The organism is Chryseobacterium cheonjiense, from assembly GCF_012927265.1.
Lineage (GTDB): Bacteria > Bacteroidota > Bacteroidia > Flavobacteriales > Weeksellaceae > Chryseobacterium > Chryseobacterium cheonjiense.
On sequence record NZ_JABBGF010000002.1, the window covers coordinates 1 to 57,671 of the forward strand.

Below are 57,671 nucleotides of genomic sequence, written 5' to 3' on the forward strand. Positions count from 1 at the left end.
AATGTAATAGGATAAAAAAGTAATCCTAAGGTTTGAAAGGTGAGCGAAAATTTACGGAGTAATTCATCTAGATTATAAAAATCTTTTGATAAGCACCTTGTAAGCAAAGTATCCCAAAAGACATCCAATGGTATCTGCCACGACATCTAAGGTTTCCATGGATCTACCAAGTCCCATCTCTTCCTGGAGGATTTCTGTAAGGAAAGCATAGATAAGGATGATCTGAATGAAATAATAAAATCTGGTCTTCGGAAATGCAGCCATGAAACACAAACCCAATGCTGCAAAAATACTAAGATGTAAAAGCTTGTCGATCCCATTGAACATAAACCAGTATTCGTGGTTTTCTTCTCCGGGTTTGAGAAGCATATAAGTAAGAAATGCCCAATAAATGGGCAGTATCTTACTAAATATTTTTGAAATTTTATCCAATGATAGCCTGGTATTCTTCAGCGGAAAGCAATTCTGAATGATCTGCACCTTCAGCTACTTCTACTTTGATGATCCATCCGTTTCCATAAGGATCTGAATTTAATAGTTCAGGTTGATCTTCAAGTTCTGAATTGAACTCAATCACTTTTCCTGAAATCGGCAAGAATAAGTCTGAAACTGTTTTTACAGCTTCTACACTTCCGAAAACGTCTCCTCCGCTAAGATCATCATCTACCGTATCTACATCTACATAAACAATATCGCCAAGCTCTCCCTGTGCGAAGTCTGTAATACCGATTGTAGCAACGTTACCTTCGATCTTAATCCATTCGTGATCTTTAGTGTACTTTAATTCTGATGGTGTGTTCATTTTTAATTTTTTATTTGTACAAATGTATTCAAAATTCCAGAAGCTTCAAATATCGGATATAAAAAATGTCCTCCAAAAATGAAGGACATATAAATTTATTCCGGTTCTAATTAGAAACCTCCCGAATTTCCGAAGGTAAATGTTGCAGAAATTCCGGCTCTTATGGTTGACAGCGGGAATGCTGTTGATATTTTATATTTCGAAGTCATTTGTTCGTAGAATACTCTCAGGTTTAGGTTTTCTGAGACATTGTAATCTGCAGATATTTTAATATTCATTAACCTCTGCCCCCCGGTAACCTGCGAATCATCCAATAGGATGTTGGTTATGCTGGTTTTGCTGTCTCTCAGGGAGAAATCTCCCCTGATGTTCAGATCGGTTCCTTTAGCTTTACCTCTTCCTCCAGTGTTGGCCATCCCGAGCCTGAAGTTTCTGATAATGTATCCTACCCTTACTACATATTCGCTGTTTGAGTCTTCGGTCAAGGTATGGTTCACCAATCCTAATAATAGAGTTCTTAGTCGGTTGTACTGGAGACCAAACTGTATATTATTTCTCATAGTCATGTCTACCCCGATCAATGGGGAGAAGTTTTCTACGTAACCTACCTGAGCAAATGTGAACGGATTGATATAATCGTCATTGATATCTCTTTGCGTAGCATTATAGTTATTCAGCGTATTGAAATAATCTATACTAGACTGTACTCCTGTGGCTGTATAAGTTGCCTGATAAGCATGAAGGATATCGAACTTGGAGAACTGCCCATTGATAATCGGAACATTTCTTAACCCTGAGTAGGTAATCTTCCAGTTCGGAATCGGAAGTCCTGCTTTTTTAGGATTGCCCATCATTTTCGGAGTCTTACCTTCAACAGCTGCCCTGAAGGCAGGAATGAGAATATATGCATTTGATATTCCGTATCCGTCCTTAAATCCGTTTGGCTCCAATGCGCCCGGCATTTGTTGAGACAGTATTCTTGCATTTTCCCTAATGGCCTGATAAATTGCGGTACCATCCTTGAAAGCCGTTTTTAATAAAACCACAGAATTGGAATAGGTCACCATATCATTAGCAAACGTATAATCCGGATTGGCAAGTCCCGTATTTGGATCTCTATAATTAAATCCGGTATGCGTAAAGTTTCTGTTGTAATTGTGCAGTGCTGTGATATCAATTCGGAGATCATTCATTGGCATTACCTGCAAATTGGCACGAAGCTCCCGCGTGGACATCCGGACATAAGGATCTGTCATGAATTCAGAATCACTTACCCAACCGTTTTCCATAACAGTTCTTCGGATATCTGCCTGGGAGCCCAACAGGAATCCGAGGGTAGGGCCTCCTAAAGTCTGACCGTAACCATACCAGTTAGGAGCTGATAATAATCCCGGTAAAACGGTACCGTTGTTTTCGGAATAATTAACATCCAACTGTTTGATTGAGGTTAATAAGTATGCCATACTCTGAAGCGGCGTCAGTCTGTTTTTAAACTTATATTTTTTATAAGCATATCTGTTTTTCTCCCAAGCCTGAGTGTAGGCATTATTCAATGAATCGATCTCCTGCTTCCGTTTCTGAAGTTTTGCAGAAATATTTTTAAAATAACCAAACTGCCCGAAGAACTTCGTAAAGTCAGCAGAAGCGGTAGTCTGAATCACATTGGTATTCTGACCTATTGATCCAAGACTTCCATCCGGACTTGCCAGAAGTACGGTAGATCTTGCATTCCAGTTATAGGTAAATCCATAACTTAATTCAGCATCGATAAAATCTAAATACGGAAGATACTGGAACGGCAGTTTGTAATTTAACTGAACTCTATGGTTGTATAATACCGGTCTTCCTGCTCTGAATACATTCCCGAAGATTGAATTGTTATCCATCAAATTCACGTCCATATTATCGTTCAATGTTCTGGTAGCGGAATTGATTTCGAGCTTTAACGATTTCGTAAAATTAAATCCTAAACCATATTGCCAGCCGAAATAGAAGTTTCTGTTTTTGATGGCTCCGAAATCATCAGCATAGTTTCCACTTAAAATGGCATCGATATTACGGAACTCCAATTCGTTGTAATTTCTGTCGACTTCTGTTCTGAAAGAGAATCGCGTCGGTACAGGGTTGAAATTAAACTCTTTCACCCACTTCAAATATTTGGTAGATTTTGCCGTATCACTGATCATTTTATTGAAAGGACGAATCACCCATGGCTTGAAAGTATAGTTGTAATCAATATACCCTCTCAGATATTGCCTGTAATTTCTTTTGGTATAGATATCCCTGTAGAAATCATCGTTATAAACTGCAGTGACGGAAAGGTTTTCCACATCATAGAATTTTGGCTTTCTATTCTGGTTCATTCTTTCTTTGTGCATATTTACAACACCAATGCTTCTTTGTTGGGTGTATGTTCTTGCTACTTTTTTAAGCTCTTCTCTGTTGGCCGCTTTTTTAAATTCTACATCGGTGTCCAGAGGATTATATTTCGGATCTTCGATCGTCTGCGAGTATGAATAATTCAGCGGAATTTTAACACCGCTTTTCTCCGGTAATAATTTATCGACGTTGACAGCCGTATTGATACTGAATGCCGATTGTGTAGACTGTGTTCTTTCAGCCGGTTTAGAGTCTATATTTCCGAAACCTACCGATGTATAGGATGCACTTGTATTCACCGTGGCAAAATCGGCAAGATTAAAGTTAAGGCTTGCGTTTCCTGCATAACCGCCGTCATTTTCAATTTCGGAAAGACGGATTTCATTAACCCAAAGTATCCTTTCAAGATTATATCCGGGACTTGTTCTGTCAACTCCATTTCTTACCCCGATCATGATCGTGGTAATATTTCCTAAGCTCGGACGTCCTTTAATATAAATTCGTTTATTATTTATCCCTTCATCAAAGACATTATCCTGTATCCTTTGGGCAATATTGTTCGGACTGTTTTTATCCCTTCTGATTTTAGCATCTACAAAATCCTGAATATCCAGATCCACATCATTTTCCATCGGCCAGATTTCCATAGGAGCAGTTGCTGTATTCGGCGTTATCTTTAGTGAAGCTTCATATTCATAGTAGTTATCTGTAGCATCACTTCCGAAACGGATGAAGAATTTAGTTTTCGGATCGATTTGTCCGACATTAGGGTCTATGATTCTTGGATCAGTGTGGGTATGAACAAAAAGCTTTAGTTTCTTATATCTTCTCATATCCAGCGAAGTATTTTTAAATACCCCTCTTGCTTCTCCATTAGGAAGATCCTTAATGTTCATATATAACGATGCTTCGTTTTGTCTCTGCGCTCCCGCATTTCCGCTAAGGATTTGCCTGTCGATTCCCGGAGGTAGTACATAAGGAGGCTGGTTTAGGGCATTTTCTTCAATATTCACACTTCCTACATCAAGATTGCTGGTATCAGTAATCTGGCTTCCTTCATTCGTTGCAGGATCCGGAACAGTAGAACCATACTGCGCAATATTTTTAGGATATTTTCTCCAGTCTGATCTTACAAGATCCATTGTTCCGAATCTTAACGTTGAAGTCTGATCGAATCCTGTTAGTAGTAATCTTGCGAATCTTACATTATTAAGGATTGAAGGATCTGCATCTCCTGCAGTGGTAACGTATTTAGAAACAGGAATTCTGAATAAATACCATTTCACCTGAGAAGTCTGACCATTCTGGAATTGTGCCTGAACGGTTTTTACATCAACAATATTATTCCCTGGTCCCAATACCAAACTTCCCTGATCAAGCCTTATTTCATACTGATTGTAGCTTTCACTTTGATCCAGGTTATAATCTTTATTAATGTCTTCCGTATCCGGAGTCTGAGTAGAAACTTCCAGAGAATTACTCTGAGAATTCCCTTCCGGACCTCTGAAATATTTGTATCTCTGTATGACTGATGATGCCTGATTTCCTGTAAACTTATCCGACATGTAGAATACGAAATCATCTACAGCAGGGTCTGATATATTGGTAACCGGGTTAACAAATGTATTTCCGAACAAAGCAGCTTCCTGATCTGAACTTAACCCATCGTATCCTAAATCCTGAGCGGTTCTGTCTGCACCTTCACTCGAAAAAGCATATAAAATCGGAGGCTGTTTCGGTTGTGTTCCCCAGTTTGAGCTGGTGGTGGTAGACGGTGCTGATGGCGTTGGCAATCCGTTTTCGTACTGCATCTGCCCATCTTTCAGGATGTCTTCGGAAACGTTACCTAACTGTAATAAAAGCTTAGGATTAGTACCTAATGTGTTTCCATCAGCATAGGGATCCATCATCCAGAATTCCACATATTCGATATTGGAGCTTACAAAATTGGAAACGGAGATTGGTCTCATGATACCCGCCCATCGCTTTGCCGTAGTCTCTGTTGCCGGATTGGAGTTGTAAGGTCCTTTTTCCGTAGGATAATACGAAATATCAAAAGTATTGGTATACGTCTGCTCTCCTGCAACGAAATCTCTGTTATTGAAAATTTCTGAAAACTGAACTCTTCTGGAAGCGTGATTAGAAACCGACTGCGGTGTAATGCCATTGGGAGCTCTCCCTCCTACTCCCCAGAATCTGGGATCAATGTTATACCATGATAACAATCCTCTTCCGTATCCTTCCGTAATATCATTGTTTTTACCCGCCCCCTTAAAAATATCATCAGCTTGGTTCTTCTCCGGTTTTGAAGCAAGACTCCACGCTGTAGGTTCTTTTAAAGTAATTTTGGAAGTTGTCTGTTCAAAATCATCGATGTAAGACTGATCATTAATTCCTTTATTTAAACCCGGAAGCAAATATGCTGCTTCCATTTTGAAATTCAGGTTAGAAGGAGCTTCTGTATTTACAAACGGTATTTTATCCGTTAATCTCGTCAGGAACGGCAGTTGGTTATTGTACATCAAATTGATTCCCGCCATGGTATTGTTAACGGCTTCCTGTCCGTAATTTACCTTTTGGGTAAGCGGTGATTCGGAATAATTAACAACCGTTCCTCCCAGGATAAAGTTTTCATTAAATCTTCTTTCGAGGTTTAATCCTAAGAAACGTTTTCTCTGAGTATTAAATGTAAGCTGGTTTTCAAGTGAAATATTGATTGCCTGACCGGACTGCTTTACCTGTTCGTTGATAATGGTTACCGTACCGAGCAGATAATCCACCGTATAGTCGATACCTTCGGTAAGCTGAACTCCGTTCGCGGAAACTTTTACAGAACCCTGCGGAACATTCACGGCGCCAAGGGAAATTCCCTGCCCCTGTGTTCCTTTATACCGACCTTCAATAGTGTACCTCAGCGCGAGGTTGCTGGAAGTTGCCACCTGTTTCTGCTGATCATAGAGATCTGCAAATACATATTGAGGATCATTACTTCCGATTACATTTTGAATATAGCTGCCGAATGGCTGTACTTTTGTAAAGATTACCCTTCCTGTTTCCGGCCGGATTGTGATTCCGTTAACAAAGTCGAAAATTCCGTCTCCGGTTGTATTTCCGTTGGTCTGTAAATCGCCGTTGGCATTGAGTCGGTCCCAGTTCAGCAATTTGATTAAAGGAACATTGTTTACCTGAGGGTTATTGGCTACCGGAAGATAGTTTAATTTACCTCCGGACTGAGGATCTCTGTATAAAACATTCAGGATAAACCCATCCTGATTTACCTGTCCTGCATCCAGAGAATAGATGTTTTTCATCATCAGGTCCCACATAGGAGAGGAAGTTTTTACCGTGGTGTTAGGCTTTAACAATTTCGCCATTAACACGGTGCTTTCTTCGGAGAATTCCCCTACTTTGTACACCTGGTTGCTACCGTTTACCGTATATGAGAAAGATACCGCCAAAAGCTGGTTATCATTCAATTTCTGATTTAATGAAATATACCCTAACTGGGGCTGAAGTATATATTCGTTGGTATTTAATCTTCTCGCTTTTTTATTAAAGATAAATTCTTCTCCATCCTGATAGGCTGCTGTACCACCGGAAGCAACGGGAAGGTTGGCTCCTTTTATGGCATTATAGGCAGTACTTGCATCCCTTAATCCCGGCAATGCATTTACGGCTGAATATAGATTAAAACCTGGCTGATCGTTATTTGGAAGTACACCGGGAGCATCACCAAGATCCCGCACCCCTACGATACTTTTCTGGTACTGCAGATTACTGTTCCCCTGATCAAGCACCCAGACTTCCATTCTTGTGATGCTGATTTTAGAGTTGATCTGTGGATAGTTTAATAAAGCGTTATCATAGGTATCCAGGAAATAGTGTCCGATAAAGTAATGCTGATTGTCTTCGTAATCAATAGCGTTGAGTTTAAACGTATTCATTACACCACCACCCTGAACGGTAATATTTCTGGCTTCCCCCTGCTGTTGGGAAAGCACTACTGTACCATAGGTTTTTCCTAACTGGAACTCTGTTTTAACCCCGAACAAAGATTGCGATCCACGTATCAAACTGGTTGAGAGTGGCATATTGACGTTACCGAATTCTACTCTTTTAATAATTTTATCTTCTCCTCCTGCACTGGGTTTATCCACATCCTGAAGTCCTTTCTGCTGAAGATCTTTCCAGCTTCCTTTGGCCTGCCATACGAGGTTCATTCTATTCTCGAAAGCAAAGCCGCTCTGGGTATCATAATTGGCTTTTAATTGAAGATTTTCTCCTACTTTTCCTAACAAACCAAGCTGGATCTTCTGATCGATATCAAAGGTAAAACTGGTCCTGTTCTGAGGTAAGATTAAAGGGTTATCAATCTTCTGGTAAAGACCCGCGAAGTCGAAAGAAACATATCCTGAAGGGATGATTTCTATTTTATTGCTTCCGAACAGGGTTTCAAAAAGACGGTTATTAATCGTTAAAGAAGGAATTAAACCTTTTCTGGCGGCATCGCTTTTATCCTTTCTGAACATCAGGCTGTAGCGGTCTGATTTTTCTTTATAGTAAGCCCTAGTCTGCTCCGCCATCATAAATTCTTTATAATCTTCGGGAGACATTGCCGTAGGAGGACCTGTAATGGTATTTCCGATCTTCGGATATACATAATACATTCCGGTTTTTATATCGTAATAGGCTTCATACTGCGTAGGATCTGCGAGCTGATAGTCTTTTTTTATGATTGCCGTATCCTTAACTGCCGGTCTTTGCTGCGCAAATGTCATTACTGACATACACATGAACGACAGGAACAAGAATATATTGAAATACTTAATATTTGCCACCAAATGTTAAATGTTTTTTAAAATTTGTTTTACCAGTTCTTCGGTTGAAATCTCCGGATTCTGCTTAATGATTTTGTCTGCAAGTTTCTCGCTCATCCGCTTAGGAATGCCCAAAACTTCTAATGCAGATAACGATTCTTCCTTCACTTTATTATTTGCAAGGGTAGAAATATTTTCCTCGGGATTGCTGAATTTCTGTACTTTATCTTTAAGATCTACAATAATTCTTTCTGCGGTTTTAGCACCAATTCCTTTAGCTTTCTGAATGAGTGCACTGTTTCTTGAAAGGATGGCTGAAGCGATCTCGTCCAAACTTAAGGTAGAGAGTAAAATAAGGGCAGAAACGGCACCTACTCCGTTAACACTTATTAACAGATTGAACATTTCCTTTTCCGATCTGGTATTGAAACCGAAAAGCAGATGAGCATCTTCCCGGATGATCTGCTGAATATAGAGAAAGGTTTCCTTATTGGTAATAAGGGTTTGTGAGGTCATTAAGCTGATCCCTACATAGTAACCAACGCCCTGGACGTTAATCACTGCGTAAGTAGGCGTAAGTTCCTGAACAATGCCTTGTAGTGAAAATATCATTATTAATTTTTAAAACTCCCAAATATAGCAAATTAAACTAATTAATGTTTTCATTTCAGAGGCGAATGCTTTTTAACTTAATTTTTAATTTGAATTTTAAAGATCGTCCGCAATTACAAAAGACTTGAAAAACAATCTTTTTAATATCCGTTTGAATTCGCCGTAATAATTTCAAATCAATCCGCTGATATTTTAAGCATACACATCCGCTATTTAGTATAAAAAAAGGCTCCAAAACGGAGCCTTTTAAATACTTATCTGTATATACTAGTTCTTATCTTTTTTCTCTCTTCTCTGCGCATCCAGAACGGCAATAGTCGCAAGATTCACGATTTCATCAACACTAGAGCGCATCTGAAGTACGTGGACCGGCTGTTTTAAACCCATCAAAATTGGTCCTATCACTTGTGCAACCTTCATCCCTCTGATAATCTTATAGGAAAGATTGGCACTTTCAAGATTAGGGAAAATGAATGTATTGGCAGGTGTTGTTCCTAATTTTGAGAACGGGTAGTCACTCAAATGATCAGAGTTCATGGCAAAATCCGGCTGAATTTCTCCGTCAACAATCATTTTAGGATATTTTTCGTGAAGGATGCTTACTGCTTTCGCTACTTTTTTAGAAGTCTCGGAAATGGCAGCAAAATTTTCGAAACCAAGCATGGCAATTCTCGGTTCTATTGCGAAAGATTTCACCGTTAATTCCGCCATTTTAGCAATATTTACCAGATCTTCAGCGGTAGGATTCTGATTGATGGAAGTATCTGCAAAGAAAATCGGTTTTTTCTCCGAAAGGATCATCATCATGGCCGATACTTTATCAACGCCTTTATCTTTTTCAATAACTTCCAGAACCGGTCTCAGGGTTGAAGCATAATTTTTTGAGAATCCAACAATCAGTCCGTCGGTATCGCCGTGTTTTAGCATCAAAGGTCCGAAATAATCTCTCTGACGAACGAATCTTTTAGCCTTATATTCGTTCATCCCTTTTCTCTGACGAAGCTTCCACAGCGTCTCTCTGTATCTTTTTCTATTTTCTTTCTGGTCGTCGTCACTTGGATCAATAATCGGAACATCAAGGTCAATTCCGAAACGCTCCATCTGTTCTTTAATGTATTTTTTGCTTCCTAAAAGAATCGGATAGGCAATGCCTTCCTCATAAAGAATCTGTGCAGCTTTTAATACATTATATTCTTCGGCATTTCCTAAAGTGATCCTCTTAGGATTCGCTTTTGCCCTGTTCTGCATCATTCTCACCAGCTTTTCATCCCTTCCCATTCTGTCTAGCAGGCTGTTTTCATATTCCTCGAAATCCGTAATGGTTTTTCGGGCTACCCCGCTTTCCACAGCAGCTTTGGCAACAGCACTCGATACTTTTGTGATCAGTCGGTTATCAAATGGTTTGGGAATAAAATATTCTCTTCCGAAATGAAGATTCTGAAGGTTATATGCAAGAATTACGGCTTCAGGAACCGGTTCATTAGCAAGATCTGCAATGGCATGAACGGCAGCCAGCTTCATAGCTTCGTTGATCGTTTTCGCCTGTACATCTAAAGCTCCACGGAAAATGTAAGGGAATCCAAGAACATTATTTACCTGATTAGGGAAATCACTTCGTCCCGTTGCCATGATAACATCTTTACGCGTTTCGATCGCAAGATCATAGGCAATTTCAGGATCCGGATTGGCCAAAGCAAAGACGATTGGATTTTCATTCATGCTTAAAAGCATTTCCGGAGTCATTACATTTCCTTTTGACAGTCCTACGAAAACATCAGAACCTTTCAGGGCATCCTCCAATGTGTCAATATCTGTCTGGGCAATGAAGTCTAACTTTTCCGGAGTAAGGTTTTCTCTTTTATGATTGATAACGCCTTTACTATCGCACATCAGGACATTTTCTCTCTTTAAACCTAGAGAAATATATAAATTGGTACATGCAATTGCAGCCGCTCCGGCTCCATTTACCACCATTTTTACTTCTTCTATATTTTTATTGGCTATTTTCAGGGAGTTAATTAGGGCAGCAGCAGAAATGATAGCTGTTCCGTGCTGGTCGTCGTGCATCAAAGGGATATCCAATTCTTCTTTCAATCGCTGTTCGATATAAAATGCTTCCGGAGCTTTAATATCTTCAAGGTTGATTCCTCCGAAAGTAGGAGCAATACCTTTTACTATTTCGATAAATCTGTCGGGATCTTTTTCATTAATTTCTATATCAAAGACATTGATGTCTGCAAAAATTTTAAACAGAAGACCTTTTCCTTCCATTACGGGCTTTGAAGCCTCTGCACCGATATCGCCCAATCCCAGAACTGCTGTACCATTGGAAATAACCGCTACAAGATTTCCTTTTCCTGTGTAGTCATAAACGGTTTCCGGCTTATCGTGGATTTCCATACAAGGAACTGCAACACCCGGCGAATACGCTAATGACAGATCTCTCTGTGAGGAGTGCGGTTTTGAAGGAATCACTTCGATTTTTCCTTTAGGTTCGGCTTTATGATAATCTAAAGCGGCCTGATTAAAGTTCTTTTCGTCGCGCTGGGTTTTACTTGACATATGATGAATTTTGTTTTTAAATTATAAAATATATTGAATGTGGTAATCGACTAAACTTTCGATAGGTTTCTGTACGATCTGTCCCACATTTACATTGAGTTCTGCTGCGGCTGCACGCAGAATATCTTCATAATAATAGGCAATAGAGCCAATGAAATTAATTTCGGCATCTTTTGACTCTTTATAAGGAAGCACCTGGTAGTCGAAGAAATTCAGCATTTCATCGTGTACCATTTTACGTAGGTACGGATGTTCTTTTCTTTCTACCACAAATTTATTAAAATCTGCAAGGAACGCGTTGGGACGTGTGCTGTGATACATGTTCTTCAACACCTCATCCACAGTAAGCTTATACGTTTGTTCAAATTCAAACGAAAGATCATCGGGAAGCTTCTGCATAAAGAATCTTCTGACAAGCTGTTTGCCAATCGCACTTCCGCTTCCTTCATCACCTACCAGAAAGCCTAATGAAGGTAATTGTATTTTTATGTTTTTACCGTCAAAATAGCACGAGTTGGAGCCTGTACCAAGGATGCATACAATAGCAGGCGTTCCTCTGTAAGCAGCATATGCGGCAGCTGTAAGATCTTCTTTAACAATAATTTCCGCATTGGTAAAAACTTTCCCTAATTCGTGGATAATGATATCACAGTTTTGCTGAACGCCACACCCTGATCCGTAAAAGTAGATTTTGGTAATAGAGTTTTTAACGGAATTTATGCTTGTATTTTTTTCAATTTCGGGAACGATAAGTTCTTTGCTGATAAAATTCGGGTTGAAGCCAATGGTTTCTGCTTTCAGAAAGACGTTTTTGAACTCATCCAGAATGACCCAGTCTGATTTTGTAGAACCACTATCAACAATAGCAACCATATTTTCATTTTAGTTTAAGGATGCTAAATTATGAATTTATCTTGTAAGATGACGGATTATGAACATGACATATGTGTTATTTGTGAATCTGAAGGTATACTAAAATAATAAAGAGAGCCGGACAAAATTCTGTTCAGCTCTCTTTAATTTGTTCTTTTGTAATGCATCATTATTGTTTTATTTCCGCATTTTTATCATTAAACTGCACCAGCCAGTCTTCGATCTCATCTTCAAGATAAGAAGTCTGAAGGATCATGGCGTTGATAAAATCATCGGGAATAGGCTCATTTTTGGAATTTTCAATATTCCAGAGCTCTTCAGACATATTTTCATACTCAGAATAGACGCGCTTAAACCGCGAATTTTCCCGTTCTAGCGCTTCAATATTTTTCTGCTGAAGCTGGAATTTCCTGTATTTGTTTTGATGTTTCATACAAATATTATTAAATGTGGTCGTGAAATTTTTTTGAATCGTATGATTGAATCATATTACAAGATAGAAAAAACCATCAACACAAATCGTTGAAAATGAATTTATTATCAGGTGAAGCCTACGTCATTCCGGAAAACTAAAATTAGAAATTATTTTGAATCTAAAAAAATTTTTAACATCTTTTTTCAGTGTTTAACATATAGTTATAAATTTGCACATTATATCATCGGGATGAGAGAATTACTATTACGGCAGAAACAGGTTTTATTCTTCATACTTGCAGGAGGATTGAGTGCTGTGGTCGAAATCGGAAGTTTTAAACTGTTCAGTACAGCAATACCGCACTTTTTCCCCCGCGAAACCAATTTTCATGGAATTCATTATCCATTGAGTAATATTTTCTCGACCAGCTGCGGGATTATTACCAATTATTTCCTGAGCATATGGTTTGTGTTTGAAAGAGGCAAGCATTCAAAAAGAAAGGAGTTTGCTTATTTCATGGTAGTTTCTTTTATTTCAACATTATTAAGTCTTGGCTTTTTCCAGATTTTCTACAGCTATATTTTTAAAGACACGTTTGATCTGATCATTTATTCTCTAAGTCCCGAGATCATCAGCAAGATTGCTGCGATCCTTCTGGTTTCCGTACTTAATTATTCTATCAAGAAAAAAATAATTTTTAACGGATAGAAAATGGGCAAAATTTTAAACTATCTCTGGAGAGCGTGGCTGCTGATATTGGCCTTTGTTTTTACCCTGATTTTCGGGCTTCCTGTTTATCTGTTATCTTTCAACAAAAAGCATTATAAATATGCATATCGCTTCGTAAGGTACTGGAGCTACTGCATCTTTTACGGGATGGGACTGCGTTACGAGCTGAAAAAACTTTCGGGGGAGACACTGGACAAAAATCAGCAATATGTTTTTATTTCCAACCATACTTCCATCATGGATATTATGCTGATGTGTATTTTGTGTGCCGACCACCCCATCTGTTTCGTAGGTAAAAAAGAGCTTGTAAAAATACCGATTTTCGGAACCATCTACAAAAGAATATGCGTGATGGTAGACCGGGGAAGCGCCAGAAGCCGCGCAGATGTTTACCGAAGATGTGCCGAAAAAATGGAAGAAGGAAACAGTATCGTGATATTTCCCGAAGGCGGTGTTCCGGATGATACTTCTATCATTCTGGATGAATTTAAAGATGGCGCTTTTACCCTTTCATCAAAGCATAATTCTCCGATAGTAATCTATACATTTGTAGGATTAAAGGAAATTTTTCCGTTTGACAATTCAAAAGGTTATCCCGGAAAAGCCAAAGTCTATTTTAATGGGATATTATACCCTTCGGCCCCTCCCAAAGAGCTTAAAATGTCTTCTTTTGAGACAATAAAAAAAGTATTGCTAAAACACTATAATTAAAAGAAATAATATATATTTGTTTTCAGAAATTTTCAACAAATATGTCAAATTATTCTAAACAAACCAATTGGGGGCAATTCATCCCATTGGTTACTGTGTTTTTCTTCTGGGGATTTGTGGCGGCAAGTAATGACATTTTGATCCCGGTTTTTCAAAAAGCTTTTCAATTATCACAAACCGAAAGTATGCTGGTGCAGATATGCTTCTATGTTGCGTACACAGTAGGTTCTTTGATTTATATGGCTGTTTCCAAAGGTATAAAACAGGATTTGGTAAACAAAATCGGTTATAAAAACGGGCTCATTGTAGGCCTTTTGATTTCTGCAGCAGGTACTCTTCTGTTCTATCCTGCAGCCAATATGCATTCTTTCCCGCTGATGATTTCAGGTCTATTTATTGTAGGACTTGGCTTTTCGTTGCAACAGATTGTAGCCAACCCGTTAGCCATTGAAATAGGACCTGCTGAAACAGGATCACAGAGGCTTACAATGGCAGGAGGAATTAACAACCTGGGAACGACGATAGGCCCGTTAATTGTTTCTTTCGCTATTTTTGGCTCGGCTGCAGCCGCAACTCAGGACGTCAGTGTTGAAAGTGTAAAAGTGCCTTACCTGATTTTAGGGGCTGCTTTTGTTTTGGTAGCAATAATGCTTAAATTTTCTTCTCTTCCGGCTATTACCCCTACCATTACCGAGGATACGGATGATACCGTCCCGGGAGAACACAGAAAGTCGGCTTTTCAATATCCGCAGCTTTTTATGGGGATGATTGCCATATTTGTATATGTAGGAGTGGAAGTTTCTACGGCAAGTAATCTGCCGGCTTATATGGAAAAAAGTTTAGGTTTTGAGACCAAAGATATTGCACCTTATATTTCTTTATATTGGGCATCACTAATGATAGGACGTTGGACAGGTGCTGTAGAAGCATTTGACGTAAGTGCAGGAGCTAAAAAAATCTTACGGTTTCTGGCACCTTATCTTGCATTCGGAGTTTTTCTATTGGTAAATGCCATTGCAAAACACGATCTGTCTCATTTCTATGTATACGGATTAATTATCATTGCCATGATTATCTGTGATATCATGAGTAAGGGCAATCCGGCAAGAATGCTTCTGATCTTCTCTGTTGCAGGTATTGCAGCTTTATTAATAGGAATGTTTACTAAAGGGATGGTTTCCGTATATGCCTTTACAAGTGTAGGCTTGTTCTGCTCTACCCTTTGGCCATGTATCTTTGCTTTGGCAATTAACGGTCTGGGAAAACACACCAACCAAGGTTCCGGACTTTTGATCATGATGATTATGGGAGGAGGAATCGTAAGTCTCATCCAGGGATATGTGGCAGACCTTACCAATATCCACTTCAGCTATATTGTAGGAGTAGTCTGTTTTGCGTATCTTGCTTTCTATGCGATAAGAGTGAGCGGAATCCTGAAATCTCAGGGAATTGATCTTGACAAAATCACAAAAGGCAGTGGTCACTAAAACATCAACAATACTACATAAGAAAAGATTTTGGGCAGGTTTATTACTTGCCCAATTTGTTTTGTTTTATATATTATCGAAATCTCCTCTAATGATTTCTTTTTTTGAAAGCTTTTTTGAAATTCAAAAGAAATCGCATCAGCTTATTTTTTCTTGGCTTTCTTTTTCCTTTGGGGATGTGCTTTATATTTCTTTGGGAATATTTCTTATTTACCATATTGCCGGATGTTTCAGTAAAAAGAGAAGAAAAAGTTCATTATTAAAAATTCTTGCCTGCTTCAATGTTCTTTATTTTCTTTATCAGGTATTCTGGGGAATGCTCTACTTCCAGACTCCGATTATCAAAAAACTTTCCTCTCAGGAAGAACCTACTGTAGAAAAGGCTAAAATCTTAGCGCTAAAATATCTCAAAAGATGTAAAGAAACCAGAAAACTGGCCCAGGAAGATGCCAACGGGATTTTCATTATTAAAGATCTGAATGTTTTACAAACAGAAATTCTCAACAGGCAAAAAATGCTTCCTGAAAATATTTCTGGTAAAAGAGCTTCTGAAATTAATTCTTTTAAGCCAAGTCTTTTTAAAAATATCATGAGTTTTACCGGCATTCTGGGGTATTATAATCCCTTTACCGCCGAAGCGCAATTCAATTCCCAATTGCCAAACACATTAATTCCTTTTACTTCAGCTCATGAAAGCTCTCATCAGCTTGGCTTTGCAAGAGAACAGGAGGCTAATTTTATAGGCTACCTGATCGGTATTAATTCCAACAATACAGAACTTCGTTACAGTACAGAATATTTTACCCTAAAAAGCCTGTTGAATTATATTGTCGATAAAGATCCTGCGTTTGTAAAATCTGTACTTAACAACTATTCACCTGAAATGAAAAGAGACAGGGCTTACGAAAAGGCCTTTATCTTAAAACATCAGGGTTTACTTGATGATTTTTTCGGATTTACCAATAACCTTTTTCTAAAATCCAATCAGCAGGAAGGAGCAATTACCTACTCTTACTTCATCAACCTTCTTCTGAATTACGAAAAGATATAAAAACAAAAGAATCGTATCAGGCGATACGATTCTAAAAACACAAATGATGAAAAAAAATTTATTACCTTGACTTGTTCCCTCATTCAAGGCGTTGTAAAATTACAATATATTTTATAAATAAAAAAATATTTTCATATTTTTTTTCACAAATTTAGGACAATTAACAATTTTAAATTTATGTTAACATTTCTGATAATCTCAGTTTCTCTTTCAAACTTGCTATTATTACTCATTAACTGGTGATTATATCTAATCATTTTTTTTGGATATATTTATCATCATCTATAAGTAATTTTTTTTATAAGTTTTAAAGCGGGTATAAAAAAACATCCGTTAAGGATGTTCATTATTTATTTTTAAAATTTTCAAGTTCCTGTTTAAATTTTTTCTGTTGATGTATTTTCTGAGAAATATTTACAGACTTTTATAAAAAATAAATAATTATTTACTAGAATTTGCCCTATAATTATCAATAACTAAAAAAAACAAATATAAATCACGTTATTATGAGAAAAATATTTGTTTTTTTCAAACATCTGCTTATTTTAGTTGAAAAATATTAATATGCCATTGGACAAACTTATTAATTACCTTAAACTTGACAAACAGGAGTTTATGTTTCAGTTTAACTCTCACCCAAACTATCCTTCAGCGCTGGCTTTTAGTGATACCCTGAATTTTCTGGGAGTGAGAAACGATGCATATGAGCTTGATAAGGAATATTGGGATGAACTTCCGGAAGAATTTATTGCTATTGTTGACAATACATTTTCTTTAGTTAAAAAATCGGGAAGCCAATATTCAATTTATTCTGACAAAGCGAAGACCATAAACAAAGATGAACTTCACGAAAAATCTACGGATTTTGTACTGCTTTTTGAAAAAGATTCAACCGTAAGTAAATCATTTACCAGCTATAAGCCATTTTTATATCTTGTTTTTTCCATCATCTTACTCTATTCACTTCTTACGCTGACTTGGTATGAATCCCTGTTCAATATTCTCTCATTAGCCGGCGTCTATATTTCTCTTGAGATTTTTAATCAGAAATTTGGGAATAAGTCGGCAGTCATCGGCAGTATCTGTGGAGAAACAGCAGGAAACCAGAGTACAAGTTCCTGCAATAAAATTATTACCCAGGATAAAACCAGCATTATGGGATTGAAATTTTCTGATTTCTCATTGATTTATTTCATAGGAATTACTGTTTTAGGACTATTTTTACCCGCTACAGCCTTGGTCATCAAAGGTTTCGCATGGGCTTCATTAATTGCAATCGGTTATTCTTTATACGTTCAGGGATTTGTAGAGAAAGCATACTGCAGAGTTTGTCTTTTAATTATTTCGGTTTTACTGTTACAGCTTATCATCAGCATCTTTTTTTTCGGAAATGTTTTTTTTGACATAAAGACGGCGTTATTGAGCATCACTTTATGGAGTGTCGTGTTTTTTTCTATTCTATACCTTAATACCACTCTTGAAGAAAAGGAAAACCTTCAGAAGTCGAATGCAAAAAATTTAAGATTCAAAAGAAATTATGACTTATTTAAAAGAGAGCTCCTTGAAAATGAGAAAATAACTTTTACAGACAATCAAACGTTCCTTGTAGGAAATAAAGATGCAAAGATTAATCTGTCTATTATTTCAAATCCTTACTGCGGATTTTGTAAAGACGCCCATAAAATTGCGGAAAGCCTTCTTCAAAAATATCCGGATAATATTTCGGTTCAAATGAGATTTAACTATAGCCCGGATAAGCAGAATGAAAAATTCACAGATCTCATTTCCGATTTCATGCACACCTACAAAAACAAAACTTCCCAAGACTTTTTAAATCTTGTTGATTATTGGTTTAAAACAAAAGATGAAGCTAAAACAAGATTGAAAGCAGGAATTACCCCGACTAATGAAGACCTTTCTCCTATTATTAACATGTCAGCGGAAAATAGAAATGCCGGACTTAATTTTACACCGATTTTTCTAATCAATGGCTATCAGTTTCCTGATAAATACGAACGGGAAGATATTTATTATTTTATGGATGAGCTAACGGAAGATGATGATATTTGATAAAAATATCTTTCGTACTACAAAATTCACTAAATTAGGAAAAAAATTAAACAAGTCAGAAATATCAAAATTCCTAACAACAAATTAATTAATAATCCTATGAAAAATCTTAAAAAACTTTCAAGAGAACATTTAAAATCAGTAAAAGGAGGCATTACACCGGAATGTCTTGCGGCACAACAGAGCGCTATTGCCTGCTATTCTACTCTCGCAGCCTGTCAGGCAGATCCGAACTCCTATGATCCCACATTTGGAACTTCATTCTGCATGCATTTTTGCAACAGATACTGTTATTAAAAGTTAATCTTTTAAAAATTAAAATAGTTGTCGCCTCTACGGCGGCAACTTGTTACAATAAAAAAATACATCATTGAAATCTTTTCCTTTTTACCGTCAGCCGGATTCCAAAGACTGCGGTCCTACCTGCCTTCGTATTGTGAGTAAATACTACGGCAAAACTATTTCCTTACAGCAGATCCGTAACCTTTCCGAGACTACCCGGGAGGGAAGCAGCCTTCTGGGCCTGAGTGACGCTGCTGAAGATCTCGGATTCCGGTCATTGGGCGTGCAGATCGACTTCAATACTCTGGCTGAAGAAGTACCTTTCCCCTGCATTGCGCACTGGAACAAGAACCACTTTGTCGTTGTTTACAAAATTGATAAAAAAAACAAAGTATATATCTCAGATCCAAGCTACGGACTGATTACCTATTCAAGGGAAGAATTCATAAAGCTCTGGATCGGTGAAAACGCTAATGAAAACACAGAAGAAGGTATTGTTCTTATTGTAGAAACAACCCCGGCTTTCTTCCAGACCGAGTTTGATGATAAAGAAAGCAAAGCCAGCGTTTCTTTTCTTTCAAAATATCTTTTAAAATATAAATCTCTGGTTATCCAACTGGCTATAGGCCTTTCGGCTGGAAGTTTACTCTCACTTATTTTTCCTTTCCTTACTCAGAGTATTGTGGATGTCGGCATCCAGAATCAGGACCTGAATTTTATTTATCTTGTCCTGCTGGCCCAGATCATGCTCTTTATTGGAAGAATGGGAATTGAGGTAATCCGAAGCTGGATTTTGCTGCATCTTTCTGCAAGAATCAATATTTCAATTATCTCAGATTTCTTTATTAAACTGATGAAATTACCCATCAGCTTTTTTGATACGAGAATGACTGGAGACATCATGCAAAGAATCAATGATCATCACAGAATCGAGCAGTTGCTGACAAGTTCTTCGCTCAATACTTTGTTCTCACTGGTCAACCTTATTATTTTCAGCATTGTACTTTTATTTTACGATTACAGACTGTTTGCCGTATATCTGGTAGGAGCAGCAGCTTATATTGGGTGGATCAGTTTTTTCCTTAGTAAAAGAAAGGAGCTCGATTATAAAAGATTCTCCCAGGTTTCGGAAGAGCAGAGCAAAGTCATTGAACTTATCAACGGCATGCAGGAGATTAAAATGCATAATGCCGAAAAGCAAAAAAGGTGGGACTGGGAGTTTCTGCAGGTAAAGCTGTTTAAAATAAGGATAAAATCTTTATCCCTTGAGCAGTGGCAGTCCGTAGGTGGAAATTTCATCAACCAGATGAAAGATATCCTGGTAAGTTTTCTCTCTGCCAAACTGGTTCTCAGCGGTAATCTTACTTTGGGGATGATGCTTTCGGTACAATATATTATCGGGCAGCTTAACAGTCCTTTATTGCAATTAATTGATTTTATTAAACAATCTCAGGATGCCAAGATTTCTCTTGAAAGGCTGGGAGAAATTCACGATAAAGAGGATGAAGAAAATACAGAAGAGCAATATACCCACGATCTTCCACAGAAAGATATTGAGATTGAGAACCTCTCATTTCGGTATATCGGTTCAGAAGCTTATGTTTTTGAACATCTTAATTTAACGATTCCTTATCAGAAAACAACAGCCATTGTAGGAGCCAGCGGAAGCGGAAAAACCACACTACTGAAGCTTTTGATGAAATTTTACGAACCGAATGAGGGTGAAATACGGTTAGGCAATACCAAGCTAAAGAATGTATCTCCACGCTTCTGGAGAGATCATTGTGGAGTGGTAATGCAGGAAGGCTACGTTTTTAATGATACAATTGCCAATAATATTGCCGTTGGTGAAGATTACCCGGATAAGAAAAAACTTAGAAAAGCTGTAGAGATAGCTCATATAAAGGACTTTATTGAAGAGCTGCCTTTAAGCTACAACACTAAGATCGGAAATGAAGGACTTGGTGTAAGCGGTGGCCAAAAACAAAGGCTCTTCATTGCAAGGGCCGTATACAAATCACCGGAGTATATTTTCTTTGATGAGGCCACTTCTGCCCTTGATGCCAACAACGAGAAAGTAATTATGGAAAATCTTGAGCAGTTTTTTAAAGGAAAAACAGCAGTAGTAATTGCCCACAGGCTTTCCACTGTAAAGCACGCCGATAAAATCATTGTGCTGGACAAAGGCAAAGTAGTAGAAGAAGGAAACCATGCAGAGCTTGTTGCTTTGCGTGGTGAATATTACAGGCTCGTTAAAAATCAGCTTGAGCTTGGGAATTAAATATTATATTAAAAATCAAAAAATAGTGGAATCCGAAAAACTAATAGAGTAGGAAACAAATTAAACCAATCATTATGAAAAATTTAAAAAAATTAACGAGAAAGGATTTAAAAAACGTTAAAGGAAGCGGTCATGAGGACTGGCAATTGTATTGTGATCCAAATTATACCGGAAGTGGATCTCCAAAAGGTACATGTGTACCCGGTTATGTAATGTGTAACGACTGCTGCTACAAAGTTAACGAATCTTTTTGCTAACATTAAAAACCCAAGAGGCTATAAACAGTCTCTTGGGGATTTTATACAGCAAAATTATCTTAAGAAATAATAATACACCATAGAAGAAGTAAATCTAAGCATAGAGTTTATTAACCAATTCAAAATATATTCATTATGAAAAATTTACGAAAAATCGAAAGAAAAAATCTTAGAGAGATTCATGGAGCAGGTCCTATTCCTGTATTTCCATGTAACTGCTTCTGCTACATTAATAATGTAAAGCAGTGGAATGCCTGCAACCGGCTGTGTCCAGATGGGGACATTCCCGGAGTAGAACCCGGCAATAATCCGAAATGCGATTATACACTGCCATTATAACAGTATTTAAACACACTCAATAATCTTCTTATCTGAAGGTTATTGGGTTTTATGTATATGAAAAAAGACATTTTAGACAATATAGAACTACGCTCAGAAAGCGTTCAGGATATCCTAACCCAGCCCCCTCACTGGATGATTCGCTGGGGAAACACCATTATTTTTTTAATTCTTATCATGATTCTCATCATGAGCTATATGATACGGTATCCTGAATTTATTCCAGCTCCTATTGTGGTTACTTCACAGAATCCACCCGAGAAACTTGAAGCCCGCACCAACTCAAAAATCGAAAAGATCTTCATTAAAGACCATCAACATGTTAAAAAAAATGAAGTATTAATGGTCATGCAGTCAACGGCAAATTATAAGGACATACTTGAATTAAAAAAACTTATCGATTCTATTACTCCTGATCAGCTGGCTTCATTTCCGCTGAACAGAACTTCACATTTTAAGCTTGGGGAACTGCAGGGTGATTATAATAGTTTTGCAAAAGCTTTTCAGGATGAAGCACTTTTTACAAGGCTCCAGCCTTATGCCCCTGAAAATCTTGCGGCCAATCAGAGTCTCTCGGAATACAGGGTAAGAATTGCGACACTTAAGCAGCAGAAAAACCTCGAACAGGCAAAATATGAAATCACAAAAAAGAACTATCAACGCTCACAGGAATTATTTAATCAAGGGGTAATTGCTGCCGTAGAATTGGAAAATGAGAAAATAAAATTTCTCCAGGCGCAACAGAATCTGGAAAATATCAATATCTCTCTTTCCCAGATCGAAGAGGGAATTTCAAATGTTAATAAAACAAAAAGCGGAACGGTAATCAACACCGAGAAAGACAAAATCACCTATTCTTCCCAGACATTACAGCTTTTCGAACAGCTCAGAAAATCACTGAAGCAATGGGAACAGAACTATCTTATTATTTCCAATACGGATGGCGAAGCAAGCTTCCAGCAATTCTTCGGGGAAAACCAGTTTGTAAAGGCAGGAGACGCCATCTTATCTATTCTGCCGGACAATAAGGAAAAACTGGTGGGAAGGATGTCAGTTCCCGCCGCTAATTCAGGGAAGATAATCGCCGGGGAAAAAGTATTAATAAAACTAGACAATTACCGATATCAGGAATATGGCATTGTGGAAGGCAAAGTACAAAACATTTCCCTTTCTCCGGACAAGGACGGAAATTACTATGTAGATGTAACCCTTCCAAAAGGTCTGAAAACTTCCTACAATAAAACCCTGAAGTTCGACAAAGAGTTAAAAGGCAACGCAGAAATCGTAACCCAGGATCTCAGACTTATCGAAAGATTCTTCTACCAAATTAGGAAATTGCTGGGTTATCAGGCGTAGATAATATAAGGCAGAAGCATACATTTCAGCTTTTTTTAATACATTATTTCATTTAATAGTAATGTTCTGAAAACTGATATAGGATAGCAAATAAATATTTATTGAGCAGTGCATATTCTTGCACTGCTTTCTTTTTATAATCTTTGGTATTAGTCTGTATTGAACATAAGATTATTTCTATTTTGATCAAATACAAATTATTCCGGTTCTAATTTATTTAAAAAAGTACGACAATTTGTTAAGAAGTGGCAATTTATATTTGTCATAATACAATTTGCAAGACCAAATAAATAAATGAAAATGTCTAGAAAAATTCACATCATTGCGTATATAAAAGATGAATTAAGGCAGTTGGATTGGCTGAATGCTACAGATATGAACGGCGATGAAGCCGTAGAGTATTATTTACAAACCAGGGAAGGCAGGTTTTACAGGAAAGAGGATGTTATCGGATATTCTGAAAACAGGCTGGAGAACATAGATTCATTGGAATTGCATAAACTATTAAAAGATGTAGTGGAGATAACCATAACATCGGAGGGCAGTTTCGATGGGAACCTCATCTGTTTTAGTGGCACTTTTTATGGAATTCCGGAAAATAATCAACCAATATGGGACTTGGACGGAGCATCATTAGGCTCAATGTTGGGAAAGGCATTTCTTGAGGCTGGTAACTCACATGATACAGACCTTAGGATTCTAATAAATGCTACGGGGAGCGGTGTAAATAAAACCAATAAACCGCTGGAGGCACCAGGTGACAGTTTCATACAAAAAGTGGCAGAGGCATTCAAGTCCGGTTATGGTGGAAAACTTTCAGTAGAAGGCCGCGCAGGCCAAGTGGTTCACGATAATAACAGCCTATACTACGGAATGACCTTTCCGTATGATTTTTCGCTGATGCATGGACTCAATACTGCTGAGCTGAAGATTCTCAACGGGTATTTGAAGTACAGCTATACATTGGAAGAAGAATTAAGTGTGGAACTGATAAACGCCTGGCTGGTGGAATCTATGCTGTCAAGCATTGGGTTGACCATGCCTGAAATAGAAGGGATCCTGAAAAACAGAGAGGAGGCAGCCCGAAAAATAACGGTTGTATTACTTGAAAGTAAACGGATTTGCATGCATCCGAATTACATGCTGGCGCCGGTGGTTACTATAGAGAAGAAACAAGACAGAGGAATGCCAACCCAAGCTTCATGGGGTCATAATCAGGAATATCAGACAGATATGCATGGGGCATTGGGGGATATAGATATGGTTACGTTTGAAAAAGTAAACATAGCTAACGAGTTGAATAAGATTGGTGATGCAGTTAAGAAATTAGGAATACAAATTAATATCGGAAAAGTATTTACGGATTTTAGCGACAAAAAATATGCTAAAGCGGCAAACGGTATTAAAGAGATCGCCAACACCCTTTTTGACCAATATGAATATAGATTAGCTGTAGAATGTGATCGATTGCATCTAAAAATGCAAAATTTCGCAGCGTCACCAGGTGATAGTTTCAATTTTAATCAAGGGAAAAACTTTTTTGACCATATTGAAAAATCCTTCCCCCAGGAACATGAGGAAATGGTAGCGGGTATTTGTTCTGCACTTTCTAATTTATTTTCAGTATGCGAAAAAAAATCTGAAACTTTCTTAAAGTTAAAAAATATTATGGGAGTGTTGGACGATCGAAAATTTATAGGTCTTGACAACTATGAACACCTTAAACAAAATGTTCGAGAGATTGTACAAAAGTTGAAACAGTCTCAAGAAAACAACGCCACATTAACGGGTGATAAACATATTATTACCGACGGAACCGAAAAAAGTTTAACTAGGGAGAAGATGATTGAAAGATTTGCTAATGAATTTGAACGTATTCTTGGCAAAGACCACTATGATGAATATTACTACGTTTCGATAGGAATTGATTTAACACAAAGAATAGGGCACGCATTATCCTGCACTTTACATGAAGATCATAGCTTTACGGTATTTGATCCCAATTATGGATATATAAAGTGTATTAATAAAGAAGCCTTTAAAGAAATAATGGACAGCTTACTGGTGAGATATGAAGAATGTGATAGTCCTAGGGGGATGGAAAAAAATGTGCACATACGTTATTTTGGTCAACCTCTTGGGTACGATCTGGAAAAGGAAATTGAGACACTTATATATACATCATACGATGAAATTTTTAAAAATCTGACTCTAAAGTCTAAAATTTCTAAACATGATAAATATCTGGCAGGAAGTCCGCGAGAAGAAACCTGGAAAATACCAGGACAAGGAGATATAGGTTCTTTAGAAGGAAAGCCAATAGCCAGCCGGGAAGAAAAGCGGATCATCCTACAAATGCAAGGGGATGACATTAGTTTTCGAGCCACGAAGGACTTACTTATGAAAGACCCGCGTAACAGCAACTGGGTACAGTGCAAGGATGGGTTTGGAGGTGCGGTTATCACATTGGAAGACGATCAGTTAACGCCCAAAACCGGCTTTGCCTTGGAGGATGTAAAGCATATCAAGCTGGTATTAGTTGGGCATGGATCAGAGTTTGAGAACGAAACAACTTTAGGAAGTCTAACCGGTAAAGAAATTGGAGAGCGCCTAAGTAGATTATTCGAAAACAAAATCAACACCGGAAAACCCGAGAGCCTGAAAATAAGCCTCGTGGGCTGTAACCTTGGCGAAGAGGGAGCGAAAGGACTTCCAAAAGTAATAGCAGATCATGTGTTCGAGATAGGTAGAAAATTAGATATCAAGCCGGAGCAGATAGAAGTAACAGCACAGAAGTACCCTGTACGGGTGAACAGCGATGGACATAAAGAAGTATTAACCTACGCCGGTATATGGGTACTGTCGGAGGTAGAGCGGTTATTCGGAGATTATACCAAGGTAACTTACAGGGGAACTGATAACAGTATGGTAGAAGTGCCGCATTCTGAGACAAAGATATTGGATATATATTCAAAAATATTTAAGGCAACCTTGAGAGGAGATTTGCAGGATTATGAAATAGACGCCTTAAAAGCGCTGCAGGCAGACGTAGAGAAAAAAATTAATGAGATATATGATAAAGCGGTACCGAACATGGAAGAGGTACAAAGAGTATTTAGAAATAAAGCAGCAATAGCAAAGGTTATTGAGCAAGCAAATAAAGATGTGATAGCCATCAAACCGACTGATGAGTGGATTTTAGATTTACAGAGTATAAAAGAATTGGAAGGTGACAGGGTAAGAGTGAACTTTATCAATAAAGAAACCGGAGAGCGCACAAAAAACATAGAAACGGAGAGCGCAGCATTAAAGGAGCTAAAGAAATATACCGATGATACAATAAAGTATACAAGAGGGAATTTCAATTATGATGAGCATACGGGCGCTTTCAGTCCTAAACCAGGAACAGAAACCGTTGAGGTCGGAAATGAGTTCTTCAATGTATATTTTACGTTGTCGGGATTGCTAGGCTCTGCCAGAATCTTAAATTCAGGTGAGCTTAATCAACTGACTGTAGCCATGAAAGTTTCGTTGGTATCGCAGCTAACGCAAACCAGTCTTGGCACAGCAGATTTAGCGTTAAGAGCACTTAACTGGGCAGATAACCTGAATTCGGAAAGTCTGCTCGAGCCAATGAGCAGCTTTAGCAGGTTTGTAAGTGTCATCGCCCCGATATTCGACATCGTAAACATAACGACACTGGCTATATCATTAGCCCATGCAAGCCCGGAAGAGCAGGCACAGATCATTACAAATTTAGTCTTAGGAACTGTAGGCGGTGCGTTATCAGCGTTAGGCCTAATCACTACTGTATTAGATATATTTGACTTTGCCATGGAGTTTGTGGCATTGGCTTCAGAGTTTACCGGACCTATTGGATTTGCCTTAGCAATAGCAGCTGGCATAGCTGAATTTATCTTTAGTATTATTAATACCAGTAAAAAGTGTAAGGCCGATTACCAAAAATGGCAGGAGATAGACGTGAAGCATGGATTGTTTTTTGAATACGGAATTGGCGTAAAAAATTTAGCTAAAGGGGGATGGGATAAATTTATATACATTGACGACAGCAGTAAAAAGCAGTATATAAGAGAGGAGAATGAAGAAGGCCAAGATTTGATAAAGTTTTCGGATGATCTGGTGATAAAAGAGGTCGATTTTAATAAAAAACTGGCAGTAGTAGGTGATGTAAGATTAGATGACATAGGAGATAATGAGATACATGCATATGGAGAGCGGAAAAATGATTTTTCTTCTTGGCATTATACACCATTTTGCCCTTGGAATGAGATAGATGTATATGATAGCAGCGAGTGGAAACGAAAAATTGGAGGAATATCCTTTTATGATGCTTTTCTGCAAGGAAATTATACATACAGGATAGATCAAAAATATATAGATAACAAGAACGCAGTTTATGTGTTGCCGGGTAAGGCAGCGTTATACTTACACCAATGTTTTGGGTTTACATTTTACAATACAGGACAGCAGCACGACACGGAAGGAAAGGAACCTTCATTTGAACCATTCGAAATAGAAGAGGGCAAAAATATTGAGCAGGCAGTATTCAATAGGTATCATTACAGGTACAGGCCCCATGTGAAATACACTGGTTATAATGGAGGATTGGGAGCTACACAATACGTGTATGAGGATTATTCAGCAATCGTCACAGGCTTAGTACCCGAGTATATTCCCACAACAATTGATGTTAAGCTGGATGCACAACACCGGGTGTTAGCTGTTTCGCCACTTACAGTAGATGATGGCAGGTATCTATCCTATCAGTTTTGGGGTGGTGGAAGCAGTACCGTGGTATTACTAAGTGCCGCTAAAATCAAAATCCATCTTAACAAATCAAAAGATCCTAAACTATCAGAAAATGAAACATGGCTATTTGATTTAAGAAACCAGCCATCCTCTTTCGCAACGTTAGCAGAATATTTATGGGTTGAACAAGAAAATGTTGACTTTCTACCTGTAGCTGTGCATATCAACGGACAAGTCATTGTCTGCAAACAGCCTGATACAAAAATATCTTTTCAAAAGACTTTTTCAGATGAGGTTGTATCAAATGTCTTGTTTGAGGTGCATGTGGTTGACCCATTTAAGCACAACATCTTTCTAAGACATATAGAATTTAACAGGGAGTATATTGGTGAATGTGATTATACAAAAGAACAGGAGATAAACAGGGCGTTAGAGCTGATTAAACGAGTATTTACATTGGAGCACAGCTTATTGTTTATGTTTAATAACGAGATAGGATTACTATATGACGAAGGCTTATTACTGTGTTTAGAGGTCAGGCAGGATGTGCTGGAAGCAATCCACTATCTTAAGGAAATACAAACTGTTGTTGATAGCGCAACCTTTGATAGTTTATATACTTATTTACTTTCGGTGAGTGAATACCCTGAAATGGTAGAATACGCAATCCAGATGACCAGTCCTGATTTATATGATTTATATAAAAATAATGCAGAAGAAAGAGTGTACTATTACTATGAGTATGCTTCAGGTCGGGAATATAAGATGAAGGTAAGAGGATACGAAATAGGAATAGATAAAGTAAAAGGAAATCCAATAGCGATAATGAAAGGACGCTATAAAGGCGCAAAAGTGGAGGTTATTAGCGAGTTTCATATAGATAATCAGATAATGAGAGAAATGAATGTACTGGGTGGCAGTACACTTCTATTAAAAGAACTATATAACAATCCGGAATTATTATATGATATAATAAGAGAGGCGCAGATAAAAACAGAGTTTGATTTTGGAATTATAAGAATAAACGTAGAAGACATTGTGGGTCATTCCGGATATATAGAAATGCAGATGGTAAATCATATGTTTAACATTGTGCATAAAATTATAGAAGGCAGCATATTAGAGTATACAAAACATAACGATGACGAGGTCATAATAAGATATAAAATAGTTAGTGAACAATCAGGCACCAGGTTATTGTTTGATGCATTTGAGGTAAATGCTGAAGGAATACCAATATATGAGGTTGAATTACATAGATATTTATCGGCAGCAATAGAGCGGCTCAACTATGGCGACGAACACGCATTTATGAGCTTCGTGACAACAATAAGTGGTTATTTAAATGTTGCCACTAATACATCTAATCATATCAGTGAATTAATAAATAATATCAAAGACGATAATGAGGAAGGCTGGAAAGAAATAAGAGTGTCAATTAAAGCTACTGTATTCAAAAGACATGACGATATAGCTGATTTTAAAACAGATAAAGAGGAGATGTATTTAAGTTTTAATGATAATACCAAAGAGGTAAAATTAAATTCATTATACAGAAATTATGGGCGAAACGCTAGTAATAAGGGGTATGAGCATATGTATATGAAAATCGGTGGGCAATATGGAACCTATACCGATTATGCCCCATTAGACAACAGAGATATAGAAATAGCACCAGGCAGTTATTCCACATTAAATATCAGGAGAGTAAATTCCTTAGAAAGTAAGGTATATTTATTAAATAATGAGCGATATAAAGGAATTTCTGTAACGAGTGATAATACTTCGGATGTGGAAATAATTATACAAGGCAATGAACAATTCTATAGCATCAGTGGATTTAATTTATTTTTAGTTAGGCCAGGTGGTAAAGTGGCAATGCTGCCAGGAGTATTAAAACCTATGGATAAAAAAATTATTCTGAATGTAGATGGTCGTAAAAAGATTGATATCAGCGAAATCCATAAAAAGTTAAGGATGGTCGAATTTGACAGCAGGATTGTAAACGGAACATGTGAGATAGCTACAGCGGAATATGTGTTAGTAGTCAGCGAAAAAGGCGAGCGTATTGTCCTCAAGTTTGTAGACAGTATTGAAATAGACGAAAACAGCGATATCATATGGGAACCAAAGCCAAAAGTAATAAATTTATTGCCCCACTGACGAATACATTATTAATTTGAATTAACGGTAAAAAAATAGGACTTAAAAAAAAGGCTGTTAGCTCTAAAAAGATGAATAATCAAACCATTTGCAGCGAAAAAAGCTTGCATTTTAAATTTGAGTTTTTTCTATATTAATACAATTAAAATTAGTTGATATGATATGAATAATTGGAAAAAAGATATGCCTATTTAACAATAAAAAGAACTTAACTGATAAAGGACACTACATGAAAATGATAATGTAGAATATCTATAATTTTAAAATAAGATTATAAAATTTTTGATTTTGATATAAGAATAAATTGTTCAGGTTAGACATAGCAATTTTTCAAAAATTTAGGATTATGGGATTATAAAAGTAAAAATCCGTAAAATGTTTTTAATCAACATAATACGGATTTTTTATTGTAGCGAAGACGGGAATTGAACCCGTGACCTCAGGGTTATGAATCCTGCGCTCTAACCAACTGAGCTACCTCGCCGTTTTGGTGGTGCAAATATAGAAAATATTTACTTACCTCCAAAATTATTTTAATTTAAAATATTCCAAAACATCGCCTACATGCTCTGGTTTATTGATTATCTTATTGTTAGCATCTAAAATAAAATACGTTGGTGTAGCATGAACATTGTAGGTATCTGCATAACTGCTGTTCCATCCTCTTAATTCAGAATCATTCACCCATGGAAATGCACTTATCTTTTTAGTGTAAGAATCTTTGTCAACATCCAATGACAAGCCAATAACCTGGATATTTCTTGCTTTCAGATCATTGTATTTTGCCAATAGCTGCGGCAATTCACTTTCACAGTGAGAACAGGTCGATGACCAGAATACCACTACTTTTTTATCCGCTTTTATATCATGCAAAGTTTTAGCATTGGTATTAACGGGTGCCTGAAATACGTAATTAGGAAAAACAGCTCCAATCTCGACATTTGCATTAGATTTGAGGGTAGAAGCCAAACGGTCTGTTATAGTACACTTAAGATTTTTTGCAAGGCCAAGATATTTGTCTTTAAAATCCTGCATGTCGTACACATCAAAGATATCAATGAGCTCAGAAAGAACGGTTTGCCCTCTTGGAGTTTCTACTTTTAGCCTGTCCAGCAGTTTATCTACTGATGTACTCACATTGGTATTGCCTCCTGTATTAAGATATGAAACCAGGATGGGCCTTAATAAGGATGAAGCTTCAAGCATATCATTGGATTTATCAATAAAATTGATGATTTCGTCCTGACTTACCTTTTTAGAAGCATCATTAGAAAGGAATTTGCTGTAATTGGTATTGTAATAATAGATAAAAGGATGCTGAGCCTGGTCAATACCCCCGGAAGCTCCGCTAAGCCTGTTTATTTCAGTTCTAAGCGCCTTTCCGAAATCCGTATTATCTTTGTAATACTCCTTAATCTGTGATAGTGCCGGAAGTATAAGTTCCTTTTTTTGAGAACCTTCCTGCAGTTTACTCATGATATCGTTGGCTTCATCCAGATAAATGACATCTTTAATCTTATTACTTTGTGTCTCAAGCTTTACGCTCACATTTTTATTTTCTGAAATAAAATTAAATGTATTATTTGAATCAGGAAAATAAACTTTCATCATTCCCATATAGTTTTTGGGATACTTAAAGGTCCATGTATTATTTTTGCTTTTTTCTTTTGAAAAAATGATGTCTTTAGAACCATTTAAAGTATATAAAATAGCATTTTGCTCTTTGAACTCGGCAGGCGCCTGAATGCTAACGGTAAATTGAGCCTGTAATGAAAATGCAGCTATAACAGCTGGTAATGTAAAAATTTTTTTCATACGGTAAAAATAAAAAAACTCCCCGAGTAATCAGAGAGTTTAATAGTATTTTAATAAAAATTAAATTTTCTTAAGCATATATTTTTTGCTGAAAAAAAGTATTAAAATAATTGCAACAATAACCAGGATATATACATACATATCAACCGGTGAATCCGGAGCACCTGTTCCGTTCCCTTTGTTAGCATTACCACCTTCAGGACTAGGTGGCTGTGCATTTATCAAGAATGTGGAAAAGAGAAAAAAGGCTAACGCTAGTTTATTTATAGTTTTCATATATTCTATTTTAATATTTTTGCATTAACAATTTCTCCTTTATCAGAAACAACTTTTACAACATACGAGTTTTTAATTTTACCATCCAATTCGATAACAAAATCACGCGATGTATCTACTCCCTTTTTAGAGATTACCAATTTTCCACTCATATCGTAAACTTCAATATCTGCTTTCTTCCAGTTGGGATCAAACCTTACAAAATAATTTTCTATTGCCGGATTATAAATAACCAATGTTCTTACTGCTGTAGGTGTTTCGGTAGCTGCTAGTACAATATTACTAGGTTCTCCATAATATAGATCGTATTCATTACCTGCTACCGGAATAATATCACCCTGTTTAGCTTGTTGCACGGTTCCGTTTGGCGCTTTGTAGTAGAATCCAATCCCCGAAGACAGTGCATGAGTGCCATCCGCTATCGGTTCAGCATTTTCTTTAATCTCAAATTTATAAGACTTAACATTATCAGGATAATAATTAACAAGCTTTACATTTTTCCCTTTAAAATTGTTTTCATTCGCTTCATTAATATATAGCCAATAATTTAAGTAGTTATTATCATATCCACCGTTTATTGCTTCTTCAAAAGTTCCGATCATATTACTGCCAGCAGAAGCCTGAACTGTTGTGTCTATTGATGTCTGGTGACCTGTAACAGATGATGGAGATACTACATAATAGGTTCTGGATATTTCTTTACCATTAGCATCCAGCCCAATGATACCCAGCTGCTTCACCGTTCCGGTAGTATTTGTTTTAGCTGCTACAACACTATAATCGGTTGCTGCAGCTCTTACAGTTCCGCTAAATCTTCTAAGCGTATTAAAATCTAAAGTCTGGATTGTATTATCTCTGAGTTTCATTTTAAATGTCTGCATAGGCTTAATAATAAGCCCTACATCTCCTACCGGAATGCCCGTAGGGTGAAAGGTCTGTAACAAGGCACCTGTGGCATATGTTGCACCTGTAGGTAGGGTAACTATTGTTCCAGGATTGTATTCAATACCCCAAATGTTTGATACATTATTTCCGTCTGTTATACTTCCGTTCTCCACATACCCTATTCTGGATAAATCTAAATTGGTAAGAAATGGGTTTCCAAATTGGTAGTAATTTTTACCAAATGTTCCGGCCCATGGGCTGGTGGTAACCTCAAAATCATCCTCAACATAAGTGTTATATTTCTCATTATACACGTTCTTATTCGTACCATTAATTCCGAAGTTTACATTACCGCCATTCTGTAAAGTTACAGGGGCAGAAAGATTAGTATAGGGTTGTCCGTTAATTGTAAATACGGATCCTGTTGCAGTAGGTGCAATGGTTGTCAATGAAACCGGAGGAGCAGAAGTGTTCAAATCGTTATTTTTGGATTTTAACATATAATACTCTGTAGGATTATTTGTTACAGATGCAAGATTTGTAAAATGAATTGACACAGCATTTGTATTGTCCCATTTTAGAATCGGATTATCATATCTGCTGGTATTAAATGTTTTTCCAAATTCAGTTGATAAACTGCTTAAAGCCTTACCGGAAAACGGCATTGCAATTTGTTGAAAATAATTGGTACTGTTCCCATGCCTATCTGTGCGGAATTCTTTACTTACAATACCTGTAATATTTGATTGAGATAATCCATTAATGTAAAGCTGTCCATAAGTAGAAGAAGCATAGCTTCCTGGAGTATTAAGTCTGACAACGATGTTTCCACCGTCCGTTTTGTTGAAACCTCCTGTAGTGATTGTTTTAAACCCATCGCTAGATGAGCCTTCAATCATCATATTTCCGTGAAGATCTATTATGCCGGAACCTCGCGTCTGCAGTCCTCCGCCGGAGTATAACAGAGTGCCTTCACTCACGTACGTAGTAGCAGCATCATCTATGTGTACTAGAATATTCTGCGCCTGAACAGAATATATAGCTGCTAATAGACCAATAGCAAATAAATTTTTTCTCACTGTTGTAGTTATTTGTGTGTTAATACAACTGCAAAGTTATATTATTTTTAATAAAAAACAAAAATATTTTAATTTTTTACAAAAATGTTGTCTTCTGTTAGTATAATTTCTTTTTCTTCACCAATTGAAAACATGTAGTCCTCAAGAACTTTTTCGGTTGTTCCTCTCAACCCTCTTGCACCTAACCCTTTTTCGATAGTTTCTTCCACAATCTTTTCGATAGCGGCATCTGTAAAGGTAAGATCGGTACCATCCATTTTGAAAAGTTCTATAAACTGATTAACAATGGAATTTTTCGGTTCTTTCATAATCCTTACCATTGTTTCTTTTGTGAGCTTATCAAGATAAGTAATGATCGGGAATCTTCCCAAAAGCTCAGGAATTAATCCAAAAGAACGAAGGTCAATAGCATTAATGTTTGTTAAAACGTATTCATCTTCATTGGTGTTATTGATTTTTTCTGCACTGAAACCAATAGCCTGCTTATTCATTCTGCGTTCAATAATTTCTTTGATGCCATCAAATGCACCTCCCGCTATGAATAAGATATTCTGGGTATTTACCTGAATGTATTTCTGATCAGGATGCTTTCTTCCTCCCTGTGGCGGCACATTTACAATGCTGCCTTCAAGCAGTTTTAATAATCCCTGCTGAACGCCCTCTCCGGAAACGTCTCTTGTGATGCTCGGGTTATCAGATTTTCTTGCGATTTTATCTATTTCATCAATAAAAACAATTCCTCTCTCTGCTTTTTCTACATCATAATCTGCAACCATCAGAAGTCGGGAAAGAATACTTTCAACATCTTCACCTACATATCCTGCCTCCGTTAAAATGGTAGCATCAACAATACAGAAAGGAACGTTCAGTTCGCGTGCGATCGTTTTTGCCAGTAAGGTTTTTCCTGTTCCGGTTTCACCGATCATGATAATATTGGATTTCTCAAGCTCTACTTCACGATTTTCGTCCTGAGCATGAAGCAATCTTTTGTAATGATTATAAACGGCAATCGAAAGTTGCTTTTTGGCCTGATCCTGCCCGATAACATATTGATCCAAAAATCCTTTGATTTCTTTCGGCTTTTTAAGTTCTTCAATATTTTCAGCAGGAGAAAAGCCTGTTTTTACCGAACTGTCTTTCACAATGGCATGAGCCTGCTCGATACAGTTTTCACAAATAAAACCATTCTGACCGGAAATCAGCATCTGCACTTCATTTCTCTTTCTTCCGCAGAAAGAACATTGGTTTGAATTCATTATTATATATAGATATAAGTATAGATTAAAATAAACCCGTAAAAATTACGAGTTTACAGTTTTTAAGAATTGATAATAGAGTTCTGGATCTCAGTGTACTCCTCATTTGTTAATTTAAGTCTTTCATTTCTGAAATTCATATCTTCCACTTTATTAAGAGGAATCAGATGGATGTGGGCATGAGGTACTTCCAGTCCCACCACAGCGATCCCTACCCGTATGCAGGGAATTGCCGATTTTATTTTTTTAGCAACTTCCTGAGCAAATCCCCATAGATTTTTATATTCTTCACTTTCCAGATCAAAGATAAGGTCTACTTCTTTTTTAGGAACAACTAAAGCATGTCCTTTTACCAGAGGCATTGCATCCAGAAAAGCAATAAAGTTTTCATCTTCGGCAATTTTGTATGAGGGAATTTCGCCATTGATGATCTTTGTGAATATTGTGCTCATTTTCTAAAAGTTTACGTGTTAAAAATCGATAGATTAGAGGGTTATTTCTAATACTTCAAAAGAAAGTTTATTCCCATTAGGTAACGTGATATCCGCCGTTTCACCCACTGCTTTACCCAAAAGCCCTTTTGCAATTGGCGTATTTACAGAAATTTTGCCTGCTTTAAGATCACTTTCGTTATCAGGAACCAAAGTAAATACCTGTTCCTTATTGGTGGCGTTGTTCATTAATCTTACCGTTGTAAGGATAGAAACTTTTGAAGTATCCAGCTGACTTTCGTCTATGATCTTGGAAGTAGCAATAATATCTTTCAGCTTCGAAATTCTCATTTCAAGCATTCCCTGAGCTTCTTTAGCAGCATCGTATTCTGCATTTTCAGACAAATCTCCTTTATCTCTTGCTTCTGCAATCTGTTGGGTGATTTTTGGCCTTTCCACAGTTTCCAACTGTTCCAGCTCAGCTTTCATTTTGTCTAATCCCTCCTTTGTAACATAGCTTGCCATAATTTTCAAAATTTAGTTTTAGTATAAAAAAATAATCCGACATTTGCCGGACAATGTTTTCGAGTTGTAATCGTTTAATTTCTACAAATATATAAAAATTTAAATTGAAATGAAAAAAACTTTTTCAATATTATCCTTAATCACACTATTGATTTTCAGTAATTTAGCTATAAAATCATGTGGAAGTACCGAAGATACCGTAAGTTGCTTCCCGAATAATCCTATTAACGTCACGCTTAATCTCAATCTTCCCGCCTATTACCCGCTGAACCAGGTTGGAGGATGGGTATATATCAATGAACAACAATCCGGCACAAGAGGGCTCATTATCGTAAGAGCTTCCGATACAACATTTAAAGTATATGACCGCAATGCTCCGCATATCTGCCCCGACAGCAATACAACGCTGGAAGTTCAGGATAATATAAGAATTGTTTGCCCGAAAGACAATGCCCAATGGATTTTATTAACTGGGCAGCCTACTGCCGTAGCCAATGTGCAGCCTAAAACCTATCTTTACAATTATGATCCTGCCGGGAAAATTTTAAATATTACGTATTAATGAAAATCGTTATTCAAAGAGTTTCGGAATCCTATGTAAAAGTGGACGGAAGCATTGTAGGGGAAATCGGAAAAGGACTTATGCTTCTTATTGGCATTGATGAAAACGATACGGAAGCCGATGCAGACTGGCTCGTGCAGAAGATTCTTAATTTAAGGATTTTCGGGGATGATGAAGGAAAACTTAATCTTTCCGTTCAGGATATTAAAGGTGAAATTCTCTGCATCAGTCAATTCACCTTAATAGCCGATTACAAAAAAGGAAACCGCCCTTCTTTCATTAAAGCGGCAAAACCTGATCAAGCGATTCCGTTGTTTGATTATTTTAAAAAAGAAATCTCAAAATCCGGGCTGAAAACCGAGAGTGGCATCTTCGGTGCCGACATGAAAGTTTCGTTAATTAACGACGGACCCGTTACAATTGTGATGGATTCCGTTACAAAAGCTTAAATTCGCAGAAAATATATTTTACAATATCAATGAAAAAAACATTATTTACGTTAGTTCTTTTAACAGGAGCACCACTTGCATTCGCTCAGAAATCGTATACTGATGAGCAAAAAGCCTCTTATTATATCGGGCAGGACATTGCCGAAAACATGAAAAAACAAGGCTTCCCGGCAGATCCTGAATTACTGGCGCAGGGATTCAAAGATGCATTCGGAGAAAAGGCAAGCTTATTTCCTAAAGAAGAAATGGCTAGTTTCATGCAGAACTTTATGCAGAAGCAGAATGAAAAGAAGCAGGCTGAAGCCAAATTAAAAGCCGAAGAAAACAAAAAGAAGGGTGCAGAATTTTTAGCGAAAAACAAGCTGAACAAAAATATCAAAACTACGGCAAGCGGTTTACAATACGAAGTTCTGAAAGAGGGCGACGGAAAGACAAAACCAACCGCTACGAGCACTGCGAACGTAATGTATACCGGTAAACTGATGGACGGAACGGTATTCGATTCTACGGATAAAAACGGTGGAAAACCTGTCGAACTTAACATTTCAGGAGTAATTAAAGGATGGACGGAAGGAATTCAGCTGATGTCCAAAGGCGCAAAATACAGATTCTATATTCCCGCCGATCTTGCTTACGGAGATAATGGTGCCGGCGGCGTAATTCCTCCGGGAGCAACACTAATTTTCGATGTTGAGCTGGTAGATTTTAAATAATTATTTTCCACATACCATATAAAAACGTCTTTCATTGCTGAAAGACGTTTTTCTAATAAACTTTTATAAAAAAACTAATTCGCAGGGATACTGCTGAAATTAAGTGCTATTCTAAGGTTCATATCAGAACTGGTTTGATTTTTAAGTTCATACACCGTTCTTACGGTAACTCCTGTGCTTTTCACCACTTCATCAAGAAATCCTGAGTTTTCCAGATCAAGAGTAAGGCTTGAAGCATCTGTGGAAATATTTGTTCTTGAAGCGACAAGCCTCTCACCTGTTCCGCTGGAAGAAATATATACTTTAATCGATTTGAATGCGCTTAGATTTCCTCCTGATGGCGATACTACCGAAACTTTGGCATCGGAAATTCTTACGTCTTTAATTTTTGCATTGTTATTACCTCCGAACCAAGTCTGTACATTGGATGCTGTAGCGGTAGAAGAAACTTCTTTATCTGCAGGAACGCCGGTTGAAATCAAAACATTAGCTGTATAAGGAAATGTATTCTGAACCAACGACTGCACGGTGCCGCAGCTTACCAGAGCCGCTGAGGCAACTGCCGCTGTCAAAATGATATTTTTCATAATGATAAAATTTAAAGTGATGGTAGCAGAAATTATACCAAATCGTTGAATCATTCTATACTCACGGTGAAGCTTCCTTTTGTATTTCCTGAAGCCATATTGCTTTTCCCGATAATGAGCCATACTTCGCCTTTTTCTTTCAGGTCGTAGGTAAGATCCCTCCCAAAAGGCCCATCATAATCGCCATTGGGTAATTTTATCTGGTTGAATCGAATATTAAAGTCCTTTTCTTTTGTTGAAATTTTAGCTTTTATTTCAGGATTTTTAAAATCGGTTATTTTAAGCACCAGTTCTTCATTTTCATTGGTAAATTCTTCACCTAAAGTTATTGGCAAATGCTCACCATCAACCATTCTTATAATCTGTCCATTTTTTACTTCGCGCATCACCCCTGTACGCAGAACCTCTTTCGTTTTCGGTGCATTATTGATGATAGAATCTTTCATCCTTACGTCAGCAGAATCTGTTTTTTCTAAGGTAGTGGGTTGTTGCACTGCTGCCAATGAATCAGTATTCTGCGTTTCCGTAACAGAGGATTCTTTTTTACATGATATGATAAGAAGAGGGATAAGCAAAAATAATTTTTTCATAATACCTATTTTGAAATTGTAACGCCTGTTGGCCTTTTTTAAAGTTTATTGAGAAGCGAAAATTGTTCCATTATACTATTTTTGATGGTCTCTTTCTTTGAATGGACGAAAACCTCACAGGTTTTTGAAACCTGTGAGGTTTACCTGTTACTAACTTTCGGTTAAAACGGCTTCTTTGTTAAGATTTTTTACAGACTTCATCATGAAATACATAAAATTGAGCATCACTCCCATAAAGACGGTTACACCCCAAGTTTTTGTATAATCCATCGGATAGGCAATTCTTACCAGAATATCGTTAAAAAGACCAAAAGGATTACTTATCACATCCCAGCTGTTCCACCGCAGAAATCTGCCCAAATAAACTCCAAAGCTGGCAATGAATAAAAATGAAGCTGTAATAATGCTAATGACTGATTTTTTAAAATAATGTGACAGTAATTTCTCAAGGTCCAGCAAACTCACAAATCCACAAAACAAGCCGGTCCACGCATATGAAAGAATCACAACCAAATCGTACCATATCGGTATAGCAGTTCTGTGCTTCAGATGAAAAAGATCAGTAAGAATGTACGGTGAATTTGGAAAAAATAAAATCCACACCGTTATTGCAATGACAAGAGACCGCTTACTTCTGGTTTTAAAAATCATTAAAAGGCTACTGATAACGAAGGGAATCCATGCCAGAAATAAATTCCAGTTGAGAAACAGAAACACTTTCGTTTCGCTTATATAATATCTGAATACCGAAAGACTGAAGCAAAACAATGTCATCGAAATCAACAAAAGAGTTATTTCAAATCTTCCGCTTTCTTTTAATTTTCTAAACATTTTAAATTGATTATAATTAAAGTTTTTATAGACAATTAAACCTCACAGGTTTTTGAAACCTGTGAGGTTTGAAAAACGATAAACTTATTTCAAATTCTGATAATACAGAACTTTAGAAAGAAACTTTTCATTTTGCTGAAATTTCACTCTTTCCAATTCCAGAACCTCAGATTTTAGCTGGTAATCCCGGTTTTCTTCAGCATATTTCAGCAGCTGCTTTTCACTGAAGTTGATTTCTTTTACGTGATATGCTGCATCGAAATCATTGCGTTTCATATTTTCGGAAGTGATGATCCCGCCCCAGCTGACGTAGCTGCAAACCAGAATTACCCCGTAAACATACCAAGCCATCGTGTTGAAAAGAAAAATATTTCTTTTTTGTTTCTGAATCTTAATAAATGTGATGATCAATCCTATTAACGCTAAAATCAAAAATGCATACACGCCGAGCCTTTTATAGGTAAAACCATAATTCATCATATATTCTGAGTTTTTAACCATAGCTGAAATAACAAGAACGGCATTCAGTAAAATCCAGACTTTAGCAAGTGCTTTCAGAAGTCCCACCTTCGGATCAAAATTAAAATTGGATTTAAAGTAAAACATGATGACCACAATCGACATAATAATGGACATGATCACCGCATTTACTCTTTCGTGCGTTTCTTCAGAAAGCTTTACAGGAGTTTTCACCTGCTCATAAAACTGTTCATAATTGTAGGTAGCGATAAAAAATATCAGCAAAATATTCAAAGCAAATAAAGAAATAATACCACTCATCCTTTCCGCATCCAGGTCAAGGAAAGAATAGGTTGCTTTTTGAATTTTATCTTTTTCTCCAAAGTTGTTATCCAAAAGCCTGTTGCTTTTATAAATAAATCTTTCAACCGCAAAATTCCAGTAATTGAAGGCAATAAAAAATCCTAAAACAATCATGGCAAAAAGCTGCCAGAAATTAAGATCAAGTTCAATATTCGTGAATAAATTAGCAAAATGATCGCTTCCTGCAGAATAAATTCCAAAGAAAACAGAGATCAAAATTAAAGGAATTATTACAAAAGCCAGCGCTTTCTGCCAGAGACCGGAAACGTTTCTTTTGGGAAGCCAGGCATCAAAATTTAAAATCCTGAAAAACTCTGTAAAACAGTTGGTCACAAATACCGGAATAAGCAAAAGAATTTTCATCCTGCGGTTTCTGGAACGAAATCCTAGGAGCAAAAGCGAAGATGCCACAGCCAAAAAAGAGGGAAAATCTCCATACCAGGCGAAAGCAATGCTCGAAAGAATGCTTGTTACAAACAGAAAAACAAATATTCCGGTTCTGTTTCTTCCTGGAGTTCTGAAGAAAGTGAGTATGGCATAGATAATTCCGATAATTCCGAGATTAAGGCCAACATTCTGGTCATAGAATACAATAACAAAAAGCAGTGTCGTGAGAAATATATAGTGATGTGTTTTCATAGTGTAGTTTTAGTATAGTACAGTAGTGTTTTTCTGCTGAATAAAATCTTTCAGGTGCTCAAAATTTTGCCAAAGCAGCGCTTCGAAATCCCATTGGTGAAAAGGCCGCATGCTTTGTCCTTTTTTATAAGCTTTGATGTAAATTTTATAATATTCGGGTAAAATGATGCTTCCTAAAACAATAGCCGCTAAAAGATGAGCATTCAGTTTTCCGTTTCCCAGAAGCAGGAACTGCATGGCGATTTCGTCCTCGAAATTGGTTCCGCAACCTGTAATAAGATGATGAACATCGTGGTTTTCCATTTTCGGGATCATAGTGAAGCCGTGTCTTTTATAAAACTCACCCAGCTTTCTGCCTAGAGAATCTTCCTGAAACTCTAGTAATTGTTTTTCGGTAAACTGCCACTGCCTTTTCTTTTTCTTAAAATAGGTTCTGTAGAGCTTCTGGGTTTTGTTGTAGACGAACAGAAGAAATTGTACGCGTATTTTTTTCATAGTTATGGGTTTAAAAAATTTGTGGAAACCAGTTGAATTCCTATAAAAATATAGATGATTGCTATTGGAACATTAATTAACATAATTGCTGAAGACTTCAGACATGCATCAAGTTTGCTGTTATAAATAATGCCATACGTAATGAGAATAAATATTGCTGAAAGATTAATTAAAAATGCCCACTGAAGCAACAGGAATCCACTATTTACAAAGAAATCATTTTGAGTAAAAATATAGCCGAATAGGCAAATGTTTCCTGATAAAAGTGAAGTCCAAAACAGAGTTTTTCCGACGGTTATGATTGTTTTTTCGCTCATATTGTTCAATTCAATCTACTTTTAAATAATAATGATTCATATCTGCGTTCAAAATAATTTTTGGTTTTTCAAAAAGTTTATTCGAAAAATAAGTGTTATATAATGCTGGTTCTCCATAACTTATATAATGCAATATAATTGTGGAAACAAGCCCATTACTTACCTCAAACCGTCCTTTCCCATAAAATTCACTTTCAAAATGTCCATCACGAAATAAAATTAAAGTATCAGATTCATGAGGAGTCTCAACACAACAGATAGGATTTTCGTAATTATAATTGGCATACCTTCCGTAAAGTTCTTTTTCTTTTAAAGGAAAATTTATATTTAAAATGATAATTACAAAGATTCCCAAAACTGCAACTGATATTATTCGCTTTATCATTTATCAATTAGCTACCCGCGAACGGAGTCCCGAAAATTCCCACAGCCAGCTCAATCCACACCAACGCCAACAGCAATAAAATAAGGAAGCAGATGATCAGCTTAGTAAGCAATGGCTTTTTTGACCGGATAACCAGATTGATAAAGAATGCAGTTCCGAAGAGTAAAATTGCGGCAATGCCAAAATCCGAAGGCGACCAGTTCCAGCCTTCTACAAAGAGATTTGCGAAAAAAGCGGTGACCATTAATAAAGTGGGTACACCGAAAATGATTGTTGTTTTTTGTTTTTCTAAAGTCATGATATATTATTTTAATTTTTAAAAGTACTTTGTATTTCAAAGTTAAATAGTAAAAAAAATTTAAGCTTATTTTCCTAATAATTTTTCCAAAGCATTGATATGCTCGGTAAACGCTTCTCTCCCACTTTGTGTAACACGATAAGAAGTTTTCGGTTTCTTTCCTACAAATTCTTTTTTTACTTCAATGTAACCGGATTTTTCAAGGGCATTGCTGTGGCTCGCCATATTTCCATCTGTTATTTCAAGCAGGCTTTTCATTTCAGAGAAATCAACCCAGTCGTTGACCATAAGAACAGACATAATGCCCAATCTTACCCGACTTTCAAATTCTTTATTGAGTTGATTTATATTTATCATTTTTTTAATTTTGTTTTGAGAAACATTGTCTGCCAATTGCTCCTCCTCCGTATTCTAAAGCCAGCTTATAATTTACAAGGATATAGGTACATCCATCATTAAACAAACTCCTGTCAGTTTCATTTTTTTGAAAAACATTAAAAGAGTACATTCCCATACCGTATCTCTTAAATCCTATTTTAATAGGCTCACCATCCTCAATTGAGATACAATTGGCTTCATCAAGTCGATTCTTTAATTCATCTACCTGATCTTCACTCCAGTTTAAATCTTTTTTAAACTCCTGCTGATAAAGGCTTTTAACATTAATATCCCAACCCTGATAGCTCTTCTTAGCTGTATCAGAAGGGACAATTACTAATCTCTCAAGGATTTTGTCATTCTTAAATTCAATCGCCACATTTTTATCTTTAGGCTTTATCTGATTAAAATACTTAATAAGATCATCAATTTCTTTTTCCTTGTCATTATATTCAGTTTTAAGTTCATCTATAGAGTAATCTCTTTCAAAAATTCCCCCAAATACAGAGGCAATTGAGATAACCATATATAGAAAACAAATCATTAGAAGCCCCATAATAGTGGTAAAACCAATTAAAATATACTTAAAAACTGGTGACATTTTATTTATACTTTCTATGCATTATCAACCCATACACAACATGCAGAGCCCCGAAACCAATCGCCCAGAAAAGCAGTCCCCACCCTAAAAAGAATAAGGAAATCAATCCTAAAATAATCTGGCAATATCCTAAATATTTTATATCTGTCAAGGTATATCTTTCCGCACTTACCAACGCAAGACCATAAAAGATAAGTGTTGCCGGAGCAATAAATACAAAAAGATGATGATAGAGAAGTCCCAGACAAAAGAAACCTCCCGTGACCAAAGGAATAGCGAAGGTAACCAAAAGTCTTCTTGTTGTAGCATCCCAGATCTTTAATCCTTTTCTTTTACTTTTGTTGGCCGTAAAAATATATCCGCTGAAAAGCGCAACTATCAGAATTGCAATCCCGATGGTTACCAGTTCTTTCACCAGAGAGGGTCCGAAAACATTTCGCTTCCCATCAAAATAATCAATCCCTTCTCTCTGAAATACAAAATAAACATACACGGCTCCGGCAATTGCAGCCAATCCTGCAACAACTCCGGACAAACCGCTCAAAGAAATAAACCGTGAAGAACGCTCCATCATGGTGCGAATATGTGATAAGTCTTCGTGATAGTTTTTCGATTCCATAAAAAGAACTTTGAATTACAAAGTTATAATTTATTTTTAATCTTACAAATGTTTTTTGAAAAAAATAAAAACCGCTGGATATCCAACGGTTGATACTGTATTAAATTGAATTATTTCGCTCTCAATCTTTCCTTAATCGCTCCGATATTTTTCTTTGCGGAATCTTCCAGGATCAGGCTGGCGCTCATATGAATTCTTGCAGGCATCAGTTCGTTAAAATGATCGGTGCCTTCCCACGAAACTTTTTTGATCAATGCTAAAGCATCACTGCTTCTGGATGCTAGTGTCTCAAGGAACTTTTCCAGCTCCGAATCCATTTCTTCAATGGTTTCTGAAACGGAATGATAAATATTGTGCTGTTCCGCCCATTCTGCCGATCTGAAATCCGCATCGATAGCCATTGCCGAAAATTGCGACTTGCCGATTTTTCTTTCCACGTAAGGTCCGATTACGAAAGGCCCAATTCCCAGATTTATTTCTGTTAAAGCCAAGGCAGCATCTTTTACGGCAAAACAATAATCTGCTCCGCAGGCAATACCTACTCCCCCACCTGTTGTTTTTCCCTGAACTCTTACGACTACAATTTTACCGCAGTTTCTCATCGCATTGAGAACCTTGGCAAAACCTCCGAAAAACTTCGTTGATTTTTCAAGTTCTTCAATTTCCAGCAGTTCATCAAAGCTTGCTCCGGCACAGAACGCCTTAGTGCCCTCACTTTTGATGAGAATTGCTTTCACCTCAACTTTTGCACCTTCATCAAGAATGGTTTGTGCCAGTTTTTCAAGGATTACTCCCGGAAGAGAATTGCTTTTCGGGGTTCCGAAAGTGATTTCGGCAATATTGTTTTTAAGTTCTGATATTACGAATTCGTTCATTTTTTAATTTAAATTGAATAAAAGCAAAAATACTAAATACAAAGTGTTTTAAGAAAATAAACTTGACTAAAAGTCTATAGACGCCTTATTAATCAAACACTTTAATTTAATTATCATCTTATATATTTATTGATATATAATCATCAAAATAAAGATGCAAATATATATGTACCACATTATATAAATTAATAAATAATTTATTTATTTTTGCCGAAAATTTAATACTTTTCTATTATCCGTATAAATACGTAATGCGTAATTTAGTATTTTTCACTCTATAATAGAATATGTGATTGTTGTTACTTTGAACTCAAAATAATGTACAATATTTAAATAAAGGCGGAACCGAAAAACCTGAACAGAGTAGGAATTTGAACTAAAAATTAATAATCATAGATAAACAATTCATGAGAATAGTAAAATCACACGGATTCAATTTCCCAATATCGTGATATACAATGGATTATCAAATGCAAGTGCTGTAATTCCAATACGGATTAATAGAACTTTATTGTCAGAATCTGCTTAACGATAATACCCACTTTATTATAATCATTTACCATTTAAATACATTATCAACCTTAAATTTAAAATTATGAAAAGTACTTTACTTTCTACCCTTTGTGGTCTTTTTGTTTCAATGCTTACATTTGGACAAACCAGTACAGAACAATTTGAGACAGAATCTAACGGCAGCTCAAGCTTCACGGATAACGGAGTGATCTTTAATATTCTGTCTGTAGTAAATTCTTATAAGGTATCTGCAGCAAGTCCAAGTGCAGGATGGAACGGAACTTCTGTCGACAACAGGTTCATTGATAATTCCGGAACGGGAAACCAGTCTGCAGGAACATCATTCAGTATTAAAACGACTTCAAACCTTTTTAAAGTAAACAGATTCTGGGTTTCTGCAGCAGCTGCAAATGGCACATTGGGTGTAGCCGGTACTATTACTGTTACAGGAAAATTGTCTGGAGTAACGAAATTTACACAGACTAAAACCACTGGTTTTAACGGAACAACGGCTGTTACCAATGGTTATACTTTAATTGACATGACCAATCTTAACGGCCAAAATTACAGTAATATTGTCATCGACCAGCTGCAAATTACTGCGGGAGGAAACTTCCAATATCTTAAATTTGATGCCTTTACATGGGTGAAAGATGCTGGAATTGTTTTGGCGGCGAACGATGTGAAAGCTACTAAAAAAGAGAATAATGTTTACCCAAATCCAACAACCGGTCCTCTTACAATTAAAACTACAGAAAATACAAAATTTGAAGTATACAGCGAATCCGGACAAATTGTAAAAACAATCGAAGCTAAAAAAGGATTAAATGAAGCAGATATCACTGAATTACCAAAAGGTGTATACATGGTGAAATCTTCATCAGAGGTTTACAAAATTATCAAACAATAAGAACTTATCATCAAACAACTAATAACCAAAACCTATCTGATAAATAAACTTATTGTGTGACGATTCTAATGCATAAGTGTGATAAAAATTCCCCGAAGTTTTCGGGGAATTTTATTTTTTTAAGGCTAAAATATATTTATCAATATAGAGTTGTTTATCCTTAGATTTATACTGCTGAATATACCTCGGATGCTCCAGAACGGTCATTTTATCAAAAAGGCATGCTTCCTGATTGAGCTTAGTAATAAAATCTGCATTTTTCTTTCCCATTATAAAAACTTCGGACGTATCTAGGTTAAGGCTGATGTGTTTTTTTAAAGAATCGATCATAAAATCTTTTACATCATTGAATAATGCTTTGTCGTCATAATAATTCGCATTGATCCAGCTTCCTTTCGACTTTCTGACAATGGCCAGCGGAAAAGGTGAATTGATATATACTTCTCTGTAAAATTCTTCCGCTCCACCATATTCTGCAATCATATCATACACAAATACCGATGAAACTTCATGGGTATACGCTGAGGTCATTGAAATCCCACAGACACTTTCCAGGCGTTTGGTATCGGTAAAGGGCACTCCGGTAACTCCGGCTCCATGGCGGCTGGGATTTATTCCTATCAAAAATTTCCGTTTATTAGAATCGTTATAATATTTGTGATAAAACTTTTCCATCACAACCAACGTTTCAGGATTGTTTAAATAAGGGTTTAAAACCTGAAAATCACCGGGAAGACTACCTTCATATTTCAGATTCAGGTTAAAACTTACAACTTGTTCGGCGAAGGTGTTCATTATTTCTAATACTCTAAAGGTTTATATCTTCTGAAAGTTTTATAAAAGTCATCATCATTTCCGGTAAATTTCCTTTTTTCAATCACTCTGAATTTTCCTGAAGAATCTTTTTCTTCTACTACAATTGTATCTGATACATCAACTCTCGCAAACTCATCCAAAGAATCACTTTTAATTTTGAGAAAACTTGTTATCGTAGATCCTGTAAGAATCAAAGAATTTATACATTTTAAATCTGAATTATAGCTCAGGTTCGGATAATGATCTGAATTTTTAATATAGATAAATTCCTTGCTTTTAGGATCATAAATAAATAATTTCCGGATCGTATTTCCACCTCTTCCTGCTATTCCGCTTTGATACATGAGATCTTTAAAACCGTCGCCATTGAAATCTGAAATTTCAGCATTTATTCCTGTAAGACCATCTTTATCGAAATAAAACTTTTGCATAGATTTCCAAGTTTTTCCTACATTCTTCTGTTTTTTATAGTTCCAAATACTGTCTTGCCTATAAAAATTCAGAACTACAATATTATCTTCTCTTTTATCATTTCGGAAGTTTTCAACAGCAATTTTCGTTATTCCTTTCTCTCCTATATTTAAACTATCTATAAACTTTTCGCTAGAAAAATATACATCAGAACTCTTTTCTTTTTCTTTTAAACAAGAATTAAAAATAATATAAATAAATGATGCTAAAAAAATAGGTCTTAAAAGTTTCATAGTAAAAAATCCCTTCCAGGACAATGACTGAAAGGGATTATAAATTTATTAAATTAAATCAATCCAAACTGCTCAAAATGATGTGTAAAATGTTTTCTGTGCATCAGTTCCCACATTTCCTTATTCAGTTTACCGAATACGAAATTCATATGCTCTGCCTGTGGATTTTCTTTATAATAGATTATGAATCTTTTAAGATTATCCATAAATGACTGCTTGGCAATTTCAAGGTTTTTATGTCTCAACTCCAAAAGTTTTTCATCTTCCGCCAAAAACGGAGCAGGGAAATCTTTCGGCATCTTTCGGTGATTATAAAGGGAATCCTGCCATTTTTCCAGCTGCTCCTCAGGAGTAAAACATTTATCTGCTTCAGGTTCGCCGAGACTTACCAAAACACCATGCTCTAAATGTTCTATCATTTGCTGAGGAGACATTTTACCCCAATCTGGCTGAGTAGATTCTGTTAAACCATTCAGTGCTTTTTGAATATTTTTCAGATTCAGATCAATAAACGGAGACTGTTTCGCAACCAACGTTAAAATTGTCGCTACACAGACGATCTCATCTCTCTGATTTACCACCTCAACCAGCCATTTTACCACTCCGGAAGGAATATTTCTCCCTTTTACGCCTCGGTTAATTTTTTCTTTGGCCGTTAAATATACCGTAATCGTATCACCTGCGTACACAGGTTTAAAGAATGAACAGTTTTCCAGTCCGTAATTGGCGATAACCGGTCCTTTTTTACCTGAAACAAACAATCCTGCCGCTGCAGAAAGGATAAAGTATCCGTGGGCAACCGTTTTATCAAAAATAGTTCCCGTTAGGCTTGTAGCATCAGTGTGCGCATAAAAATGATCCCAAGAAACATTAGAGAAGTTAACAATATCTGCATCTGTCACAGTTCTTCCCGCCGTTTCCAGAGAATCTCCCACTTCTACTTCTTCAAAATATTTCCGGAACGGATGCTTGTCCGAATATTTTTTCTCAGCACCTTGCTGATATACTTTTGTAATTGCCGTCAGAATATCCGGTGAACCCTGAATGGCTGTTTTCTGAAGGAAGAAATGAAGACCGTTGAGTCCACCCATTTCCTCACCTCCTCCTGCTCTTCCGGGACCGCCATGCATCAATGTAGGAAGCGGTGATCCGTGACCGGTGCTTTCTTTTGCATTATCTCTGTTCAGCACAAAAATCCTTCCGTGGTGTGAGGCCATTTTCCATGATGTTTCTGCCACAAACTGATCGTCATAAGAAACAATAGATCCCACCAAACTTCCTTTTCCTCTTTTTGCAAGTGCTGCAGCTTCTTCCGCATCTTTGTAAGGCATCAGGGTAGAGACAGGTCCAAAAGCTTCCACATCATGAGAGATGTTTTTCTCGAAAGGTCTGTCATTTAGGAATAATTTCGGGCTCATAAATGCTCCGTTCTCATAATCGGCATCTACCAGTTCGTGCTGACCATCATAGATAAGCTCGGTTTCTGCTTTCAGCATGTCTATTTTTCTTAATACTTCCTCGTACTGCTGTTTTCCTACCAAAGATCCCATTCTTGTTTCCCTGCTCAGAGGATTGCCGATTTTGGTTTGGTCTAAAGCTTTCGATAAAGCCTGCTGAACGTCTCCGATAAGATGTTCCGGAACGATAATTCTACGGATAGCCGTACATTTTTGCCCGGCTTTTGTGGTCATTTCGTTACGGACTTCCTTAATGAATAAATCAAATTCCGGCGTGCCTGGTTTTGCTTCAAGTCCTAAGATGGAACAATTCAAAGAATCAGCTTCCATATTAAAACGAACGGCATTCCCGGCAACTGAAGATAAAGATTTTAATTTTCTCCCCGTGGTTGCAGAACCTGTAAACAGTACGGAATCTCCATCCTGAACATAATCCAGGATATTTCCGGGTTCACCGCAAACCAGCTGAACCGCTCCTTCAGGAAGAATTCCGCTTTCGATCATATCCTGAAAAACAGCATTCGTTAAATATGAACCGAACGGTGAAGGTTTCACAATTGACGGAACACCCGCCAATAAAGACGTTGAAAGCTTTTCCAACATTCCCCAAACCGGAAAATTGTATGCATTAATCTGAATGGAAACCCCTTCACTAGGCGTTAAAATATGGGTCCCGAGGTGCGTTCCGTTGGCCGAGATTTTCTGAGTGTCTCCATCTACCCAAAACGGGGTATTGGGAAGCATTCTTTTTGCCAATCCCGAATACGTAAAGAATGTGCCGAAACCTCCTTCAATATCTACCCACGAATCTATATGGGTCGCTCCGGTTTTGTATGATAATTCGTAATATTTTTTCTTTCTTTCTAAAAGATAAAGCGCTACTTTTTTCAGCATTTCTCCACGGTCATAGAACGTCATGGATGAAAGGTTTTTGTAGCCTATTGTTCTACCGTAATCAAGAGCCTGCTCAAAATTAAGCCCTTCCGTATCGGAAACAGCAACCTGCTCTCCCGTTACCGCATTGTACAAAGGAATTCCATTGCCGGAACCTTCGATCCATTCGCCGTAGATATAGTTTTTTAATTTTTCCATATAATAATTTAATTTAACAATGTATCAATTTAACAGTTTACCAATGATTGTTATACTGATACATTTTTAGATTGCTACATTTTTAATTTTTAGGTTCCTGATACGGAAATATTTAAACGTTGAACATATTGCCCATAAAGTGAAATTGTATTTTCTAAGTATTTTCTAGGCCTTCCCGACATTGAAACTTTAAATTTTTCTAAGTAAAGGTTCATCTTATCCACTTCATCATAAATTAAAAAAGGAAAATAACGTAAATTTAAATGAGTGATTTTACCCGATTTTAGTGGAGTTTGAATTTCGAAAACATATTCCTCAATATCTTGAAATAAATTATACTCCTGGATAAAAGCATCAATTGAATTATGAGCAACGACTCCAAAATAATCCACATCCTCTTGTAATAAAAATGCATCTATAAGTGGCTGTCCAAAAAATATTTGTTTAACCGAATCTATACTTATATCACCATAAGCTATAGCTCCTTTTATAGGAATTTCTTTTTCTATAATTTGCGAAAAGAACCAATTAACTGATTGTATAAATATTTTGAATGATTCAACTGTATTATTTTTAGAAAAAATAACTATTGAATCAGAGAAAGTAACAACTTCAAGAGGTTTTATTCCATCATTAGAAAATTCTTTGTCAATAATGTTTGGATTTAACCCATCTTTAAGATTAGAAATCTCATTCAACTTTTCAAAAATAGTCTCATGTGTATTTCTTAAAACCAAGTCTTTAAAGCCTAAAATATCAAAAAAAGCTACAAATCGTTTATTGGTTACCAACCATTCCTCAGTATCAGTATAACCTTTTATACTATTAAGTAAATCTGTATGTGCCTTGCTTAAAAAATTAAGAGTAATTGTTGCCATATTAGTTATTATGTTAATTTTTATAAGGAAATAACTTTGCCAAACCTTCATACAAACTTCTGTGAAGAATGGTTGCATGATTGTCTGTTTCCATCATTTTATATTCTAAAGTCCAGTTTTTTTTATTGGCTTTTTTCAAAACATCAAAGAAATCTTCTGCATCTTTTACCATTACAGGATGTTCTCCTTTTCCAACGGAAATGTAAATAAATTTTTTAGTATCCTTAATGTTAGATAATAATTGAGGAGCCTGTCTTAGAAGACTTTCATCATCCCACCACAAACTTGGACTGATAATAAAGTAATTATTGAACAGTTCAGGCTTTTTCAACAAAATTTCGGTTGCTAAAAGTCCGCCGAGCGATTGTCCGAACAGGTATTTATCCGTTGTTTCAAACTGACTTTCAATATAAGGTTTTAGTTCTTTTTCCAAAAAACTGATGAATTTATCGGAATGTCCCGTTGTAGGATAATCTTTTTGTAAATCTTTTAAATCGGTATGAAAAGTGAAGTCTCTTTTTCTGTCAATATTGGCAATCCCCACAACGATCGTTTCCGGCATAGAATACATCTGATTAAAGAACTGAACCAAACCGGTCACATGAATAAAATCTTCATTCATGCTTCCGTCCAAAAGATAGATAACCGGGTAAGATTTTGTTTTGTCGAAATTTTGCGGAAGATAGATATTTAAAGTTCTTTCTTCATTTAAAATTTTTGATTGTATGGTTCTGATTTCTCCGATAGTCAATGGCTTTACTTTTTCAGTCTGGGCGAAAACCAGAGATTGAAACGTAAATAAAAGACTGCAGAAAATAATTATATTATTGATCACTACTTTTCTTTGTTACTATTTTAACTTATCATTCAAACCTCATAGGTTTTTGAAACCTATGAGGTTTTGGCTCAACTTTAATTTATTCAATTTGTAGAAAATCATATTCTATATTTGATTTATGATATTCTATAAAATTATCAACTGTTTCAAAATACTGCATCATTTCAGTTCTTTCAATTTGGCTTTCTTTGGTCAAATTAATATAAGAATTATAAGATGAATATTTCCACTCGCCAATATCTTCAACAAATCCATGATTGACAGGATTATTATGGATATAGTGAAGTAATTTAATCAAATACTTTTCGTCATTCACTCTCTTCCTTTTTAAATAATCAAGAAACAAAGAACCTTTTCGGTTATATCTTTTATTATAAGCTTTTGCATACCCGTTCAATAAATTACTAAACTGCTTCATTAAATATTTATGCCCATCTTCACTAAGAACATCATCAAGATTTTTAAATCTTAACAATAAATGAAAATGATTCGGCAATAAACAGTATGCATATATTTCAGCTATCGGAATAATATATTTTATAAGCTTTTCTAAAAAATATTTATAATTCTCTTCTTCTCTGAAAATTAAATCTTTTGCATTTGCATGAGTGTAGATATGATATACATATCCACATTCAAAATTTTCTGTATTTGACATTTATTTTTCTTCATTTGTGTGTTTTGATATTCAAACCTCATAGGTTTTCGAAACCTATGAGGTTTATTTGAGGTTTATTTAAGTATAGGATAGCTATTTCACATCATCCCAAATGCTGTAATCCACAACTTTTGTTGGGATCTGCTGAACATATTCAGTAAAAGGTTCACAGGGAAGAATAGCATCTTTTCCTTCTCTTGCCAATTCCTGGTACAGCTTTGTTCCTTCTGTTTTCCATTTGATCATTTCATCAGAAACGTCACGGATAATTTTTGCGGGACTTCCAACAATTAATTTTCTTGCATCACATTTAAAATTGGCCGGAACAAAAGCCAAAGCACCGATGATACATTCATCTCCAATGACCGCTTTGTCCATCACGACAGAATTCATTCCGACCAGACAGTTTTTGCCGATATGTCCGGAGTGAATAATCGCTCCATGCCCGATGTGTGCAGACTCTTCCAGTATGGTTTCAATTCCCGGAAAAACATGGAGGGTACAGTTTTCCTGAACATTCGCACCGTCTTTGACGATAATTTTACCCCAGTCCCCACGAATCACCGCATTGGGACCAACATAAACCTCTTCGCCGATTTCCACATTTCCGATGATCACCGCCTGCGGATGAACGTAAGCGGAAGGTTTTATTATCGGACGAATTCCGTGATATGAGTAGATATTCATAAATTTTAGTTCAAAAATTTAATTTAACCATGTATCAATCTAACAGTTTACCAATAGATAATTCGACAAGTTCACTATGCACCATTACAATGGAATTGATACATTGATACATTTCTATATTGTTACATATTGAAAAAGTTATACTTTTTCAATCACCATCGCATAGCCTTGTCCGACACCGATACAAAGCGTACACAATGCATATTTCTTATCCTGCTTCTGAAGTTCCATAGCCGCAGAACCAACGATTCTCGCTCCTGAAACTCCAAGTGGATGACCAATCGCAATCGCTCCTCCGTTTGGATTCACTCTGGAATCATCATCTTTTAATCCCAAACTTCTGGTTACTGCCAAAGCCTGGGCTGCAAACGCTTCATTCAGTTCGATAATATCCATATCGTCTAATGAAAGATTTAGTCTTTTTAATAGCTTTTGAGTGGCTTCCACCGGTCCGATTCCCATAATTCTTGGCTCAACACCAGCAACAGATGATCCTAAGATTTTAGCTTTTGGTTTTAAACCATATTTTTTTACGGCTTCTTCGCTTGCCAAAATTAAAGCTGCGGCTCCGTCATTCATTCCAGAGGCATTTCCTGCCGTTACGGTTCCTTCTTTCCTGAAAGCAGGACGAAGTTTTCCTAGTCCCTCCATGGAAGACGTTGGCTTAATAAATTCGTCTTTATCAAAAATTTTCGGTTCGCCTTTTTTCTGAGGAATTTCAACTTTTACAATTTCTTCTGCCAGTCTTCCGCTTTCCTGGGCTTTTGTCGCTTTCTGCTGTGACCAAAGAGCGAATTTATCCTGATCTTCACGACTGATGTTGTGGATATCCGCTAAATTCTCTGCAGTTTCCCCCATTCCGTCAACGCCGTACATTTCTTTCATTTTCGGGTTAATGAATCTCCATCCGAAAGTGGTATCAAACATCTGGCTGTCTCTTCCGAAAGCTGTACTTGGTTTTGACATTACATAAGGAGAACGTGTCATATGCTCTACTCCGCCTGCGATATAAATTTCACCTTCTCCTGAAGCAATTGAACGGAAAGCATTTGCCACCGCAGACATTCCTGAAGCACACAATCTATTTACCGTTTCCCCTCCGATTTTGTAAGGAAGTCCGGCCAGTAAAAGCCCCATTCTGGCTACGTTTCTGTTATCTTCACCTGCCTGGTTGGCACATCCGAAAATAACGTCCTCAATTTCATCCACAGGAACTTCAGGATTTCTTGCTACAATTTCTTTAATCACAATGGCAGCCAAATCATCGGCTCTTACTTCTGAAAGTCCTCCCGACAATTTTGAGATCGGAGTTCTGATGTAATCTATAATGTATACGTTGTTCATTTTACTTAATTTGAAAATGTGTTAATTTGGAAATTTGAGAATGAAATAAGACATAAAAAATAATTTTCAAATTGCCTCATTTCCAAATTTTCAAATTTATAATTCTGTTACTTTTTTTCCTATTTTATAAACTGTTCCGACAAATTTTGCAACCAGTTCATCATTTTGATTGGTGATTTTAATGTCGTAAACAGCGGTTTTTCTGGTTTCGTTGACCAAAATGCTTTTTGCCCTGAAAGTATCGCCCTCTTTTCCCGCTTTCGTAAAATTGATGATACAGTTTAATGCAACGGCGGCGTCTCCGGAATTGTTGGAAGAAAAAGCCAGCGCCGAATCCGCAAAAGCAAAGGTTACGCCTCCGTGAACCGTTTTCAACCCGTTAATCATTTCTTTTTTAATGGGCATTTCTATTAAGCAATAATTTTCTTTAACGTCAATCAGTCTGATATTCATCCATTGGGAAAAGAAATCCTGATCGAACATATATTCTGCAACCTGTCTCGGATTCATTTTAATTTATGCTTGTTATTTTTTCATATAATTCGTCGGCCAACCGGTCATAAATACTCATGGTCTTACCGAGAATGATCTGTCCGTATGAAAGATTTTCTGAATTTGATAATTTTTCTGCCTGATAAAAAGCACTCAGATCAATTCCTTCTTCATTGGCAATTCTCTTAATAAGTTCCTTATATTTTTCATTGAATTTGCCTAATAATTCAAGCTTTTCATGATAGTCATTTATCAAAGAAAGTTCCTGAACAATGTATTCTTTTTCAATATTCAGTCTTGTTTCCAGTTCGGCTCTGAATCCGTCTATATTCATTTTTAATTTAATAATTTAACAATGCAACAGTTTACCAAGAGAGATTCTTCGCTTTGCTCAGAATAACAAATAAATTGCTAGATTGTTAGATTGGTATATTGTTACATTTTACAAAGCAACGGACTTTGTCTGTATCTTTCTTCCTGATATTCTTCGTACAGATTCTGCAGAGTTTCGGAGATTTTGGAATATCCGATTTCTTTTCCCCAGGCTAATAATCCTTTAGGATAATTTACCCCTTTCTGCATTGCCAGTTCCAGATCTTCATCATTTGCCACGCCTAATCTTTTTGCTTCTACAGCTTCATTAATCAACATAGAAATAATTCTCATGAATATTTGCTGATAAAGCGCTTCATCTTTCACAGGTTCTACTTTGACAGCTCCCTCCGAATAATCGTAAAATCCTTTTCCTGTTTTTCTTCCATGAAGTTTTGCCTCTGACATTCTTTGCTGAAGAAGGGAAGGTTTGTATTTCGGATCGTAGAAATATTCGTTGTAAACTGTTTTAGTTACCGAGAAATTTACGTCAACACCGATTAAATCCATCAGCTCAAACGGTCCCATTCTGAAGTTCCCCATGGTTTTCATCGCTTCATCCACCTGTTCTACCGTTGCGATGTTTTCTTCAACAATTCTTAGCGCTTCACCGTAGTAAGGACGCGCAATTCTGTTGACGATAAATCCGGGAATATCTTTTGCGATAACAGGAGTTTTCCCCCAGTCTTTCATCAGATTATAGATTTTTTCCGCTAAAGATTTTTCTGTTAATAAGGATGGAATAACTTCAACTAAAGGCATCAAAGGAGCCGGATTGAAGAAGTGAATTCCGATGAAACGCTCCGGCTTCTGTAATTCTGCACCGAGAGAGGTGATGGAAATGGATGATGTATTGGAACCGATGACACAGCTTTCTGAAACGTGTTTCTCTAATTCTGTGAAAACTTTGGTTTTGATTTCTTTGTTTTCGATAATGGCTTCAATGATCAATTCGCAATCTTTGAAATCTTTTAATTCTGTAGCGATGGAAATATTGGCTAAAATTTCAGTCATTTTCTCTGCTGAAATTTTCTGTTTGTCGACCAATCTGGTCAGTGTTTTTTCCAATCCTACGGTTGCCGTTTCTACCTGTTTTGCATTCGCATCATAAATCCAGACTTTGCATCCGTTCGTTGCGGCTACTTGTGCAATGCCGATTCCCATTGTTCCGGCACCGATAATTCCTACATTCTTCATGTTTTATAATGTAACAATGTAACAATGTAGCAGTTTACCAATGTAAAAAAATTTTGTTCATTGTTACATTGCCAGCTTACTACATTGTTATATTAATTCTTATTTTCCTTTATAATCAGGTTTTCTTTTCTGTAAAAAGGCACTTACTCCTTCTCTAAAATCTTCTGTCTCTGCTGCTTCCTGCTGTAAATCTGCTTCTAATTCCAGCTGCTCTTTCAACGTATTGTTGTAGGAGTTAGCGAAGGCTTTTTTGGTAAGTTTAATAGCTGCCGTCGGCATATTCGCCATTTTTTCAAGAATTTCCATTGATTTTGGGACAAATTCTTCTT

General features: G+C 36.6%; 51 protein-coding genes and 1 tRNA gene (1 of these 52 running past the window's edge). 15 read left to right on the forward strand and 37 right to left on the reverse strand.

The window, feature by feature from the left end; translation table 11 throughout:
- Positions 1-72: 72 nt before the first annotated feature.
- The 7 genes from HHL20_RS10495 to HHL20_RS10525 form a co-directional block, all read right to left on the reverse strand.
- The gene (locus HHL20_RS10495; RefSeq protein ID WP_317165992.1) at positions 73-369 is read right to left on the reverse strand and encodes a VanZ family protein; all 297 of its coding nucleotides are present in this window, start codon (positions 367-369) and stop codon (positions 73-75) included.
- A 55-nt stretch (positions 370-424) separates the two neighbouring features.
- Positions 425-802, reverse strand: coding sequence for a glycine cleavage system protein GcvH (gene gcvH, locus HHL20_RS10500; RefSeq protein WP_169231170.1), 378 nt, complete (start codon positions 800-802; stop codon positions 425-427).
- 110 nt (positions 803-912) lie between these two features.
- Positions 913-7,968, reverse strand: a complete 7,056-nt coding sequence (gene sov, locus HHL20_RS10505) for a T9SS outer membrane translocon Sov/SprA (RefSeq protein ID WP_169231171.1) — start codon at positions 7,966-7,968, stop codon at positions 913-915.
- A gap of 57 nt (positions 7,969-8,025) precedes the next feature.
- Complete coding sequence (ruvA, locus tag HHL20_RS10510) at positions 8,026-8,610, reverse strand: Holliday junction branch migration protein RuvA (RefSeq protein ID WP_169231172.1); 585 nt, start codon at positions 8,608-8,610, stop codon at positions 8,026-8,028.
- Between the two features lie 267 nt (positions 8,611-8,877).
- Positions 8,878-11,172, reverse strand: coding sequence for an NADP-dependent malic enzyme (locus HHL20_RS10515; RefSeq protein ID WP_169231173.1), 2,295 nt, complete (start codon positions 11,170-11,172; stop codon positions 8,878-8,880).
- Between the two features lie 21 nt (positions 11,173-11,193).
- Positions 11,194-12,045 carry an ATPase gene (locus tag HHL20_RS10520; protein WP_169231174.1) on the reverse strand — a complete coding sequence of 284 codons (852 nt, stop codon included), beginning with the start codon at positions 12,043-12,045 and terminating at the stop codon, positions 11,194-11,196.
- A gap of 169 nt (positions 12,046-12,214) precedes the next feature.
- Positions 12,215-12,478, reverse strand: a complete 264-nt coding sequence (locus HHL20_RS10525) for a hypothetical protein (RefSeq protein ID WP_169231175.1) — start codon at positions 12,476-12,478, stop codon at positions 12,215-12,217.
- A gap of 231 nt (positions 12,479-12,709) precedes the next feature.
- Here HHL20_RS10525 and HHL20_RS10530 point away from each other — a divergent pair, with 231 nt between their 5' ends.
- From HHL20_RS10530 to HHL20_RS10575, 11 genes are all read left to right on the forward strand, one after another.
- A complete protein-coding gene (locus HHL20_RS10530) occupies positions 12,710-13,168 on the forward strand; it encodes a GtrA family protein (RefSeq protein ID WP_169231176.1) in 459 nt (152 codons plus the stop codon).
- Between the two features lie 3 nt (positions 13,169-13,171).
- A complete protein-coding gene (locus HHL20_RS10535) occupies positions 13,172-13,900 on the forward strand; it encodes a lysophospholipid acyltransferase family protein (protein WP_169231177.1) in 729 nt (242 codons plus the stop codon).
- Positions 13,901-13,941: 41 nt separating this feature from the next.
- Positions 13,942-15,387, forward strand: coding sequence for a sugar MFS transporter (locus HHL20_RS10540; protein WP_169231178.1), 1,446 nt, complete (start codon positions 13,942-13,944; stop codon positions 15,385-15,387).
- Between the two features lie 91 nt (positions 15,388-15,478).
- Positions 15,479-16,438: a DUF3810 domain-containing protein gene (locus HHL20_RS10545; RefSeq protein WP_169231179.1), complete on the forward strand. Its 960-nt coding sequence runs from the start codon at positions 15,479-15,481 to the stop codon at positions 16,436-16,438.
- A gap of 564 nt (positions 16,439-17,002) precedes the next feature.
- Positions 17,003-18,508 carry a vitamin K epoxide reductase family protein gene (locus HHL20_RS10550; protein WP_169231180.1) on the forward strand — a complete coding sequence of 502 codons (1,506 nt, stop codon included), beginning with the start codon at positions 17,003-17,005 and terminating at the stop codon, positions 18,506-18,508.
- A 99-nt stretch (positions 18,509-18,607) separates the two neighbouring features.
- Positions 18,608-18,805, forward strand: a complete 198-nt coding sequence (locus HHL20_RS10555; RefSeq protein ID WP_169231181.1) for a bacteriocin-like protein — start codon at positions 18,608-18,610, stop codon at positions 18,803-18,805.
- Between the two features lie 73 nt (positions 18,806-18,878).
- The gene (locus HHL20_RS10560) at positions 18,879-21,071 is read left to right on the forward strand and encodes a peptidase domain-containing ABC transporter (protein ID WP_169231182.1); all 2,193 of its coding nucleotides are present in this window, start codon (positions 18,879-18,881) and stop codon (positions 21,069-21,071) included.
- 74 nt (positions 21,072-21,145) lie between these two features.
- Entirely contained in the window at positions 21,146-21,328 is a 183-nt protein-coding gene (locus HHL20_RS19790) for a bacteriocin-like protein (protein ID WP_449386645.1), read from the forward strand.
- Between the two features lie 135 nt (positions 21,329-21,463).
- The gene (locus HHL20_RS10565; RefSeq protein WP_169231183.1) at positions 21,464-21,667 is read left to right on the forward strand and encodes a bacteriocin-like protein; all 204 of its coding nucleotides are present in this window, start codon (positions 21,464-21,466) and stop codon (positions 21,665-21,667) included.
- 57 nt (positions 21,668-21,724) lie between these two features.
- On the forward strand, positions 21,725-23,023 hold the full coding sequence (locus tag HHL20_RS10570; protein WP_228463177.1) for an HlyD family secretion protein: 1,299 nt from the start codon (positions 21,725-21,727) through the stop codon (positions 23,021-23,023).
- A 300-nt stretch (positions 23,024-23,323) separates the two neighbouring features.
- On the forward strand, positions 23,324-29,956 hold the full coding sequence (locus HHL20_RS10575; protein WP_169231185.1) for a TcdA/TcdB pore-forming domain-containing protein: 6,633 nt from the start codon (positions 23,324-23,326) through the stop codon (positions 29,954-29,956).
- A gap of 410 nt (positions 29,957-30,366) precedes the next feature.
- On the opposite strand, the gene HHL20_RS10580 is transcribed toward HHL20_RS10575, so the two are convergent.
- The 7 genes from HHL20_RS10580 to greA all read right to left on the reverse strand — a co-directional run bounded on the left by HHL20_RS10580 (position 30,367) and on the right by greA (position 36,223).
- Positions 30,367-30,440 (reverse strand) — tRNA-Met (locus HHL20_RS10580).
- A 44-nt stretch (positions 30,441-30,484) separates the two neighbouring features.
- Complete coding sequence (locus HHL20_RS10585; protein WP_169231186.1) at positions 30,485-31,771, reverse strand: peroxiredoxin family protein; 1,287 nt, start codon at positions 31,769-31,771, stop codon at positions 30,485-30,487.
- Positions 31,772-31,831: 60 nt separating this feature from the next.
- Positions 31,832-32,047, reverse strand: coding sequence for a signal peptidase (locus HHL20_RS10590; protein WP_169231187.1), 216 nt, complete (start codon positions 32,045-32,047; stop codon positions 31,832-31,834).
- A gap of 5 nt (positions 32,048-32,052) precedes the next feature.
- Complete coding sequence (locus HHL20_RS19700) at positions 32,053-34,011, reverse strand: T9SS type A sorting domain-containing protein (RefSeq protein ID WP_169231188.1); 1,959 nt, start codon at positions 34,009-34,011, stop codon at positions 32,053-32,055.
- Positions 34,012-34,079: 68 nt separating this feature from the next.
- Positions 34,080-35,267 (reverse strand): ATP-dependent Clp protease ATP-binding subunit ClpX, encoded by a 1,188-nt coding sequence (clpX, locus tag HHL20_RS10600; RefSeq protein WP_169231189.1) that lies wholly within the window; start codon positions 35,265-35,267, stop codon positions 34,080-34,082.
- A gap of 62 nt (positions 35,268-35,329) precedes the next feature.
- The gene (locus tag HHL20_RS10605; protein ID WP_169231190.1) at positions 35,330-35,719 is read right to left on the reverse strand and encodes an HIT family protein; all 390 of its coding nucleotides are present in this window, start codon (positions 35,717-35,719) and stop codon (positions 35,330-35,332) included.
- 33 nt (positions 35,720-35,752) lie between these two features.
- Positions 35,753-36,223, reverse strand: coding sequence for a transcription elongation factor GreA (greA, locus tag HHL20_RS10610; RefSeq protein WP_169231191.1), 471 nt, complete (start codon positions 36,221-36,223; stop codon positions 35,753-35,755).
- A gap of 109 nt (positions 36,224-36,332) precedes the next feature.
- Here greA and HHL20_RS10615 point away from each other — a divergent pair, with 109 nt between their 5' ends.
- The 3 genes from HHL20_RS10615 to HHL20_RS10625 are packed head-to-tail and all read left to right on the forward strand — an operon-like array spanning position 36,333 to position 37,947.
- Entirely contained in the window at positions 36,333-36,785 is a 453-nt protein-coding gene (locus tag HHL20_RS10615) for a hypothetical protein (RefSeq protein WP_169231192.1), read from the forward strand.
- Entirely contained in the window at positions 36,785-37,234 is a 450-nt protein-coding gene (gene dtd / locus HHL20_RS10620) for a D-aminoacyl-tRNA deacylase (protein WP_169231193.1), read from the forward strand. The genes HHL20_RS10615 and dtd overlap by 1 nt, the downstream gene beginning before the upstream one ends.
- Positions 37,235-37,263: 29 nt before the next feature.
- Entirely contained in the window at positions 37,264-37,947 is a 684-nt protein-coding gene (locus HHL20_RS10625; protein ID WP_169231194.1) for an FKBP-type peptidyl-prolyl cis-trans isomerase, read from the forward strand.
- A 74-nt stretch (positions 37,948-38,021) separates the two neighbouring features.
- Here HHL20_RS10625 and HHL20_RS10630 read toward each other — a convergent pair whose 3' ends face one another.
- From HHL20_RS10630 to HHL20_RS10680, 11 genes are all read right to left on the reverse strand, one after another.
- Complete coding sequence (locus tag HHL20_RS10630) at positions 38,022-38,534, reverse strand: hypothetical protein (RefSeq protein WP_169231195.1); 513 nt, start codon at positions 38,532-38,534, stop codon at positions 38,022-38,024.
- Between the two features lie 50 nt (positions 38,535-38,584).
- Positions 38,585-39,124, reverse strand: coding sequence for a hypothetical protein (locus tag HHL20_RS10635; RefSeq protein WP_169231196.1), 540 nt, complete (start codon positions 39,122-39,124; stop codon positions 38,585-38,587).
- Positions 39,125-39,274: 150 nt separating this feature from the next.
- Positions 39,275-39,955, reverse strand: coding sequence for a DUF1361 domain-containing protein (locus tag HHL20_RS10640; protein WP_169231197.1), 681 nt, complete (start codon positions 39,953-39,955; stop codon positions 39,275-39,277).
- A gap of 84 nt (positions 39,956-40,039) precedes the next feature.
- Positions 40,040-41,416, reverse strand: coding sequence for a DUF4153 domain-containing protein (locus HHL20_RS10645; protein ID WP_169231198.1), 1,377 nt, complete (start codon positions 41,414-41,416; stop codon positions 40,040-40,042).
- Between the two features lie 9 nt (positions 41,417-41,425).
- The gene (locus HHL20_RS10650; protein WP_169231199.1) at positions 41,426-41,911 is read right to left on the reverse strand and encodes a Coq4 family protein; all 486 of its coding nucleotides are present in this window, start codon (positions 41,909-41,911) and stop codon (positions 41,426-41,428) included.
- A gap of 327 nt (positions 41,912-42,238) precedes the next feature.
- Complete coding sequence (locus tag HHL20_RS10655) at positions 42,239-42,613, reverse strand: hypothetical protein (RefSeq protein ID WP_169231200.1); 375 nt, start codon at positions 42,611-42,613, stop codon at positions 42,239-42,241.
- A gap of 7 nt (positions 42,614-42,620) precedes the next feature.
- Positions 42,621-42,911 (reverse strand): hypothetical protein, encoded by a 291-nt coding sequence (locus tag HHL20_RS10660; RefSeq protein WP_169231201.1) that lies wholly within the window; start codon positions 42,909-42,911, stop codon positions 42,621-42,623.
- A 66-nt stretch (positions 42,912-42,977) separates the two neighbouring features.
- Complete coding sequence (locus HHL20_RS10665; RefSeq protein WP_169231202.1) at positions 42,978-43,268, reverse strand: winged helix-turn-helix domain-containing protein; 291 nt, start codon at positions 43,266-43,268, stop codon at positions 42,978-42,980.
- Between the two features lie 4 nt (positions 43,269-43,272).
- Positions 43,273-43,890, reverse strand: a complete 618-nt coding sequence (locus HHL20_RS10670) for a hypothetical protein (protein ID WP_169231203.1) — start codon at positions 43,888-43,890, stop codon at positions 43,273-43,275.
- A gap of 1 nt (position 43,891) precedes the next feature.
- On the reverse strand, positions 43,892-44,509 hold the full coding sequence (locus tag HHL20_RS10675) for a hypothetical protein (protein WP_169231204.1): 618 nt from the start codon (positions 44,507-44,509) through the stop codon (positions 43,892-43,894).
- A 110-nt stretch (positions 44,510-44,619) separates the two neighbouring features.
- Positions 44,620-45,384: an enoyl-CoA hydratase/isomerase family protein gene (locus HHL20_RS10680; RefSeq protein WP_169231205.1), complete on the reverse strand. Its 765-nt coding sequence runs from the start codon at positions 45,382-45,384 to the stop codon at positions 44,620-44,622.
- Positions 45,385-45,979: 595 nt separating this feature from the next.
- On the opposite strand from HHL20_RS10680, the gene HHL20_RS10685 reads away from it, so the two are divergent.
- Positions 45,980-46,807, forward strand: coding sequence for a T9SS type A sorting domain-containing protein (locus HHL20_RS10685; RefSeq protein WP_169231206.1), 828 nt, complete (start codon positions 45,980-45,982; stop codon positions 46,805-46,807).
- Between the two features lie 111 nt (positions 46,808-46,918).
- Here HHL20_RS10685 and HHL20_RS10690 read toward each other — a convergent pair whose 3' ends face one another.
- From HHL20_RS10690 to HHL20_RS10745, 12 genes are all read right to left on the reverse strand, one after another.
- Entirely contained in the window at positions 46,919-47,602 is a 684-nt protein-coding gene (locus HHL20_RS10690) for an SMUG2 DNA glycosylase family protein (protein ID WP_169231207.1), read from the reverse strand.
- 5 nt (positions 47,603-47,607) lie between these two features.
- Positions 47,608-48,054, reverse strand: coding sequence for an XAC2610-related protein (locus tag HHL20_RS10695; RefSeq protein ID WP_169231208.1), 447 nt, complete (start codon positions 48,052-48,054; stop codon positions 47,608-47,610).
- 326 nt (positions 48,055-48,380) lie between these two features.
- Positions 48,381-50,876 carry a phenylacetic acid degradation bifunctional protein PaaZ gene (gene paaZ, locus HHL20_RS10700; RefSeq protein ID WP_169231209.1) on the reverse strand — a complete coding sequence of 832 codons (2,496 nt, stop codon included), beginning with the start codon at positions 50,874-50,876 and terminating at the stop codon, positions 48,381-48,383.
- Positions 50,877-50,965: 89 nt separating this feature from the next.
- Entirely contained in the window at positions 50,966-51,754 is a 789-nt protein-coding gene (locus HHL20_RS10705; protein ID WP_169231210.1) for a hypothetical protein, read from the reverse strand.
- A gap of 13 nt (positions 51,755-51,767) precedes the next feature.
- Positions 51,768-52,589, reverse strand: coding sequence for an alpha/beta hydrolase (locus HHL20_RS10710; protein ID WP_169231211.1), 822 nt, complete (start codon positions 52,587-52,589; stop codon positions 51,768-51,770).
- Positions 52,590-52,671: 82 nt separating this feature from the next.
- On the reverse strand, positions 52,672-53,250 hold the full coding sequence (locus tag HHL20_RS10715; RefSeq protein ID WP_169231212.1) for a transposase: 579 nt from the start codon (positions 53,248-53,250) through the stop codon (positions 52,672-52,674).
- A 93-nt stretch (positions 53,251-53,343) separates the two neighbouring features.
- Positions 53,344-53,937: an acyltransferase gene (locus tag HHL20_RS10720; RefSeq protein ID WP_169231213.1), complete on the reverse strand. Its 594-nt coding sequence runs from the start codon at positions 53,935-53,937 to the stop codon at positions 53,344-53,346.
- A gap of 138 nt (positions 53,938-54,075) precedes the next feature.
- On the reverse strand, positions 54,076-55,281 hold the full coding sequence (gene pcaF, locus HHL20_RS10725; protein WP_169231214.1) for a 3-oxoadipyl-CoA thiolase: 1,206 nt from the start codon (positions 55,279-55,281) through the stop codon (positions 54,076-54,078).
- A gap of 96 nt (positions 55,282-55,377) precedes the next feature.
- On the reverse strand, positions 55,378-55,791 hold the full coding sequence (locus HHL20_RS10730; protein ID WP_169231215.1) for a PaaI family thioesterase: 414 nt from the start codon (positions 55,789-55,791) through the stop codon (positions 55,378-55,380).
- Position 55,792: 1 nt separating this feature from the next.
- Positions 55,793-56,107, reverse strand: coding sequence for a hypothetical protein (locus HHL20_RS10735; protein ID WP_169231216.1), 315 nt, complete (start codon positions 56,105-56,107; stop codon positions 55,793-55,795).
- A 101-nt stretch (positions 56,108-56,208) separates the two neighbouring features.
- Complete coding sequence (locus HHL20_RS10740; protein WP_169231217.1) at positions 56,209-57,342, reverse strand: 3-hydroxyacyl-CoA dehydrogenase NAD-binding domain-containing protein; 1,134 nt, start codon at positions 57,340-57,342, stop codon at positions 56,209-56,211.
- 99 nt (positions 57,343-57,441) lie between these two features.
- Positions 57,442-57,671 carry the 3' portion of an enoyl-CoA hydratase/isomerase family protein gene (locus tag HHL20_RS10745; RefSeq protein ID WP_169231218.1) on the reverse strand. 571 nt of this gene lie beyond the right edge of the window, so 230 of the gene's 801 nt are visible here — the last part of the coding sequence; its start codon lies beyond the right edge, outside the window; it ends in the stop codon at positions 57,442-57,444.

Excerpts from the sequence above, each read along its gene's own strand:
- HHL20_RS10605 (WP_169231190.1), bottom strand. The coding sequence starts at position 35,719 with ATGAGCACAATATTCACAAAGATCATCAATGGCGAAATTCCCTCATAC.
- HHL20_RS10540 (WP_169231178.1), top strand. The coding sequence starts at position 13,942 with ATGTCAAATTATTCTAAACAAACCAATTGGGGGCAATTCATCCCATTG.
- HHL20_RS10530 (WP_169231176.1), top strand. The coding sequence starts at position 12,710 with ATGAGAGAATTACTATTACGGCAGAAACAGGTTTTATTCTTCATACTT.
- HHL20_RS10525 (WP_169231175.1), bottom strand. The coding sequence starts at position 12,478 with ATGAAACATCAAAACAAATACAGGAAATTCCAGCTTCAGCAGAAAAAT.
- HHL20_RS10650 (WP_169231199.1), bottom strand. The coding sequence starts at position 41,911 with ATGAAAAAAATACGCGTACAATTTCTTCTGTTCGTCTACAACAAAACC.
- HHL20_RS10705 (WP_169231210.1), bottom strand. The coding sequence starts at position 51,754 with ATGGCAACAATTACTCTTAATTTTTTAAGCAAGGCACATACAGATTTA.
- ruvA (WP_169231172.1), bottom strand. The coding sequence starts at position 8,610 with ATGATATTTTCACTACAAGGCATTGTTCAGGAACTTACGCCTACTTAC.
- HHL20_RS10630 (WP_169231195.1), bottom strand. The coding sequence starts at position 38,534 with ATGAAAAATATCATTTTGACAGCGGCAGTTGCCTCAGCGGCTCTGGTA.
- HHL20_RS10660 (WP_169231201.1), bottom strand. The coding sequence starts at position 42,911 with ATGACTTTAGAAAAACAAAAAACAACAATCATTTTCGGTGTACCCACT.
- greA (WP_169231191.1), bottom strand. The coding sequence starts at position 36,223 with ATGGCAAGCTATGTTACAAAGGAGGGATTAGACAAAATGAAAGCTGAG.
- sov (WP_169231171.1), bottom strand. The coding sequence starts at position 7,968 with ATGTCAGTAATGACATTTGCGCAGCAAAGACCGGCAGTTAAGGATACG.
- HHL20_RS10695 (WP_169231208.1), bottom strand. The coding sequence starts at position 48,054 with ATGCAAAAGTTTTATTTCGATAAAGATGGTCTTACAGGAATAAATGCT.
- HHL20_RS10555 (WP_169231181.1), top strand. The coding sequence starts at position 18,608 with ATGAAAAATCTTAAAAAACTTTCAAGAGAACATTTAAAATCAGTAAAA.
- HHL20_RS10625 (WP_169231194.1), top strand. The coding sequence starts at position 37,264 with ATGAAAAAAACATTATTTACGTTAGTTCTTTTAACAGGAGCACCACTT.
- HHL20_RS10570 (WP_228463177.1), top strand. The coding sequence starts at position 21,725 with ATGAAAAAAGACATTTTAGACAATATAGAACTACGCTCAGAAAGCGTT.
- HHL20_RS10615 (WP_169231192.1), top strand. The coding sequence starts at position 36,333 with ATGAAAAAAACTTTTTCAATATTATCCTTAATCACACTATTGATTTTC.
- HHL20_RS10680 (WP_169231205.1), bottom strand. The coding sequence starts at position 45,384 with ATGAACGAATTCGTAATATCAGAACTTAAAAACAATATTGCCGAAATC.
- dtd (WP_169231193.1), top strand. The coding sequence starts at position 36,785 with ATGAAAATCGTTATTCAAAGAGTTTCGGAATCCTATGTAAAAGTGGAC.
- HHL20_RS10495 (WP_317165992.1), bottom strand. The coding sequence starts at position 369 with ATGCTTCTCAAACCCGGAGAAGAAAACCACGAATACTGGTTTATGTTC.
- pcaF (WP_169231214.1), bottom strand. The coding sequence starts at position 55,281 with ATGAACAACGTATACATTATAGATTACATCAGAACTCCGATCTCAAAA.
- HHL20_RS10730 (WP_169231215.1), bottom strand. The coding sequence starts at position 55,791 with ATGAATCCGAGACAGGTTGCAGAATATATGTTCGATCAGGATTTCTTT.
- HHL20_RS10550 (WP_169231180.1), top strand. The coding sequence starts at position 17,003 with ATGCCATTGGACAAACTTATTAATTACCTTAAACTTGACAAACAGGAG.
- HHL20_RS19790 (WP_449386645.1), top strand. The coding sequence starts at position 21,146 with ATGAAAAATTTAAAAAAATTAACGAGAAAGGATTTAAAAAACGTTAAA.
- HHL20_RS10535 (WP_169231177.1), top strand. The coding sequence starts at position 13,172 with ATGGGCAAAATTTTAAACTATCTCTGGAGAGCGTGGCTGCTGATATTG.
- HHL20_RS10640 (WP_169231197.1), bottom strand. The coding sequence starts at position 39,955 with ATGTTTAGAAAATTAAAAGAAAGCGGAAGATTTGAAATAACTCTTTTG.
- HHL20_RS10740 (WP_169231217.1), bottom strand. The coding sequence starts at position 57,342 with ATGAAGAATGTAGGAATTATCGGTGCCGGAACAATGGGAATCGGCATT.
- HHL20_RS10690 (WP_169231207.1), bottom strand. The coding sequence starts at position 47,602 with ATGAACACCTTCGCCGAACAAGTTGTAAGTTTTAACCTGAATCTGAAA.
- HHL20_RS10520 (WP_169231174.1), bottom strand. The coding sequence starts at position 12,045 with ATGGTTGCTATTGTTGATAGTGGTTCTACAAAATCAGACTGGGTCATT.
- HHL20_RS10670 (WP_169231203.1), bottom strand. The coding sequence starts at position 43,890 with ATGTCACCAGTTTTTAAGTATATTTTAATTGGTTTTACCACTATTATG.
- HHL20_RS10565 (WP_169231183.1), top strand. The coding sequence starts at position 21,464 with ATGAAAAATTTACGAAAAATCGAAAGAAAAAATCTTAGAGAGATTCAT.
- HHL20_RS10635 (WP_169231196.1), bottom strand. The coding sequence starts at position 39,124 with ATGAAAAAATTATTTTTGCTTATCCCTCTTCTTATCATATCATGTAAA.
- HHL20_RS10720 (WP_169231213.1), bottom strand. The coding sequence starts at position 53,937 with ATGAATATCTACTCATATCACGGAATTCGTCCGATAATAAAACCTTCC.
- HHL20_RS10590 (WP_169231187.1), bottom strand. The coding sequence starts at position 32,047 with ATGAAAACTATAAATAAACTAGCGTTAGCCTTTTTTCTCTTTTCCACA.
- clpX (WP_169231189.1), bottom strand. The coding sequence starts at position 35,267 with ATGAATTCAAACCAATGTTCTTTCTGCGGAAGAAAGAGAAATGAAGTG.
- HHL20_RS10735 (WP_169231216.1), bottom strand. The coding sequence starts at position 56,107 with ATGAATATAGACGGATTCAGAGCCGAACTGGAAACAAGACTGAATATT.
- HHL20_RS10585 (WP_169231186.1), bottom strand. The coding sequence starts at position 31,771 with ATGAAAAAAATTTTTACATTACCAGCTGTTATAGCTGCATTTTCATTA.
- HHL20_RS10715 (WP_169231212.1), bottom strand. The coding sequence starts at position 53,250 with ATGTCAAATACAGAAAATTTTGAATGTGGATATGTATATCATATCTAC.
- gcvH (WP_169231170.1), bottom strand. The coding sequence starts at position 802 with ATGAACACACCATCAGAATTAAAGTACACTAAAGATCACGAATGGATT.
- HHL20_RS10515 (WP_169231173.1), bottom strand. The coding sequence starts at position 11,172 with ATGTCAAGTAAAACCCAGCGCGACGAAAAGAACTTTAATCAGGCCGCT.
- HHL20_RS10645 (WP_169231198.1), bottom strand. The coding sequence starts at position 41,416 with ATGAAAACACATCACTATATATTTCTCACGACACTGCTTTTTGTTATT.
- HHL20_RS10675 (WP_169231204.1), bottom strand. The coding sequence starts at position 44,509 with ATGGAATCGAAAAACTATCACGAAGACTTATCACATATTCGCACCATG.
- HHL20_RS10685 (WP_169231206.1), top strand. The coding sequence starts at position 45,980 with ATGAAAAGTACTTTACTTTCTACCCTTTGTGGTCTTTTTGTTTCAATG.
- paaZ (WP_169231209.1), bottom strand. The coding sequence starts at position 50,876 with ATGGAAAAATTAAAAAACTATATCTACGGCGAATGGATCGAAGGTTCC.
- HHL20_RS10665 (WP_169231202.1), bottom strand. The coding sequence starts at position 43,268 with ATGATAAATATAAATCAACTCAATAAAGAATTTGAAAGTCGGGTAAGA.
- HHL20_RS10655 (WP_169231200.1), bottom strand. The coding sequence starts at position 42,613 with ATGATAAAGCGAATAATATCAGTTGCAGTTTTGGGAATCTTTGTAATT.
- HHL20_RS10545 (WP_169231179.1), top strand. The coding sequence starts at position 15,479 with ATGATTTCTTTTTTTGAAAGCTTTTTTGAAATTCAAAAGAAATCGCAT.
- HHL20_RS10575 (WP_169231185.1), top strand. The coding sequence starts at position 23,324 with ATGTCTAGAAAAATTCACATCATTGCGTATATAAAAGATGAATTAAGG.